The sequence below is a fragment of the Streptomyces sp. NPDC002701 genome (assembly GCF_042889045.1).
In the GTDB taxonomy this organism is placed as follows: domain Bacteria; phylum Actinomycetota; class Actinomycetes; order Streptomycetales; family Streptomycetaceae; genus Streptomyces.
Map to the genome: position 1 here is coordinate 359,487 of NZ_JBIAQL010000003.1, position 57,245 is coordinate 416,731.

At 71.1% G+C, this 57,245-nt stretch carries 50 protein-coding genes (1 of these 50 only partly in view); 18 read left to right on the forward strand and 32 right to left on the reverse strand.

Annotated features, from left to right (window positions below; genetic code table 11):
• Positions 1–100: 100 nt before the first annotated feature.
• Positions 101–478, reverse strand: coding sequence for a WhiB family transcriptional regulator (locus ACFYXC_RS10035; protein ID WP_388922785.1), 378 nt, complete (start codon positions 476–478; stop codon positions 101–103).
• A 160-nt stretch (positions 479–638) separates the two neighbouring features.
• Positions 639–1,334 (reverse strand): DUF1707 domain-containing protein, encoded by a 696-nt coding sequence (locus ACFYXC_RS10040; protein ID WP_389549070.1) that lies wholly within the window; start codon positions 1,332–1,334, stop codon positions 639–641.
• Positions 1,335–1,502: 168 nt separating this feature from the next.
• On the opposite strand from ACFYXC_RS10040, the gene ACFYXC_RS10045 reads away from it, so the two are divergent.
• The 4 genes from ACFYXC_RS10045 (at position 1,503) to ACFYXC_RS10060 (ending at position 8,149) form a co-directional block, all read left to right on the forward strand.
• The gene (locus ACFYXC_RS10045) at positions 1,503–3,170 is read left to right on the forward strand and encodes a fumarate hydratase (RefSeq protein WP_389549073.1); all 1,668 of its coding nucleotides are present in this window, start codon (positions 1,503–1,505) and stop codon (positions 3,168–3,170) included.
• A gap of 206 nt (positions 3,171–3,376) precedes the next feature.
• Positions 3,377–4,762 carry a class II fumarate hydratase gene (locus ACFYXC_RS10050; RefSeq protein WP_389549076.1) on the forward strand — a complete coding sequence of 462 codons (1,386 nt, stop codon included), beginning with the start codon at positions 3,377–3,379 and terminating at the stop codon, positions 4,760–4,762.
• Between the two features lie 73 nt (positions 4,763–4,835).
• Positions 4,836–5,528 (forward strand): DUF402 domain-containing protein, encoded by a 693-nt coding sequence (locus ACFYXC_RS10055; RefSeq protein ID WP_389549079.1) that lies wholly within the window; start codon positions 4,836–4,838, stop codon positions 5,526–5,528.
• Positions 5,529–5,893: 365 nt separating this feature from the next.
• Positions 5,894–8,149, forward strand: coding sequence for a SpoIIE family protein phosphatase (locus ACFYXC_RS10060; RefSeq protein ID WP_389549082.1), 2,256 nt, complete (start codon positions 5,894–5,896; stop codon positions 8,147–8,149).
• Between the two features lie 84 nt (positions 8,150–8,233).
• Here the strand turns inward: ACFYXC_RS10060 and ACFYXC_RS10065 are convergent, their stop codons facing one another.
• Positions 8,234–10,555, reverse strand: a complete 2,322-nt coding sequence (locus ACFYXC_RS10065) for a transglycosylase domain-containing protein (RefSeq protein WP_389549085.1) — start codon at positions 10,553–10,555, stop codon at positions 8,234–8,236.
• A 257-nt stretch (positions 10,556–10,812) separates the two neighbouring features.
• Between ACFYXC_RS10065 and ACFYXC_RS10070 the strand changes: the two genes are divergently transcribed.
• The 5 genes from ACFYXC_RS10070 to ACFYXC_RS10090 all read left to right on the forward strand — a co-directional run bounded on the left by ACFYXC_RS10070 (position 10,813) and on the right by ACFYXC_RS10090 (position 15,923).
• Positions 10,813–11,802: an SPFH domain-containing protein gene (locus tag ACFYXC_RS10070; RefSeq protein ID WP_389549088.1), complete on the forward strand. Its 990-nt coding sequence runs from the start codon at positions 10,813–10,815 to the stop codon at positions 11,800–11,802.
• On the forward strand, positions 11,799–12,053 hold the full coding sequence (locus tag ACFYXC_RS10075; RefSeq protein ID WP_388914846.1) for a hypothetical protein: 255 nt from the start codon (positions 11,799–11,801) through the stop codon (positions 12,051–12,053). Before ACFYXC_RS10070 ends, ACFYXC_RS10075 begins: the two co-directional genes overlap by 4 nt.
• Before the next feature lie 239 nt (positions 12,054–12,292).
• A complete protein-coding gene (locus ACFYXC_RS10080; RefSeq protein WP_388914843.1) occupies positions 12,293–12,817 on the forward strand; it encodes a PadR family transcriptional regulator in 525 nt (174 codons plus the stop codon).
• Positions 12,814–13,512, forward strand: coding sequence for an ABC transporter ATP-binding protein (locus ACFYXC_RS10085; protein ID WP_389549092.1), 699 nt, complete (start codon positions 12,814–12,816; stop codon positions 13,510–13,512). The genes ACFYXC_RS10080 and ACFYXC_RS10085 overlap by 4 nt, the downstream gene beginning before the upstream one ends.
• Before the next feature lie 83 nt (positions 13,513–13,595).
• Positions 13,596–15,923: an ABC transporter permease gene (locus ACFYXC_RS10090; protein WP_389549990.1), complete on the forward strand. Its 2,328-nt coding sequence runs from the start codon at positions 13,596–13,598 to the stop codon at positions 15,921–15,923.
• A gap of 265 nt (positions 15,924–16,188) precedes the next feature.
• On the opposite strand, the gene ACFYXC_RS10095 is transcribed toward ACFYXC_RS10090, so the two are convergent.
• A complete protein-coding gene (locus ACFYXC_RS10095) occupies positions 16,189–17,145 on the reverse strand; it encodes a LysR substrate-binding domain-containing protein (protein WP_389549095.1) in 957 nt (318 codons plus the stop codon).
• A gap of 185 nt (positions 17,146–17,330) precedes the next feature.
• On the opposite strand from ACFYXC_RS10095, the gene ACFYXC_RS10100 reads away from it, so the two are divergent.
• Complete coding sequence (locus ACFYXC_RS10100) at positions 17,331–17,885, forward strand: peroxiredoxin (protein ID WP_388914834.1); 555 nt, start codon at positions 17,331–17,333, stop codon at positions 17,883–17,885.
• A gap of 3 nt (positions 17,886–17,888) precedes the next feature.
• A complete protein-coding gene (locus ACFYXC_RS10105) occupies positions 17,889–18,422 on the forward strand; it encodes an alkyl hydroperoxide reductase (RefSeq protein WP_389549098.1) in 534 nt (177 codons plus the stop codon).
• Between the two features lie 258 nt (positions 18,423–18,680).
• Here the strand turns inward: ACFYXC_RS10105 and ACFYXC_RS10110 are convergent, their stop codons facing one another.
• The 5 genes from ACFYXC_RS10110 to ACFYXC_RS10130 form a co-directional block, all read right to left on the reverse strand.
• Complete coding sequence (locus ACFYXC_RS10110; protein WP_389549101.1) at positions 18,681–20,006, reverse strand: AI-2E family transporter; 1,326 nt, start codon at positions 20,004–20,006, stop codon at positions 18,681–18,683.
• Between the two features lie 125 nt (positions 20,007–20,131).
• On the reverse strand, positions 20,132–20,848 hold the full coding sequence (locus tag ACFYXC_RS10115; protein ID WP_388914825.1) for a transglycosylase SLT domain-containing protein: 717 nt from the start codon (positions 20,846–20,848) through the stop codon (positions 20,132–20,134).
• Positions 20,849–21,265: 417 nt separating this feature from the next.
• Complete coding sequence (locus tag ACFYXC_RS10120; protein ID WP_388914822.1) at positions 21,266–22,591, reverse strand: PhoH family protein; 1,326 nt, start codon at positions 22,589–22,591, stop codon at positions 21,266–21,268.
• Between the two features lie 361 nt (positions 22,592–22,952).
• Positions 22,953–23,726, reverse strand: coding sequence for an isoprenyl transferase (locus tag ACFYXC_RS10125; protein ID WP_388914819.1), 774 nt, complete (start codon positions 23,724–23,726; stop codon positions 22,953–22,955).
• 699 nt (positions 23,727–24,425) lie between these two features.
• Positions 24,426–24,803, reverse strand: coding sequence for a winged helix-turn-helix transcriptional regulator (locus tag ACFYXC_RS10130; RefSeq protein ID WP_389549106.1), 378 nt, complete (start codon positions 24,801–24,803; stop codon positions 24,426–24,428).
• A 66-nt stretch (positions 24,804–24,869) separates the two neighbouring features.
• On the opposite strand from ACFYXC_RS10130, the gene ACFYXC_RS10135 reads away from it, so the two are divergent.
• Positions 24,870–26,045 carry a winged helix DNA-binding domain-containing protein gene (locus ACFYXC_RS10135; protein WP_389549109.1) on the forward strand — a complete coding sequence of 392 codons (1,176 nt, stop codon included), beginning with the start codon at positions 24,870–24,872 and terminating at the stop codon, positions 26,043–26,045.
• Positions 26,046–26,085: 40 nt separating this feature from the next.
• Here ACFYXC_RS10135 and ACFYXC_RS10140 read toward each other — a convergent pair whose 3' ends face one another.
• Entirely contained in the window at positions 26,086–28,026 is a 1,941-nt protein-coding gene (locus ACFYXC_RS10140) for a heavy metal translocating P-type ATPase (protein ID WP_389549112.1), read from the reverse strand.
• Positions 28,027–28,132: 106 nt separating this feature from the next.
• Between ACFYXC_RS10140 and ACFYXC_RS10145 the strand changes: the two genes are divergently transcribed.
• Positions 28,133–28,483 carry an ArsR/SmtB family transcription factor gene (locus ACFYXC_RS10145; protein WP_388914807.1) on the forward strand — a complete coding sequence of 117 codons (351 nt, stop codon included), beginning with the start codon at positions 28,133–28,135 and terminating at the stop codon, positions 28,481–28,483.
• Positions 28,484–28,723: 240 nt separating this feature from the next.
• On the opposite strand, the gene ACFYXC_RS10150 is transcribed toward ACFYXC_RS10145, so the two are convergent.
• The 16 genes from ACFYXC_RS10150 to ACFYXC_RS10225 form a co-directional block, all read right to left on the reverse strand.
• On the reverse strand, positions 28,724–29,515 hold the full coding sequence (locus ACFYXC_RS10150; RefSeq protein WP_389549115.1) for a class I SAM-dependent methyltransferase: 792 nt from the start codon (positions 29,513–29,515) through the stop codon (positions 28,724–28,726).
• Between the two features lie 97 nt (positions 29,516–29,612).
• Positions 29,613–30,152, reverse strand: coding sequence for a GNAT family N-acetyltransferase (locus ACFYXC_RS10155; protein ID WP_389549118.1), 540 nt, complete (start codon positions 30,150–30,152; stop codon positions 29,613–29,615).
• Between the two features lie 107 nt (positions 30,153–30,259).
• Positions 30,260–31,135 (reverse strand): LLM class flavin-dependent oxidoreductase, encoded by an 876-nt coding sequence (locus ACFYXC_RS10160; RefSeq protein ID WP_388914797.1) that lies wholly within the window; start codon positions 31,133–31,135, stop codon positions 30,260–30,262.
• A gap of 145 nt (positions 31,136–31,280) precedes the next feature.
• Entirely contained in the window at positions 31,281–31,904 is a 624-nt protein-coding gene (locus ACFYXC_RS10165; protein WP_388914794.1) for an OmpA family protein, read from the reverse strand.
• A 2-nt stretch (positions 31,905–31,906) separates the two neighbouring features.
• Entirely contained in the window at positions 31,907–32,500 is a 594-nt protein-coding gene (locus ACFYXC_RS10170) for a hypothetical protein (protein ID WP_389549122.1), read from the reverse strand.
• A 15-nt stretch (positions 32,501–32,515) separates the two neighbouring features.
• Positions 32,516–33,121, reverse strand: a complete 606-nt coding sequence (locus ACFYXC_RS10175) for a pilus assembly protein TadG-related protein (protein ID WP_389549992.1) — start codon at positions 33,119–33,121, stop codon at positions 32,516–32,518.
• Positions 33,118–33,357, reverse strand: a complete 240-nt coding sequence (locus ACFYXC_RS10180) for a hypothetical protein (RefSeq protein WP_388914926.1) — start codon at positions 33,355–33,357, stop codon at positions 33,118–33,120. The genes ACFYXC_RS10175 and ACFYXC_RS10180 overlap by 4 nt, the downstream gene beginning before the upstream one ends.
• A 105-nt stretch (positions 33,358–33,462) precedes the next feature.
• A complete protein-coding gene (locus tag ACFYXC_RS10185; RefSeq protein WP_389549125.1) occupies positions 33,463–34,215 on the reverse strand; it encodes a response regulator in 753 nt (250 codons plus the stop codon).
• Positions 34,208–35,656, reverse strand: a complete 1,449-nt coding sequence (locus ACFYXC_RS10190; RefSeq protein WP_389549128.1) for a sensor histidine kinase — start codon at positions 35,654–35,656, stop codon at positions 34,208–34,210. Before ACFYXC_RS10190 ends, ACFYXC_RS10185 begins: the two co-directional genes overlap by 8 nt.
• A 103-nt stretch (positions 35,657–35,759) precedes the next feature.
• Positions 35,760–36,650, reverse strand: a complete 891-nt coding sequence (locus ACFYXC_RS10195; RefSeq protein ID WP_388914782.1) for a DUF5936 domain-containing protein — start codon at positions 36,648–36,650, stop codon at positions 35,760–35,762.
• Positions 36,651–36,711: 61 nt separating this feature from the next.
• The gene (locus tag ACFYXC_RS10200; RefSeq protein ID WP_389549131.1) at positions 36,712–37,653 is read right to left on the reverse strand and encodes a type II secretion system F family protein; all 942 of its coding nucleotides are present in this window, start codon (positions 37,651–37,653) and stop codon (positions 36,712–36,714) included.
• 106 nt (positions 37,654–37,759) lie between these two features.
• Entirely contained in the window at positions 37,760–39,100 is a 1,341-nt protein-coding gene (locus tag ACFYXC_RS10205) for a CpaF family protein (protein WP_388914776.1), read from the reverse strand.
• Between the two features lie 83 nt (positions 39,101–39,183).
• A complete protein-coding gene (locus ACFYXC_RS10210; protein WP_388914773.1) occupies positions 39,184–39,573 on the reverse strand; it encodes a TadE/TadG family type IV pilus assembly protein in 390 nt (129 codons plus the stop codon).
• Positions 39,573–41,189, reverse strand: a complete 1,617-nt coding sequence (locus tag ACFYXC_RS10215; protein ID WP_389549135.1) for a CpaE family protein — start codon at positions 41,187–41,189, stop codon at positions 39,573–39,575. The genes ACFYXC_RS10210 and ACFYXC_RS10215 overlap by 1 nt, the downstream gene beginning before the upstream one ends.
• Positions 41,190–41,242: 53 nt before the next feature.
• Positions 41,243–41,956 (reverse strand): Flp pilus assembly protein CpaB, encoded by a 714-nt coding sequence (cpaB, locus tag ACFYXC_RS10220; RefSeq protein ID WP_388914767.1) that lies wholly within the window; start codon positions 41,954–41,956, stop codon positions 41,243–41,245.
• 111 nt (positions 41,957–42,067) lie between these two features.
• Entirely contained in the window at positions 42,068–42,955 is an 888-nt protein-coding gene (locus ACFYXC_RS10225) for a hypothetical protein (protein ID WP_389549138.1), read from the reverse strand.
• A 372-nt stretch (positions 42,956–43,327) separates the two neighbouring features.
• Between ACFYXC_RS10225 and ACFYXC_RS10230 the strand changes: the two genes are divergently transcribed.
• On the forward strand, positions 43,328–45,019 hold the full coding sequence (locus ACFYXC_RS10230; RefSeq protein WP_389549141.1) for a chitinase: 1,692 nt from the start codon (positions 43,328–43,330) through the stop codon (positions 45,017–45,019).
• Between the two features lie 82 nt (positions 45,020–45,101).
• On the opposite strand, the gene ACFYXC_RS10235 is transcribed toward ACFYXC_RS10230, so the two are convergent.
• Positions 45,102–46,466: an Nramp family divalent metal transporter gene (locus ACFYXC_RS10235; RefSeq protein ID WP_388914758.1), complete on the reverse strand. Its 1,365-nt coding sequence runs from the start codon at positions 46,464–46,466 to the stop codon at positions 45,102–45,104.
• Positions 46,467–46,731: 265 nt separating this feature from the next.
• On the opposite strand from ACFYXC_RS10235, the gene ACFYXC_RS10240 reads away from it, so the two are divergent.
• Entirely contained in the window at positions 46,732–48,081 is a 1,350-nt protein-coding gene (locus tag ACFYXC_RS10240; protein WP_389549145.1) for a M14 family metallopeptidase, read from the forward strand.
• An 82-nt stretch (positions 48,082–48,163) separates the two neighbouring features.
• On the opposite strand, the gene ACFYXC_RS10245 is transcribed toward ACFYXC_RS10240, so the two are convergent.
• The 5 genes from ACFYXC_RS10245 to ACFYXC_RS10265 all read right to left on the reverse strand — a co-directional run bounded on the left by ACFYXC_RS10245 (position 48,164) and on the right by ACFYXC_RS10265 (position 53,175).
• Positions 48,164–48,736, reverse strand: coding sequence for a hypothetical protein (locus ACFYXC_RS10245; RefSeq protein WP_389549148.1), 573 nt, complete (start codon positions 48,734–48,736; stop codon positions 48,164–48,166).
• A gap of 66 nt (positions 48,737–48,802) precedes the next feature.
• Positions 48,803–50,398: a GntP family permease gene (locus ACFYXC_RS10250; protein ID WP_389549151.1), complete on the reverse strand. Its 1,596-nt coding sequence runs from the start codon at positions 50,396–50,398 to the stop codon at positions 48,803–48,805.
• 184 nt (positions 50,399–50,582) lie between these two features.
• A complete protein-coding gene (locus ACFYXC_RS10255; protein ID WP_388914746.1) occupies positions 50,583–50,996 on the reverse strand; it encodes a RidA family protein in 414 nt (137 codons plus the stop codon).
• Positions 50,993–51,757: an IclR family transcriptional regulator gene (locus ACFYXC_RS10260; RefSeq protein ID WP_388914743.1), complete on the reverse strand. Its 765-nt coding sequence runs from the start codon at positions 51,755–51,757 to the stop codon at positions 50,993–50,995. The genes ACFYXC_RS10255 and ACFYXC_RS10260 overlap by 4 nt, the downstream gene beginning before the upstream one ends.
• Positions 51,754–53,175, reverse strand: a complete 1,422-nt coding sequence (locus tag ACFYXC_RS10265; RefSeq protein WP_389549156.1) for a sugar kinase — start codon at positions 53,173–53,175, stop codon at positions 51,754–51,756. Before ACFYXC_RS10265 ends, ACFYXC_RS10260 begins: the two co-directional genes overlap by 4 nt.
• Before the next feature lie 138 nt (positions 53,176–53,313).
• Here ACFYXC_RS10265 and ACFYXC_RS10270 point away from each other — a divergent pair, with 138 nt between their 5' ends.
• The 3 genes from ACFYXC_RS10270 to ACFYXC_RS10280 all read left to right on the forward strand — a co-directional run.
• Positions 53,314–54,597, forward strand: coding sequence for an amino acid deaminase (locus ACFYXC_RS10270; protein WP_389549158.1), 1,284 nt, complete (start codon positions 53,314–53,316; stop codon positions 54,595–54,597).
• A 9-nt stretch (positions 54,598–54,606) separates the two neighbouring features.
• Positions 54,607–56,235, forward strand: coding sequence for an amidohydrolase family protein (locus ACFYXC_RS10275; protein ID WP_389549161.1), 1,629 nt, complete (start codon positions 54,607–54,609; stop codon positions 56,233–56,235).
• 209 nt (positions 56,236–56,444) lie between these two features.
• On the forward strand, positions 56,445–57,245 hold the 5' portion of the coding sequence (locus ACFYXC_RS10280; protein WP_388914730.1) for a pyridoxal phosphate-dependent aminotransferase. 411 nt of this gene lie beyond the right edge of the window; only the first 801 of its 1,212 coding nucleotides appear in the window; its start codon is at positions 56,445–56,447; its stop codon lies off the right edge, out of view.

Sequence of the window (57,245 nt, forward strand, 5' to 3'; positions counted from 1 at the left end):
CGTGGCTGGTCGCGCAGTTCCCCGCGCCCCTGACGGGGCCCCGCCGGCGTACGGCGATGGGGCGTCCCTTGTGCGGAGGGGCGCCCCGTCGGCGTCGTGGTCAGCCGGCCGCGGCTATCGGGCCCGTCGCCCGGGCCGCCTTCTGCAGTTCGACGTCGCGGCGCCGACGGCGGGCCAGGACCACGCGGCGCTCGGCGGCGGTGAGGCCGCCCCAGACTCCGTAGGGCTCGGGTTGCAGCAGCGCGTGCTCCCGGCACTCGATCATCACCGGGCAGCGTGCACAGACCCGCTTCGCCGCCTCCTCCCGGGACAGCCGGGCCGCGGTGGGCTCTTTCGAGGGCGCGAAGAACAGCCCGGCCTCGTCGCGGCGGCACACGGCCTCCGTGTGCCAAGGGGCGTCCTGATCCCTCTCGCGCACCGGCGCCGGCTGGGACGGAACGGCAGCGACCTGCAGGGACTGATGCGGCGGATGCAGCACGGTCTACTCCTGACGACGGCTTCGCGAGCGAGAGACGATGCAGCAAGCCCTACCCGCTGTACGCGCGCCTAAGCACTCAGTTCGCAAGCGCGGGAGATCGCGGGCGCCGCCGGCCCCCACCGCCGGACTCCCGGCCTCCGCACGCCCCGATTCGCGACCGTCAATGCCCCAGGTGTTTGCGCAACTTGGCATGCACGCGGTCGTTGACCCGGTCGAGGATGTCCTCGATCAGCTTGCCCCGCTTGGCTTTCGCCTCGATGCTCCCCAGAACCCCCAGTCCGTCCACGTACACCACGGGAGCGTCCTGGTCGCCCGAATCGAGCGTGTCCACCTCGAAGCTGCCGAGGACCCCGCCGCCACTGCCACGCAACGACACGTTCTCCGGGACGCGGATCTCCACGCTGCCGAACACCGCGATCGCCTTGATCACGACCTGCTGGTGCTCGAAGAGTGCCTCACTGAGGTCTATCTCCACGCTGCCGAAGATCGCGTACGCGTGCGTGCGGCGGCCCACGCGCCAGCGGCCCTTGCGCACGGCCGCGCTGAACACCGCCACCACGTTCTCGTCGGCGACCGAGGGGACCGCGCCCGGGGCGGGCCGGTTGGGCGCGGGCGCGAACTCGGGTGCCTGACGGGGCCGGTGGGCCGCCGGCAGGTCCCGCACCGGCGGTTCCAGCTCGCCCACGGTCTTCGCGCGGTAGACCTCCTCGACCCGCTCGGCGTGCTCCTCCGCGGTGAGCCGGCCCTCGGCCAGGGCCTCGCGCAGGATGTCCGCGGTCCGGTCGCGGTCCGCGTCGGACGCCCGGAGGTCGGTGTGCTTCCGAAGGTCGGGCTCGGTGTGCTTCTGAAGGTCCACGGCAGCAGCGTACCCAAACGCGATAGATCGCGACTAGGGGGCGTGGGCGGCGGGCTCGGACGGCGAACTGAGCCTTACCTCACACGACCGGTGTCCGGGGCAGGTTCTACGCTGGTGGGCGCCGCCAACGGAGGCCGGCCGCTGTCTGTCGATGAAGGATTTGGCGAGATGCCTGAGTTCGAGTACACCGATCTGCTCCCCCAGGGAGAGGACACCACCCCATACCGGCTGGTGACCTCCGAGGGCGTCTCCACCTTCGAGGCCGACGGACGCACCTTCCTCAAGGTGGAGCCGGAGGCGCTGCGCACGCTCGCCGCCGAGGCGATCCACGACATCCAGCACTACCTGCGGCCCGCGCACCTCGCACAGCTGCGGCGCATCATCGACGACCCGGAAGCGTCCAGCAACGACAAGTTCGTCGCGCTGGACCTCCTGAAGAACGCGAACATCGCGGCCGCCGGCGTGCTGCCCATGTGCCAGGACACCGGCACGGCGATCGTCATGGGCAAGCGCGGCCAGAACGTGCTCACCGAGGGCGGCGACGAGGCGGCCCTGTCCCGCGGCATCTACGACGCGTACCTGAACCTGAACCTGCGCTACTCGCAGATGGCTCCGCTCACCATGTGGGAGGAGAAGAACACCGGCTCGAACCTGCCCGCCCAGATCGAGCTGTACGCGACCGACGGCGGCGCCTACAAGTTCCTCTTCATGGCCAAGGGCGGCGGCTCGGCCAACAAGTCGTTCCTCTACCAGGAGACGAAGGCCGTCCTGAACGAGTCCTCCATGATGAAGTTCCTGGAGGAGAAGATCCGCTCGCTCGGTACGGCCGCCTGTCCGCCGTACCACCTCGCGATCGTCGTCGGCGGCACGAGCGCCGAGTACGCCCTGAAGACCGCGAAGTACGCGTCCGCGCACTACCTGGACGAGATCCCGGCCGAGGGGTCCCCGCTCGGGCACGGCTTCCGGGACAGGGAGCTGGAGGAGAAGGTCTTCGAGCTGACGCAGCGGATCGGGATCGGCGCGCAGTTCGGCGGCAAGTACTTCTGCCACGACGTGCGAGTGGTGCGCCTGCCGCGGCACGGCGCGTCCTGTCCGGTCGCGATCGCCGTCTCCTGCTCCGCCGACCGGCAGGCCGTCGCGAAGATCACCGCGGAGGGCGTCTTCCTGGAGCAGCTGGAGACGGACCCGGCGCGGTTCCTGCCCGACACGACGGACGAGCAGCTGGACGAGGCCGGTGACGTCGTGCGCATCGACCTGAACCGGCCGATGGACGACATCCTTGCCGAGCTGACCAAGTACCCGGTCAAGACCCGGCTGTCGCTCTCCGGGCCGCTCGTCGTGGCCCGTGACATCGCGCACGCGAAGATCAAGGAGCGGCTGGACGCGGGCGAGGAGATGCCGCAGTACCTGAAGGACCACCCCGTGTACTACGCGGGGCCCGCGAAGACCCCCGAGGGGTACGCGTCCGGGTCCTTCGGGCCGACCACGGCCGGGCGCATGGACTCCTACGTGGAGCAGTTCCAGGCGGCGGGCGGGTCCCGGGTGATGCTGGCGAAGGGGAACCGGTCGCAGCAGGTCACGGACGCGTGCGGGACGCACGGCGGGTTCTACCTGGGCTCCATCGGCGGTCCGGCCGCGCGGCTGGCGCAGGACTGCATCAAGAAGGTCGAGGTCGTCGAGTACGAGGAGCTCGGGATGGAGGCCGTGTGGAAGATCGAGGTGGAGGACTTCCCGGCGTTCATCGTCGTCGACGACAAGGGCAACGACTTCTTCAAGGACCCGGCGCCGGCGCCGACGTTCACGTCGATTCCCGTACGGGGGCCCGGGCTGGGCTAGGTTTTTCGCCCCCGCCGCCCCTGCCCGTTCCCGTCACTGTTCGGGGGCTCCGCCCCCGAACCCCCGGTCCTCAAACGCCGGACGGGCTGGATCTTCCAGCCCGTCCGGCGTTTGAGGACGAGCGCGCAGCGCGACAGGGGGGTCTGGGGGCGCAGCCCCCAGAAGGGACGGGAATGGGCAGGGGCGGCGGGGGCGATATACCTGCTATGACCGACTACCGCATCGAACACGACTCCATGGGCGAGGTCCGCGTCCCCGCGCACGCGAAGTGGCGCGCCCAGACCCAGCGCGCCGTCGAGAACTTCCCCGTCTCCGGGCAGCACCTGGAGCGCGCCCACATCGAGGCCCTCGCCCGCATCAAGGCGGCCGCGGCCAAGGTGAACGCCGGGCTCGGCGTGCTGGACGAGGATGTCGCGGAGGCCATCCAGGAGGCGGCGGGCGAGGTCGCGGACGGGAAGTGGGACGAGCACTTCCCCGTGGACGTCTTCCAGACCGGTTCCGGGACCTCGTCCAACATGAACACCAACGAGGTCGTGGCCACCCTGGCGACGGAGCGGCTCGGCCGGGACGTCCACCCGAACGACCATGTGAACGCCTCGCAGTCCAGCAACGACGTCTTCCCGTCCTCGATCCACATCGCCGCGACCGCCGCCGTCACCCGCGACCTGATCCCCGCCCTGGACCACCTCGCCGCCGCGCTGACCCGCAAGTCCGAGGAGTTCGCCGACGTCGTGAAGTCGGGGCGGACCCACCTCATGGACGCCACCCCGGTGACGCTCGGCCAGGAGTTCGGCGGGTACGCGGCCCAGGTGCGGTACGGGATCGAGCGGCTGGAGGCGTCCCTCCCCCGGCTCGCCGAGCTGCCGCTCGGGGGGACGGCCGTGGGGACCGGGATCAACACCCCGCCCGGGTTCTCCGCCGCCGTGATCGCGGAGGTCGCGCGGACCACCGGGCTGCCGCTCACCGAGGCGCGCGACCACTTCGAGGCGCAGGGCGCGCGGGACGGCATCGTCGAGACCAGCGGGCAGCTGCGGACCATCGCCGTGGGGCTCACGAAGATCGCCAACGATCTGCGCTGGATGGCCTCCGGGCCGCGCACGGGCCTCGCGGAGATCAACCTGCCCGACCTCCAGCCGGGCTCGTCGATCATGCCCGGCAAGGTGAACCCCGTGATCCCCGAGGCCGTGCTGATGGTCGCCGCCCAGGTGACCGGGAACGACGCCACGATCGCCGCCGCCGGCGCCTCCGGCAACTTCGAGCTGAACGTCATGCTGCCGGTCATCGCGAAGAACGTGCTGGAGTCGGTGCGGCTCCTCGCGAACGTCTCCCGGCTGCTCGCCGACCGGACCGTGGACGGGATCACCGCCAACCGCGAGCGGGCCCGGGAGTACGCCGAGTCGTCGCCGTCGGTGGTGACCCCGCTGAACAAGTACATCGGGTACGAGGAGGCCGCGAAGGTCGCCAAGAAGGCCCTCGCCGAGCGCAGGACCATCCGCGAGGTCGTCCTGGAGTCCGGGTACGTCGAGCGCGGCGACCTCACCCGGGAGCAGCTCGACGAGGCCCTGGATGTCCTGCGGATGACGCGGCCGTGACGTCGTCCGGCCGGTCACACGAACCATGACGAGTACCGCCGCGGCGTATGCCCGCGGCACCTAATATCTGTTCATGGCAGAGGGCGGAGCGGTGACACACGTGGAAGCGGGCGGTTCGGCGGCGTACTGGAACCCCGGGAGCCAGATCCTGTGGCGTTACCGGGAGAACGCCGGCGAGCGCCTGCACATCGTGCGTCCCGTGACCGTCGTGCGGGACGACGCGGAGCTGCTCGCCGTGTGGCTGGCCCCGGGGACGGAGTGTGTGAAGCCCGTCCTCGCGGACGGCACACCGGTGCACGCCGAACCGCTGGAGACCCGCTACACGAAGCCTCGGACCGTGCAGCGCGACCGCTGGTTCGGCACGGGTGTCCTGAAGCTGGCCCGGCCGGGCGAGCCGTGGTCGGTGTGGCTGTTCTGGGAGCCGGGCTGGCAGTTCAAGAACTGGTACGTCAACCTGGAGGAACCGCTGGCCAGATGGTCCGGCGGGGTCGACTCCGAAGACCACTTCCTGGACATCTCGGTCCACCCGGACCGCACGTGGGGCTGGCGTGACGAGGACGAGTTCGCGCAGGCCCAGCGGGACGGCCTGATGGACGACCGGCTGGCGGCGCGCGTCGCGGAGGCCGGGCGCGCGGCGGTGGAGGTGATCCGGCGCTGGGGCCCGCCGTACTCGGCGGGCTGGGAGCACTGGCGCCCGGATCCGGCCTGGTCCGTACCGTCCTTGCCGGACGACTGGGATCGCACGCCCGCGCACGTGTCCACATGAGACCCTTGATGCGCCCCCGTGGTAGAACCGTAGGATCGTCCTCCGCAACGTACGGTCAGAGTCGGTGCGCAGCACCGTCGTTGAGGAGCGGTGGCCGGACGGCGGGCGGGCGCGATCCGCAACTCCCGCACGAAGCGCTGGGCTTGACCGAACGTCACCGAGGGGCGGCAGGACGTGAGCGAGGGGTACGAGGGGCACAGCGACACGGCTCCGGACCGACGGGAGAAGCTGTTCCCGACGGTGTCCGAACGTCCTTCTTCTGAGAGGCTGTCTGATCACGCGGGGATTCCGTTCCTGGGGCACGCATTCCGGGTATCGGGTTTTCTGCGGGACGAACTGCACGCACGGCGCGCAGCACCGGACGGATGGATTCGACACGCGTGACGGAGCACCCCACCTCCCATGAGCGCCGGCAGCCCAGCGCTGTCCGGCCCACGGCCCCCGCGGACCCCCGCGGGGCGCTTCTGCGTCCCCCGGAGCCGCCGGTACAGGGCTCCCCCGGTTTACCCGCGCAGGGACGCCCGGCCGCCACCTCCGCTCCGGCGGGGGCCACCGGCATGCCCGTTCCCGACGGCCGGGCCCCGGTCGGCTCGCCCGTGCCCGCCGACGCACGGGCCGCCGCCACGGGTACGCCCGCCGCGTCGGGGCCCCCGGCCGGCAGCCAGGATCCGCCCGCGCCCGCCGGCGGCCACGGTCCGACCGACGCGCCCGCCGGCTCAGGACCCGAGCACTCCCAGCCGTCCGCGACGGAGGCCGGTCCGCACCGGCCGCGGCCCGCGCCGGAATCCGTCCCGGTCCAGGCCGGTGCCGAGGCCCCCGTCCACCAGGGCGGCAAGGACCGTCGTACGGAAGACCGCCGTATGGAAGACCGCCGTGCGGAAGACCGTCGTACGGGACAGATCCCGGTGCCGGGCGCTCCCATGCCGATGCGCCGCGACGGCGACCGGCTGCGCTTCGTGGGGGCCGCGACCCGGCGGATCGCCCGCGGCATCGACCTCGACGAGATCGTCATGGGGCTGTGCCGGGCCACGGTGCCGACCTTCTCGGACGCGATCCTCGTCTATCTGCGTGATCCGCTGCCGGTGGGCGACGAGCGGCCGACCGGACCCGTCGTGCTGCGGCTGCGGCGCACGGACCGGATCCCGGAGGACCGGGACACCGAGGGTTTCCTGCTGCCCGCGCTGCAGCCCGAGCCCGACGTCGGCATCACCGCCGAGCTGTGCACCGTACGGCCGGGCGGGGCGCTCAACGAGGTGCTGCGCGGGGTGCGGCCCGTCTTCGCGGACGCGCCCGCCGCCCGGGCCGCACTGCCCGAGCTGATCGGTGAGGACGTGACCGTGCCCGGCGGCCAGCGCGCGATCCTCGCGCCGCTGCGCGGCCGGCGGCGGGTGATCGGGGCCGCGCTGTTCCTGCGCCGCCCCGACCGGCCCGCCTTCGAGACGGACGACCTGCTGGTCGCGGCCCAGCTCGCCACGCACAGCGCGCTCGGCATCGACAAGGCGGTGCTGTACGGGCGCGAGGCGTACATCGCGGACGAGCTGCAGCGCACGATGCTGCCCGAGACCCTGCCGCGTCCCACGGGTGTGCGGCTGGCGTCCCGCTATCTGCCGGCGGCCGAGACGGCCCGGGTGGGCGGCGACTGGTACGACGCGATCCCGCTGCCGGGCAGCCGCGTCGCCCTCGTCGTCGGTGACGTCATGGGCCACTCCATGACCTCGGCGGCGATCATGGGCCAGCTGCGGACGACCGCGCAGACCCTCGCCGGGCTCGACCTGCCGCCGCAGGAGGTCCTGCACCACCTGGACGAGCAGGCCCAGCGGCTCGGCACCGACCGCATGGCGACCTGCCTGTACGCGGTGTACGACCCGGTCGCGCACCGCATCACCATCGCCAACGCGGGCCATCCGCCGCCGGTGCTGCTGCATCTGGGCGGGCGTGCCGAGGTCCTGCGCGTACCGCCGGGTGCTCCCATCGGCGTAGGCGGGGTGGACTTCGAGGCGGTCGAGCTGGACGCGCCGGCGGGTGCCACGCTGCTGCTCTACACCGACGGGCTGGTCGAGTCGCGGCTGCGGGACGTGTGGACCGGGATAGAGCAGTTGCGGGAGCGGATCGCCGCGACCGCGCAGCTGACCGGTCCGGACCATCCGCCGCCGCTTGAGGCGCTGTGCGACGAGGTGCTCGACATGCTCGGTCCGGGCGACCGGGACGACGACATCGCGCTGCTCGCCGCACGCTTCGACGGGATCGCGCCCAGCGATGTCGCGGTCTGGCACCTCGAACCGGAGGACGCGGCGCCCGGGCGGGCGCGGCGGCTGGCCCGCAAGGCGTTGTCCCGCTGGGACCTGGAGGAGCTGACAGACTCCGTGGAGCTGCTCGTCAGCGAGGTCGTCACCAACGCCGTGCGGTATGCCTCACGGCCCGTCACGCTGCGGTTGCTCCGCACGGATGTGCTGCGGTGCGAGGTCGGGGACGATGTGCCGCAGTTGCCCCGGTTGCGGCAGGCCCGGGCCACCGATGAGGGCGGGCGGGGCCTGTACCTGGTGAACAAACTGGCCCGGCGGTGGGGGGCGACGCGGCTCAGCACCGGCAAGGTCGTGTGGTTCGAGCTGAACCACGGGTAGCCGCTCCACGCATGTTCTGTGGTTGCTCACGCCGTTCCCCGCGCCTCTCTTCAGGGGCGCGGGGAACGGCGCGCTTCTTTGCCTCTACTCGGCGGGGCCCTGGGGGTCGTCCGGGTCCTCCGGGAGTTCTATGCCTCCCGGAGGGGACGAGGTCGGGCTGGTCGAGGGGCTCGTCGGGGCGTCGTCCGACGGCGTCTCCTCGGGGCTGCTCTCCGGGGCGCTGGACGACGGCGGCTTCGTCGTCGGCTTCTCGGAGGACGGTTCCTCGGACGGGGTGGGCGGTGCCGGGGTGGCCGACGGGGTCGGGGTGGGCCGTACGGCCGCGCCCTGGTCCGTCTCCAGGTCGAACCTGGAGACGCCGTCCATCGCGCCGAAGGTGTACGCCGCCCAGATCTGGGCCGGGAAGCCACCGCCGTTGACGCGGCCGCCGCCGGCCGCGCCCTGCAGGGTGACCTGGCTGAACGCCTTGACCTTGACCGGCTTCTCCTTGCCGCACCGGGTGGTGCCCGCCTTGGCCGCTTCGCCGAAGACGCCCACCGAGGTGACGAGCTTCGGCGTGTAACCGATGAACCAGGCCGACTTGTTGCAGTCGGACGTGCCGGTCTTGCCCGCCACCAGCTGGCTGCCGCGGGCGGGGTTCTCGCGTACGGACGTCCTGGCCGTGCCGTCGTCGACCACACCGGTCAGCACCGAGGTGACGGTGTCCGCGGCCTCGCGGCTGATGACCTGCTCACCGACGGCGTCCGTGAACCTGACCGAGCGGTCCTTGTGCTTGACCGACTTCACGATGGCCGGGGTGACCTTTCTGCCGTGGTTGTCGAGGGTCGCGTAGACACCGGCCATCTCCAGCGGGCTCGCGCCCATGGTGCCGAGGGTCTGGGCCGGCACCGACTTCACGCCCTCGACGTCCATGCCGAGCTCGCCCGCGGTCTTCATGACCTCGTCCATGCCGACGTCGACGCCCATCTGCGCGAAGACGGAGTTGATGGACTTGTTCATCGCGGTCTGCACGGTGACGTCGCCGTAGTCGACGTCGTCCTCGTTCGGCGGGGAGAAGCCCACCTTCGCCCCGTCGTCGACGACCGGGCGCTTGCTGGTGCCGTCGTAGACCGTGCTCGCCGTGATCGGCCGGCCGTCCTGGGTCGTGGCCTCCTTCTCGAGGGCCGCGGCCAGGATCAGCGGTTTGAAGGTGGAGGCGGGCTGGTAGTCGCGCCGCGTCGCGTTGTTCATGTAGTGCTTCACGTAGTCGACGCCGCCGTACATCGCGACGACGGCACCGGTCTTCGGGTCGACGGACGCGGCGCCGGTCTGCACGTCCGCGTCGACGTCGCGCTTCTCGGCGTCGAGCTTGCTGGTCAGCTGGCTCTCGACGGACTTCTCCAGCTGGGCCTGCTTCTTCTTGTCGATGTTCAGCGTGATGGTCCAGCCGCCGGCCTTGACCATCGTCTCGGCCTCTTCGAGGTCGGCGGCCGTCCCCCTCGCGACGAGCTGTTTCATCAGCGCGCTGTCGGCGGCCTCCACCATGTAGCCGGCCTGGCCCTGCAAACCGGGCGCGCCCTTGGGGTTCTCAGGCACGGGGAACTTCATCCCCTCGCGCTTGCCGGAGCTCAGCCAGCCCTCGGCGACCATGTTGTCCAGGACGTAGTTCCACCGGTCGGTGGCCAGCTTCTTGCCGGTGTCGGTGGCGACCGCCCAGTCGTACTGGCTCGGCGCCTGGAGCAGCGCGGCGAGGTAGGCGCCCTGCGCGACCGTGAGCTCGTCCGCGTCGACACCGTAGTACGCCTGCGCGGCGGCCTGGATGCCGAACGCGTTACGGCCGTAGTAGCTGGTGTTGATGTAGCCGGCGAGGATGTCGTCCTTGGACTTCTGCCGGTCCACCTTCAGCGAGATGACCAGTTCCTTCAGCTTGCGCGTGACGGTCTGGTCCTGCGTGAGGTAGTAGTTCTTGACGTACTGCTGGGTGATCGTCGAGCCCCCCTGCTTGCCCTTGCCGGAGAGCGTGTTGAGCAGACCGCGGGCGGTGCCCCTGAAGTCGACGCCCGAGTCCCCGTAGAAGGACTTGTTCTCGGCGGCGACGAAGGTCATCCGGACTTCCTTGGAGACCTGGTCCAGGTCGACCAGCTCGCGGTTCACCTCGCCGTCGCGGGCGAGCGTCGAGCCGTCGCTGTACTTGTAGATGTTGCTCTGCTGCACCGCGGCCGCGTTCCCCTTGGGGACGTCGATCATCAGGTACAGCCCGACGAAGGCGGCCATCCCGAGCAGACAGAGGCCGAAGAACGTGCCGAGGATCTTCTTCCAGGTGAAGAACCTGCGTATGCCGCTCTTGCCGCCCGCCTTCGACGAGCGTCTCGGCGCGCCGCGGTGGCTACCACGCTGCCGCGCTCGTCTCTCATCCGCTCGTCCCATGGATGCGTCCGCTCCGCTTCCGTCTCTTGTGTCTCACAGGTTCGTCGCTCGAGTCAGCTCAGCAAACTAACACCGCGGCGGGGGACAAACGCCTGTCGATCCGGCCTTTTACGGACGTGACAATCAGCACCTACCCCTATGGAACCGACGGTTCGGGGGTGGGAAAGGTTGTCGTGGCGATTAAAGTGATATCACTTGGATAGACTGAAGTCAGCGCCCGCGTCCCGGGCGGCGGCACCACGAAACGGGGAACACCCATGTCCACGCACGCCTCTCCGAACCCGACTCCACGCCCCTCTCCAGACCCCTCCGGCCCCTCCGGCCTCTCCGGGGAGAGCGTCGACGTACCCGAGATGCCGGCTCCGCGCGTGCGGGAGTTCTCCGCGCACAGCATCGGCGGCGGGCTCGCGCTGCTGCTCGGACTCATCGGACTGCTGGCGGGCGCCGCGATGGTCGTCTCCGCGACCGCCGTGGACGCCACCGGCGGCAAGGCCGTGCTCATCACCGGCGGCATCCTGGTCGGCATCGCGGCCTTCGTCGCCATGTGCGGCCTGAACATGGTGGCCCCCGGCGAGGCCCGCGTCGTCCAGCTCTTCGGCCGCTACCGCGGCACGATCCGCGAGGACGGGCTGCGCTGGGTCAACCCGCTCACGTCCCGCACGAAGATCTCGACGCGGGTACGCAACCACGAGACGGCCGTCCTCAAGGTCAACGACGCCTACGGCAACCCGATCGAGCTGGCCGCCGTCGTGGTGTGGCGGGTCGAGGACACCGCGCAGGCGAGCTTCGAGGTGGACGACTTCCTGGAGTTCGTCGCCACCCAGACCGAGGCGGCCGTGCGGCACATCGCCATCGAGTACCCGTACGACGCCCATGACGAGGAGGGCCTGTCGCTGCGGGGCAACGCGGAGGAGATCACCGAGAAGCTCGCGGTCGAGCTGCACGCGCGCGTCGAGGCCGCCGGGGTGCAGATCATCGAGTCCCGCTTCACGCATCTCGCGTACGCGCCCGAGATCGCCTCGGCAATGCTCCAGCGGCAGCAGGCGGGCGCGGTCGTCGCCGCGCGGCGGCAGATCGTGGACGGGGCGGTCGGCATGGTGGAGGCGGCCCTCGCGCGGATCTCCGAGCGGGACATCGTGGAGCTGGACTCCGAGCGTAAGGCGGCGATGGTGTCCAACCTGATGGTGGTGCTGTGCGGTGACCGGGCGCCGCAGCCCGTGCTGAACACGGGGTCCCTCTACCAGTGAGTTCTCCTCCGGAGGGGGGTGCCCCTCAGCGGCGGCAGCAGCGGAAGCAGGTGCTGCTGCGGTTGGATCCGCTCGTGTACGAGGCGCTGGCGCGGTGGGCCGGGGACGAGTTGCGCTCGGCCAACGCGCAGATCGAGTTCCTGCTGCGGCGGGCGCTCGGGGAGGCGGGGCGGCTGCCCGGCGGGGCGGGGCCGATCCCCCGGCGGGGGCGGCCGCCCCTCCCCGAGGAGACCACGGAGACGGAGGAGTAGCCCGCGACCACCGCCGTCTCCGGCTGCGGGCCCGTCGTGGCTGGTCGCGCAGTTCCCCGCGGCCCTTTAGGGCGCGGGGAACTGCGCGGGCAACCCCCACCGGACCCGCACCCATCCGCGGCAGCGGCCGGTGGCAGAACCGTGACAATCGGTTCCGACCTGCACACTCCCACGCCCCGAACACAGGTCTACACAGTGCGTATACACGGGGTGTATACGCACTGTGTAGAGTGCTCCGCATGTCCATCGGTCACACGCTCCTAGGGCTCCTGGAGTCCGGGCCCCGCCACGGTTACGACCTGAAGCGGGCCTTCGACGAGAAGTTCGGTCACGACCGGCCGCTCCACTACGGCCAGGTCTATTCGACGATGTCCCGGCTGCTGAAGAACGGCCTCGTGGAGGTCGACGGGATAGAGGCGGGCGAAGGCCCCGAACGCAAGCGGTACGCGATCACCGAGGCGGGCGTCACCGACGTCCAGCGGTGGCTCGCGACACCGGAGAAGCCGGAGCCCTACCTCCAGTCGACCCTCTACACGAAGGTCGTCCTCGCGCTCCTGACACACCGCGACGCGTCCGACATCCTCGACACCCAGCGCGCGGAACACCTGCGCATGATGCGCATCCTCACCGACCGCAAGCGCAAGGGCGACCTCGCCGACCAGCTGATCTGCGACCACGCCCTCTTCCACCTCGAGGCGGACCTGCGGTGGCTCGAACTCACCGCCGCACGCCTCGGCAAACTCGCTGAGGCGGTGACCCGATGACCCCCGCAGGCTCCCTGCTCGTGGCCCACGACCTGCGCAAGGCGTACGGCCCCACCAACGCCCTCGACGGCGCCGAGTTCTCCATCCACCCGGGCGAGATCGTCGCCGTGATGGGCCCCTCGGGCTCCGGCAAGTCGACCCTCCTGCACTGCCTCGCCGGCATCGTGACGCCCGACTCAGGCTCGATCACGTACAACGGCCGCGAGATGGCGACGATGAACGACGCCCAGCGCAGCGCGCTGCGCAGCGCGCTGCGGCGCTCCGAGTTCGGCTTCGTCTTCCAGTTCGGCCAGCTGGTGCCGGAACTGACCTGCGTCGAGAACGTGGCCCTGCCGCTGCGGCTCAACGGCACCGCCCGCAAGGAGGCCGAGCGCACCGCCCTGTCCTGGATGGAGCGCCTGGAGGTCGACGACCTCAAGGGCAAGCGCCCCGGCGAGGTCTCCGGCGGCCAGGGACAGCGTGTCGCCGTCGCCCGCGCCCTGGTCACCGGCCCGCGTGTGCTGTTCGCCGACGAGCCGACCGGCGCCCTCGACTCGCTCAACGGCGAGCGCGTGATGGAGCTGCTCACGGACGCCGCCCGGTCCGCCAACGCGGCCGTCGTCCTCGTCACGCACGAGACCCGGGTGGCCGCGTACTCGGACCGCGAGATCGTCGTACGGGACGGGAAGTCCCGGGACATGGAGCGCGTCGTATGACCGCCCGCCCGGCGACCGCCGTCGCCCCGCCCGAGGCTCCCCCGGGGCCGCCCGCCGGTGAGGAGTCCCGGCGCGGCACCCCCATGGTCGTGCAGTGGTCCAGAGATCTGGCCATGGGCGCCAAGTTCGCGTTCACCGGCGGCCGCGAGGGCTGGACACGCGTCCTGCTCACCGGTGTCGGCGTGGGGCTGGGCGTGGCGCTGCTGCTGCTCACCACCGCCATCCCGAACGCGATGCAGGCACGGTCCGACCGCGAGTACGCGCGCATGGACATGACCTACGGCTCGGGCGTGGCGCCCAAGGCCGACGACACCGTGCTCGTCGCGAACGTCGACACGCAGTTCCGCGGCTCGGACATCCGCGGTCGCCAGCTGGAGCCCGAGGGCCTCGGGGCGCCACTGCCGCCGGGGGTGCACAAGTTCCCCGCGCCGGGCGAGATGGTCGTGTCCCCCGCGCTCAAGGAGCTGCTGGAGTCCGAGGACGCGGCGCTGCTGCGTGAGCGGCTGCCCTACCGGATCACCGACACGATCGACGAGCCGGGCCTCATCGGTTCGGCCGAACTCGCCTTCTACGCGGGCGGCGAGGACCTCGCCCCGCACGCGGGCAGCCGCGACGTCGTGCGCATCGACACCTTCCACGCGCAGAAGGCCCCCTCGGAGGAGCTGGACCCGGTCCTCCTCCTGCTCGTCCTGACCGTCTTCGTGGTGCTGCTGATGCCGGTCGGCGTCTTCATCGCCGCGGCCGTACGTTTCGGCGGCGAGCGGCGCGACCGCCGGCTCGCGGCGCTGCGGCTGGTCGGCGCCGACGGCCGGATGACCCGCCGGATCGCGGCGGGCGAGGCGCTCTCCGGCGCCCTCCTCGGGCTGCTCTTCGGTATCGGCTTCTTCCTGATCGGGCGCCAGATCGCCGGGTCCGTCAGCCTGTTCGACTTCAGTGTCTTCCCGAGCTACCTGGACCCGACGCCCGCACTCGCCGTCCTGATCGCCGTCGCGGTCCCGGGAGCCGCGGTCGCGGTGACGCTGCTGGCCCTGCGCGGCGTGGTCATCGAGCCGCTCGGGGTGGTGCGCACGGCCAGGCCCGCGCGGCGTCGGCTCTGGTGGCGGCTGCTGCTGCCGCTGGGCGGTCTCGCGCTGCTCGCCCCGATGATCGGCAAGGGGACCCAGAACGGCGACTTCAACGAGTACATGGTGACCGGTGGTGTCGTCCTGCTCCTCGTCGGTGTCACCGCGCTGCTGCCGTGGGTCGTGGAGTCCGTCGTGGCCCGGCTGAACTCGGGCCCGGTCTCCTGGCAGCTGGCCGTACGCAGGCTGCAGTTGAGCAGCGGCACCGCGGCCCGCATGGTCAACGGCATCGCGGTGGCGGTGGCCGGCGCGATCGCCCTGCAGATGCTGTTCTCCGGCGTCCAGAGCGCCTACACGGAGTCCACGGGACAGGATCTCACGCGGGCCCAGATGCAGGTCTCCGTACCGGCGGGCGTCCCCGTCGCGGACGCCGGGCGGCAGCTCGCCGGGACCCGGGGTGTGCGCAGCGCCGTCGCGCTGTCCGACAGTTCGGTGGGCACGAGCAGGATGGAGCCCGACGGGTCGACGGGGCTCACCGTCGGGGACTGCGCGGCCCTGCGCGAGGTGGCGAAGCTGCCCTCGTGCCGCGAGGGTGACGTGTTCGCCGTGCAGGGCGCCGAGTACGACACGGAGACCCCGAAGCTCGCCGAGCCCGGCACCAGGCTCTTCATCGACCCGTCCTACGAGTCCTCGCCGGGCACGGAGGCCGCCTGGACGGTGCCGCGGGACATCAAGAAGGCCGAGCCGCGCAAGGACCCGACGGGCTGGGAGCGGGGCGGCTTCCTGATCACGACGAAGGCGCTGCCCGCCGCGGCGGCCCCGGCCGTCAGGGGAGAGATCTACGTCGGCATCGACACGGCCGTCCCGGACGTGCGCGAATTCGTGCGCAACACCGCGGCGGAGATCTCCCCGCTCGCGGACTCCATGACGTACATGGCGTCAGAGCGCTCCGAGCGCTACGACTCCATCCGCACCGGTCTGTTCGTCGGCGCGGCCGGTGTCCTCGCGCTGATCGGGGCGAGTCTGCTGGTCTCCCAGCTGGAGCAGTTGCGCGAGCGCAGGAGGCTGCTGTCCGCGCTGGTCGCCTTCGGCACCCGGCGCCGCACCCTGAGCCTGTCGGTGCTGTGGCAGACCGCGATCCCGGTCACGCTGGGCCTGGTCCTGGCCGCGGTGGTGGGCCTGACCCTGGGCAGCGTCCTGTTGAAGATGACGGCCACCCCGGTGGCGGTGGACTGGCCGAGCGTCCTCGCGATGACAGGCATCGGCGCGGCGGTGGTCCTGATGGTGACAGCCCTCAGCGTCCCACCCCTCCTACGCCTGATGCGCCCGGACGGCCTACGCACGGAGTAACACCAGAGCCCCCGGCCTCCAGGCCGTCGCCTCTAGGGGCGCGGGGAACGGCGCAGTCCCTTAGGGGCACGGGGAACGGCGCAATCCTTTAGGGGCGCGGGAAACTGCGCAGACCTTTAAGGGGCGCGGGAAACTGCGCAGTCCTTTAAGGGGCGCGGGAAACTGCGCAGTCCTTTAAGGGGCGCGGGGAACTGCGCGACCAGCCCCCACCCACCCGCAGCCCCCCCCCAACCGCACAACCCACAACGGCCGTTGCCGGTCCGGGTCACAGAACCCGCACCGGCAACGGCCGCAACGCATCCCGCAACGCCCCCGCCAACTCCGCGTACTCATCCCCCCGCGCGGTCCCCACCCGCATGGCCAGCGCAACCCGCCGAGCAGGAGCCGGCTCCGAGAAATACCCCGTGCGCAACTGGTTGCTCCGACTCGTCTCGACCTTGACCGCCGTACGCGGCAACAGCGTCACGCCCAGCCCGCCCGCGACCAGTTGCACGAGGGTGGAGAGCCCCGCCGCGGTCGTGGTGACCGGCGCGTCCGCGCGACCGGCCTCCCAGCAGATGTCCAGGGCCTGGTCCCGCAGACAGTGCCCCTCGTCCAGCAGCAGCAGATTCAGTTCGCGCAGCGCCTCGCGCGGTATGCCCTCCCTGCCGCCCAGCCAGTGGTCCAACGGCGTGACCAGCACGAAGTCCTCGTCGAACAGCGGCAGTTCGGTGACGCCGGGCACGCCGAGCGGCACGGCGAGCAGCAGCAGATCGAGCCGGCCCGTGGTGAGTCCCTCCAGCAGGTTCGCCGTCTGCTCCTCGTGGACCTGGAGGTCGAGGGCCGGGTAGCGGTCGTGGACGAGCCCGATGACGGTCGGCAGCAGATACGGCGCCACGGTCGGGATCACCCCGAGGCGCAGCACCCCGGTGAACGGCGCCCGCACCGCCTCGGCCTCCTCCATCAGCGCGCTCACCTCGTCGAGCACGGCCCTCGCCCGTACGGCCAGCCGTTCACCGGCCGGTGAGAGGAGCACCTTGCGGGTGGTGCGTTCCAGCAGCGTCACCCCGAGGGTCTCCTCCAGCGCCGAGACAGCGCCGGACAGGGCGGGTTGGCTCATCCCCATGGCCGCCGCCGCGTCCCTGAAGTGCAGGTGCTCGGCCACCGCGGCGAAGGCGCGCAGCTGCGGGAGGCTGGGCTGCCGCTTCTTGACGAGAGGCTGCCTCTTCTTGACGAGGGCCACGGTCGGTCCCTCTCCTTTCGCCATCCTGATGCACACTCGTCCTGGCGTGCACTGATAGTTCATCCCGATCAACTCGACCGAGTGTAGCTATTTCCGTAATCAATACACTCTGTGCCACGATCGGACGCGTCCAACCCATGAGGAAACCCCGCAATACGGGTTTTTCTTCGCTGCAAGGAGAGCGTGTGCTCACTGTCGGTGACAAGTTCCCCGAGTTCGACCTGACTGCCTGTGTCTCGCTGGAGAAGGGCAAGGAGTTCGAGCGGATCAACCACAAGACGTACGAGGGTCAGTGGAAGATCGTCTTCGCGTGGCCCAAGGACTTCACCTTCGTGTGCCCCACCGAGATCGCCGCCTTCGGCAAGCTGAACGACGAGTTCGCCGACCGTGACGCCCAGGTGCTCGGCTTCTCCGGCGACTCCGAGTTCGTGCACCACGCCTGGCGCAAGGACCACCCGGACCTGACCGACCTGCCCTTCCCGATGCTGGCCGACTCCAAGCACGAGCTCATGCGTGACCTCGGCATCGAGGGTGAGGACGGCTTCGCCAAGCGTGCCGTCTTCATCGTCGACCAGAACAACGAGATCCAGTTCTCCATGGTGACCGCCGGTTCCGTCGGCCGTAACCCCAAGGAGGTCCTGCGGGTCCTGGACGCGCTGCAGACCGACGAACTGTGCCCGTGCAACTGGACCAAGGGCGAGGACACCCTCGACCCGGTCGCGCTGCTGGCCGGTGAGTGACCCGTGTCCCTCGACTCGCTGAAGTCCGCGATTCCGGACTACGCCAAGGACCTGCGGCTGAACCTCGGTTCGGTCATCGGCAACTCCGGTCTTCCGCAGCAGCAGCTGTGGGGCACGGTGCTGGCCTGCGCCATCGCCTCACGGTCGCCCCGTGTCCTGCGGGAGCTGGAGGAGGAGGCCAACGCGAAGCTGTCGCCCGAGGCGTACACGGCGGCGAAGGCCGCCGCGGCGGTCATGGCGATGAACAACGTCTTCTACCGCACGCGCCATCTGCTCTCCGACCCGGAGTACGGGACGCTGCGGGCCGGTCTGCGGATGAACGTGATCGGCAACCCGGGTGTGGAGAAGGTCGACTTCGAGCTGTGGTCGCTCGCCGTCTCCGCGATCAACGGGTGTGGGCAGTGTCTTGACTCGCACGAGCAGGTGCTGCGCAGGGCGGGGGTCGACCGGGAGACGATCCAGGAGGCGTTCAAGATCGCCTCCGTGGTCCAGGCGGTCGCGGTCACGCTGGACGCCGAGGCGGTCCTGACCGAGTAGCCTGCGGCTCGCTCAGCAGGAGCCCCGCGCACCTTTCCGGTGGGCGGGGCTTTGCCTTTCCTCGCCCCCGCCGCCCCTACCCTTCCCGTCCCTTCTGGGGGCTGCGCCCCCAGACCCCCGCGATCGCGCTTCGCGCTCGTCCTCAAACGCCGGACGGGCTGAAAGATGACGCCCGGCCGCGGAATCTTCAGCCCGTCCGGCGTCTGACGACCGGGGGTTCGGGGGCGGCGCCCCCGAGGCAGGGACGGGAAGAGCCCGCTACTCCGTGGAGGGCGGCGGAGTCACCGGGGCCGCCGGCATCGCCGTTGAGCCGTGTGGCGCCGGTGAGTGCCGCAGGGCCGTCTCGCGGGAGTGTGAGCGCAGGTAGCCGACCACCGTGTTGGTGACCGCGACGAGCGGTACGGCGACCACCGCTCCGCCGATCCCCGCGACCACCCCGCCCGCGGCGACGGAGAGCACGACGGCGAGGGGGTGGACACGGACCGCCCGGCCGAGGATGAACGGCTGCAGGATGTGCCCCTCGATCTGCTGCACGGCCAGCACCACGATCAGCACCATGACGGCCGTGAACACGCCCTGTGTGACGAGCGCGACCACCACTGCCAGCGCCCCGGAGACGACGGCGCCGACCAGCGGGATGAAGGCGAAGAGAAAGATGAAGACGGCGAGCGGGACGGCCATCGGGACGTCGAGGAAGAAGATGCCGAGCCCGATGAAGATGGCGTCGATCAGGGCGACTATCACCGTCCCGCGGACATAGGCGGTGAGGGTGCGCCAGGCCCGCGGTCCGGCTCCCGCGACCCCGGGGCGCGCCGCGGCCGGGACGAGTTTGAGCGTCCACTCCCAGATGCGCTTGCCGTCGTAGAGGAGGAAGAGCGTGGAGAACATCGTGAGGAGGATGCCGGTGAGCGCCTCGACGATGACGGTGACACCTTCGAGGCCCGCGGAGGTGATCTCCTCGGTGTTCGCCCCGACCGCCTCGCGCAGGCTCTTGGCGATGTCCTTGATCTGGTCCTCGGTGACGTGGAACGGGCTGTTCAGCAGCCAGCGCTGGAGCTCGTCGATGCCGTCCTGGATCTGACTGGAGAGGTCGTCGATGTTCTCCATGACCTGCCAGACCACGAACCATCCGACCAGCCCCATGACGACGAAGCCGAGGATCGCGGTCAGCGCGGTGGCGAGCCCGCGCGGCACCCCGTGTCTGCGCAGCCGGGCGACCGTGGGCTGGAGCAGCGCGGTGATGAGCAGCGCGGCGACGAAGGCGAGGACGACGAGCTGTACGGCGCTGATGACGCGCATCAGCACCCAGACGGTGCCCGCGAGGACGAGGAGCCGCCAGCCGGCCTCGGCGGCGACCCGTACGCCCCAGGGAACGGCGGCGGCGGGGTCGGGACGAGTGGCGCCCGGGACGTCCGAGTAAGAGGACGGCGGAAGGGACCGGACGTCCGCACCGCCCGCTTCGTCCTTGCCGAGCCCGTCGGTCTCGTCGTCCTCTTCGGCGGCAGCGCGGCGCGCGTCCAGCCTCTCTCCCACTTGGGTGAGTCCGGCCCCGATCCGGCCGAACCACCCTGGCACTCGCGACATGATCCGTCCTCTTCCCCCGTTGCTCCCCACCACTCCCCCCTGGAGTCGTCGGCACCGACCGTACATGGCGAAAGCCCCTCACCGTAGGACGGTGAAGGGCTCCGCGGGGTTGAGCCGTGACGGGCTCAGTAATAGTTGTTGGCCTGCCAGAAGTTCCAGGCGCCGCACGGGCTGCCGTAGCGGTCGGCCATGTAGCTGAGGCCCCACTTGATCTGGGTCGCCGGGTTCGTCGCCCAGTCGGCACCGGCCGAGGACATCTTGGAACCGGGCAGGGCCTGCATGAGGCCGAACGCGTCGGAGGTGGGGTTGTCCGCCTGGTAGTTCCAGCTGGACTCGTGGTCGACGATCCGGCTGAAGCACTGGAACTGGTCCGCCGGGACCATCTGGCGGGCCATCTCCTGGACTTCGGCGGCGGTGTACGACGCCTTCACCGTGAAGCTGGCCGAGTCGCGGGTGGCGGAGCGGCTGGCGACCTTCTCGGCCTCCTTGCGCTCCTTCGCCTCCTGCTCGGCCTTCTCCGCGGCCTTCTGCTTGGCGATCGCGTCCTTGGCCGCCTGCTTGCGCGCGGCTGCCTCGGCGTCCTTCTTCGCGGTGGCGTCCGCCGCGATGGCCTGGGAGTCGGCCTGCTGTGCAAGGGAGGCGGTCTGCACCTGCGCCTGCGCACCCGCGGGTATGTCGGCGAGGAGCGTCGCGCCGCTCGCCGTCGCCTCGGCGTCATCGCTCGAGGGTGCGGTGCTGCCCGAGGCAACACCGGTAACGGCGCCGACAGCGGTGACTGCGGTGGCCGAGGCCACTGCGAGCCCACGGACCGAAATCCGGCTCACACGGTTTCCTTCCAGCATCGACCGCTACAGGTGACCCTCGCGGACGCAATCGTGCCCCTGGCACTGGCCTCCCAACTGCGGGGTCACGGGAGGCACGGGCCCGACGGGCAACTCCCCTGCGGGGAGCGCCGCGTGGTGCTCGGGCGGCATACGACGGCGTTATGGAGTTCTGGTGTTCTTGTGGTGCTGTGCCGCTGGGGGTACAGGTGTGTCGTATGCGGGGCCTGACAGGAGTGAGACTCTGCCGTAACCCGGCGCCGGGTGGCAATTCTGTGCCGGGTGTGAAAGCTCACACCTCGTTCGGCTCACGAGTTTCCTGGAAACGAGCGCACAGCGAAGCGCCGCCCGGCTAGGCTCTTTCGCCTTTGCCGGACGGCGCCAACTACCGTGTAGCCGCCACCTGTTGCGCGAACAGGACGGACGGGACGGACGGGGTCAGATGTGTCCGTCCTCCAGCATCTCGGTCACGAGGGCCGCGATCTGGGACCGCTCGGACCTGGTGAGCGTGACGTGCGCGAAGAGCGGATGCCCCTTCAGCTTCTCCACGACGGCCACGACACCGTCGTACCGGCCGACCCTGAGGTTGTCCCGCTGGGCCACGTCATGGGTCAGGACGACCCGTGAATTGGCGCCGATCCGGGATAGAACGGTCAACAGGACGTTCCGTTCCAGGGACTGCGCCTCGTCCACGATCACGAAGGCGTCGTGCAGGGAGCGGCCGCGGATGTGCGTGAGCGGCAGGACCTCCAGCATCCCGCGCGCGGTGACCTCCTCGATGACCTCGCGGCTGGTGACCGCGGAGAGGGTGTCGAAGACCGCCTGCGCCCAGGGGCTCATCTTCTCGGACTCGGAACCGGGCAGATAGCCGAGTTCCTGCCCGCCGACCGCGTACAGCGGCCGGAAGACCATCACCTTCTGGTGCTGGCGCCGTTCGAGCACGGCTTCCAGGCCCGCGCACAGGGCGAGCGCCGACTTGCCGGTGCCGGCCCGGCCGCCCATCGACACGATCCCGATGTCCGGGTCGAGGAGCAGGTCCAGCGCGATGCGCTGCTCCGCGCTGCGGCCCTTGATGCCGAACGCCTCCCGGTCGCCGCGCACGAGCCGGACGTTGCCCTCGGCCGTGACGCGCCCGAGTGCCTTGCCGCGCTCGGACTGGATCATCAGACCCGTGTGGACCGGGAAGTCGGACGCCTCGGGGACGTACAGGCTGTCCTCTTCGAAGAGGAGGTCCACCTGCTCGCCGGAGAGCGTCAGTTCGGACATTCCGGTCCAGCCGGAGGAGCCCGTGATGGCGAGCTCCGCGCGGTACTCCTCGGCGAGGAGCCCGACCGAGGATGCCTTGATCCTCAGGGGGAGGTCCTTGGACACGACCGTGACGTCGAACCCCTCGGCCTGCAGGTTGCGGGCGACCGCGAGGATGCGGGAGTCGTTGTCCCCCAGGCGGTAGCCGCTCGGCAGCACGCTGGGGTCCGAGTGGTTGAGCTCGACACGAACCGTCCCGCCCAGCTCCCCGGTGGGGATGGGGGCATCGAGCCGGCCGTACTTCACCCGGAACTCGTCGAGCAGGCGCAGGGCCTGCCGGGCGAAGTAGCCGAGTTCGGGATGGTGCCGCTTGGCCTCCAATTCCGTGACCACGACGATCGGCAGCACTACTTCGTGCTCGTCGAAGCGGTTCATGGCGTGCGGGTCGGCCAGCAGGACGCTGGTGTCGAGAACATAGGTGCGCCGGTCTGGCATACGGCGCTTTGTGCTGGTCACCACGGAAGGACGTACCCCCTCGGATGAGGTCGGGGAGCGACGGAGGAAGCTGGGAGGAGGGCGGGAAGAATCCCGGCCGGTTTCCGGCACCGATGCACGGGCCGGGAACCGGCCCTCCGCCTCGTCCGTACTGACCGCACGGTCGCGCTGGTGCAAAGGGCCTCCCGTGCGGACGGCCCCGTGCCGTCCGCTGAGATCCGACACCCGTGGTTCGGGTGTCGACCTGGAGGCTTTATGCCCTCGAACGCGCCAGGCCATGCCAGCACACAGGACGGCGCCCTGGTGAACTCCTCATTACTTCCACCCCAAAGGACCAACCCCGGCCGTGCGGCGCTCCCGGGTGCGGTCCGCCCCGGCGGACCCGTCAGCCGCCGTAACGCCGGTGGCGGGCCGCGTAGTCGCGCAGGGCGCGCAGGAAGTCGACCTTGCGGAAGGCCGGCCAGTAGACCTCACAGAAGTAGTACTCCGAGTGGGCCGTCTGCCAGAGCATGAATCCGGACAGCCGCTGCTCCCCGCTCGTACGGATCACTAGGTCGGGGTCGGGCTGGTCGCTGGTGTAGAGGTGCTTGCCGATCATGTCGACGCTGACGTCCTCGGCGAGCTTCTCCATCGAGGTGCCCTTGTCGGCGTGGTCGAGGAGCATCGAGCGCACGGCGTCGGCGATCTCCTGGCGGCCGCCGTAGCCGATGGCGACGTTGACGAGTATCCCGTCGACGTGCGCGGTGGACTCCTCGGCCTCCTTCAGGACGGTCTGCATCTGCGAGGGCAGGATGTCCGGCGTGCCCACGTGGTGCACGCGCCAGCGGCCGTCGGCGGCGAGGGAACTGACGACGTTCTCGATGATGCCGAGCAGCGGTACGAGCTCTTCCTCGGGGCGGTCGAAGTTGTCGGTGGACAACAGCCAGAGGGTGACGACCTCGACGTCGGTCTCGGAGCACCAGCCGAGGAACTCCTCGATCTTGTGGGCTCCGGCCCGGTGCCCCTGGGCGGTCGTGCTGCCCGCCGCCTTCGCCCAGCGCCGGTTGCCGTCCATGATGACCCCGATGTGCTTGGGCACCTGGTCGTGGTCAAGGTGGCCTTCCACCCTGCGTGCATAGAACCTGACCAGCAAGCGGCGCAGGTTGTCGCGCAGGTTCACGTCTTCGTCAGCCCCTCCGTGCAGATGGCAGTCCCCGAGGGCGACACCCTACAGCCGCCGGAGCCCTTCTCCCCCTTGGGGTACGGGGCCTCCCGGCCCGCGGGCCGGGAGGTGGGCGGGACGGGCGCGAGGGCGAACGGTCCGGTGCGACGGCGGCTCTGGCGCGCGCGCCGGGCGCGTGGGAGCGCACAAAAAAACGGGCCGGTCCGTGGGGGGGAGACGGACCGGCCCGAGGGGGGGTTTCCACCATAACCCTTCGTAAGTGATGCTGCGTGCATCGGCGGGCCACAACTACTCTCCGGAGTCGTCCGACAACGCCTGAGTGGGCATGGAGACGTTGTTTCCGAGGCAGATCATGGCCGGATCCCAGCGGATTCCAAGGCGATCAAGGAGAATTTGGAGAGATCCAGGGGGTTCGCACGAGGATATGAGGCGTTGAGCCATCCGCCTCGGACGTACGCCCCAAGGGTGACGCGGGCGGCCCGGATCCGGGCGATGTCCGCCGCCGCCCCCTCGGACCGGCGTGGGTGGCAGGTACCGCGCAGCCCCCTCCGCCGCGCGGTACCGTCCCGCGCGGCTTTGCCGGCGCGAATTGCCTTGCTCCGAACCTAGAGGGCCCCGAGAGCGGAATGAGCCAATCGGCATAACGATGTGGAAACTCTGTGAGCGTTTCCCGGATTTTCGCGGCACGCCCCTCTCCTACTGAGCGGCGACCGCTGCCTCTTTGCTCAATTCTGGGTGTTTACGGGAGATAATCTCCCGCATGTGCCGATCACCCCATTCGCCCAACGGAAGGAGCGCGGTGTTCAGCGCCTTCCCCAGGTCGGTGAGCGAGTACTCGACGCGGGGCGGCACCTCCCCGTACACCTCGCGGTGCACCACGCCGTCCGCCTCCAGTTCGCGCACCTGCTGGCTCAGCACCTTCTCGCTGACCCCCGTCACGTGCCGGCGCAGTTCCCCGAAGCGCAGGGTTCCGGCATCGTGCAGCGCCCAGAGGATCATCGGCTTCCACTTGCCGCCCACGACGTCCACGGCCGCGTCCAGGCCACAGCTGTACGGTCCCTTGCCCTTCGACATGGTCAACTCCTCCCGAGAGCGGGCAGCGGACAGGATCCGACCTCATTCGGGTCCAGCATCGCCACCATGACACCGAGGATCACATGGGACAGGGCGAGCGCGCGCCGCTACGGGCGCCAACTGCTGCGTACACCCGCGCAGTTCGACACCACCGGACCGTCCGGCGCGGCGGGTAGGTCCGTCGCGTCGGTGGTGTCCACGCTGCTCGCCGTGCACGCGCAGGTCCTGTCGGCGGCCGAGCTGTCCGTGGCGCTGCGGCTCGACGGTTCGACACGGCAGGACGTGCGCTCGGCGCTGTGGGACGACCGCAGCGTGGTGAAGACGTACGGCCCACGGGGCACGATCCACCTGCTCGCCGCCGCCGAACTCCCCTTCTGGAGCGCCGCGCTGACCGCCGTGCCGGGCGGTACGGCCGCGCCCGCGGCGGTGCGTATGACGTCCGGGCAGGAGGAGCAGGTCCTCGCGGCGATCGGCGACGCCCTCGACGGGCGGCGGCTCACCATCGACGAACTGTCCGAGGAGGTCGTGGCCCGCACCGGTCCCTGGGCCGGCGACCTGGTGATGGAGGCGTTCCAGGGCAAGTGGCCGCGCTGGCGTCAGGTGATGCACCGCGCGGGCCAGTCCGGCGCGCTGTGCTTCGCGCCCGACCGGGGCCGCAAGGCCACCTACACCCGCCCGCCGCGCTTCGACCCGCTCCCCGCGGACGAGGCCCTCGCCGCACTCGTACGCCACTACCTGCACGCGTACGGTCCCGCGACGCCGCAGCACTTCGCCACCTGGACCGCGGCGCCACGGGGCTGGGCCACCGCGCTCTTCGCCACGCTGGCCTCGGTCGGCTCGATCGAAGAGATCGACTTCGAGGGGACGCCCGCCTGGGTGGTGGCGGGCGACACCGGCTTTCCCACCGAGGCCGTACGGGGCGTGCGGCTCCTGCCCTACTTCGACGCGTACGCCGTCGCCGCCCAGCCCCGCGCGCGGATGTTCCCCGGCGCCGCCTACCGGCGCGCGCTGGCGGGCGGGCAGGCCGGGAACTTCCCGGTGCTGCTCGTCGACGGGGTGGTCGCGGGGGTCTGGCACCAGCGGCGGCAGGGGAAGCGGACGACGGTGACGGTGGAGCCGCTGGGGCGGCTGACCGGGGCGCAGGAGAGGGAGCTGGGCGAAGAGGCCGAGCGGGTGGGCGAGATCCTGGGGGCGAAACCGGAACTGGTGGTGGGCAAGGTGACGGTGGGCGCGCACGCCTGAACCCGAGGGACCGGCGACCGGCTCGGCTCGGCTCCGGGGTCTACTCGCGCCAGGCGTTCTCCCGCAGCAGACGCAGCCCGTTGAGGCCGACCAGGATCGTCGAGCCCTCGTGCCCCGCGACACCGAGGGGCAGCGGGAGGTGGCCGGCCAGGTCCCAGACGACCAGGACGGCGATGAACGTGCCCGCGAGGCACAGGTTCTGGACGACGAGGCGCCGGGCGCGGCGGGAGAGGGCGACCGCCTTCGGCACGGCCGTGAGGTCGTCGTGGACGAGTACGGCGTCCGCGGTCTCCAGCGCGAGGTCCGAGCCGCCGCGGCCCATCGCGACACCGGTGTGGGCGGCGGCCAGGGCGGGGGCGTCGTTCACCCCGTCGCCCACGAAGAGCACCTGGCCGCCCAGATCGCGTACGGCTTCGGCCTTCTCGTGGGGGAGCAGGCCCGCGCGCACGCCGTCGCGGGGGATGCCGGTCCGCTCGGCGACTGCCAGGGCGGCCCGGTGGTTGTCGCCGGTGAGGAGGGCGGGCGGGGCGGTGGTGAGGCGCTTCAGGGCGGTGACCGCGGCGGGGGCGCCGGGGCGGATCCGGTCGGCGAAGAGCAGCAGGCCCGCGTGTACGCCGTCGACGCGGACGGCGACCGTGGTGCCCTCGGTGTCGGGGACCGCCGCCGTCCGCTCGCCGAGGCGCTCGGGGGAGCCGGCCTCCACCTCGCGTCCGGCCACGGTCGCGGTCACCCCGCACCCCGGCGCGGACCGGAAGCCGTACGCCTCCATGTGCGGGTCCGCGTGCGGGTGGTCCTGGGCGGCGGCCACGATCGCACGGGCCAGCGGGTGCTCGCTGCGGTACTCGGCGGCGGCCGCGAGGGACAGCACCTCCGCCTCGGAGAAGCCCGGTCCGGTCACGACCCCGGTGAGACGGGGCGTGCCTCCGGTCAGCGTGCCGGTCTTGTCGAAGGCGATCCGGTCGGTCTGCCCGAGGCGTTCCATCACGACGGCGGACTTGATGAGCACGCCGTGGCGGCCGGCGTTGGCGATGGCCGACAGGAGCGGCGGCATCGTCGCCAGGACCACCGCGCACGGCGAGGCGACGATCATGAAGGTCATGGCCCGCAGGAGCGCCCCGGTGAGCTCGGCGCCGAAGGCGAGCGGAACGGCGAAGACCAGGACGGTCGCGGCCACCATGCCGAGCGCGTAGCGGTGTTCGATCCGCTCGACGAAGAGCTGCGTCGGGGCCTTCGTGCGGGACGCCTCCTCGACGAGCGCGACGACCCGCGCGATGACCGTGTCGGAGGGATCGCGCTCGACCCGGACGCGCAGGGCGCCGGTGCCGTTCAGGGTGCCGGCGAAGACCTCGTCGCCCGCCGCCTTGGGAACGGGGAGGGGTTCGCCGGTGATGGTCGCCTGGTCGATGTCGCTCGCGCCGTCGAGGACGCGGCCGTCCGCTCCGACGCGCTCGCCCGGGCGCACCAGGATCACGTCCCCGACGGCGAGGCGGCCGGCCTCGACCGTCTCCTCCGCACCGCTCACGGGGTGCAGCCGGGTGGCCGTCGGGGGCGCCAGACCGAGGAGGCCGCGGACACTGTCCTCGGTGCGGGCGGTGGCCAGGGCCTCCACGGCGCCCGAGGTGGCGAAGATGACGATGAGCAGCGCGCCGTCCATGACCTGGCCGATCGAGGCCGCGCCGAGCGCCGCGACGATCATCAGCAGGTCGACGTCGAGGGTTCTCCCGCGCAGCGCCCTGAGCCCTTCGAGCGCGGGCTCCCAGCCGCCGGCCAGGTAGGCGACCGCGTACAGCGGCCCCCACGACCAGGCGGGGCCGCCGAGCAGGTGGAGCGGCAGCGCGAGCAGGAAGGCCACCGTGGAGGCGGCGGCCCAGCGGGCTTCCGGGAGGGCGAGGAGGCGGGTGCGGGCGGGTGGCACGCGGACCGGGGCGGGGGCGGCAGCGGGATCGGGCAGGGCGGTGGGGGCGGATGCCTGGGCGGACATGCGCGCCACCATACAGGTACACATGAACAGGTCTTCATTCGTACCGTGGACCTTCATTCCTGCCGAGGGACGATTCGCCGGTCCGGCGCGTCGCTACGATGGCGGCATGGGTCATGGAGTCGACGCGAGGAGCAGCACGCGCGAGCGTCTGGACGCCGTCGGCGCCGCGGACGTCGCCGCGACGCTCCAGGCCCTGGCCACCCCTTCCCGGCTGCGCATCCTGGCGCGCCTGCGGGAGGGCCCGTGCGCGGTGGGCGAACTCGCCGAGGCGGCGGACCTGGAACAGTCGGCGTGCTCGCACCAACTGCGGCTGCTGCGGAACCTGGGGCTCGTCACGGGTGAACGGCGCGGGCGGTCGATCGTGTACGCGCTGTACGACCACCATGTGGCGGAGCTGCTGGAGCAGGCGCTGCACCATGTGGAGCACCTGCGACTGGGACTGCGGGACGGGGCGTGACCGGCTGGGTCTGAGGGGCGGGGGGCCAGGCCGGGGACGCGAGACGCCACCGGCCTGAAGACGGCGGCGGCCAGGTGGGGGACGCGGGGCGTTACCGGCCCGCAGGCGGCGGGCAGACCGCGGGACGCGAGGCGCGTTACCGGCCGAAGGACGGCGGCGGGACGCGAGGCGTTTACCGGCCCGAGGAGGGCGGCGGGCAGGCCGCGGGACGCGAGGTGTGTTCTCTGTGCGCGGCGGGGGTCAGGTTGCGGGCTTGCGGGCCTCGATGAGGTGGCGGGAGCTGTGGGCCACGAACGGGCCCTCGGCCCTGATCCGCTCGTGCAGGCGCAGCAGTCGGGGCCGGTACGCGTCGACGGTGAAGCCGGGCACCATCCACACCACCTTCCGAAGGAAGTGCACGACGGCACCGATGTCGTGGAACTCCATCCGCAGCCGCTCCGCCCGCACCTCGACGACCTCCAGGCCGGCCGCCTCGGCGCCGGCGCGCTCACCGTCCGGGTGGCGGTTGCCGCGCTGAGCCTCGGGTCCAGGGCCGAGGAAGTACTCGACGACCTCGAAAGCGCTGGCGGGGCCCACGTGCTGGGCGAAGTACGTACCGCCGGGTCTGAGGACGCAGGCGATCTCCGTCCAGTGCGGCGTCACCGGGTGCCGGCTCACGACCAGGTCGAAGGCCCCGTCGCCGAACGGCAGCGGCGCGTCCTCCGGCGAGGCGACGACGACCGCGCCCCGCGGATGGAGCAGGGCGGTGGCCCTGGCGACGTTCGGGGGCCAGCCCTCGGTGGCGACGGTGAGCCTCGGCAACCGCGGGGCGGACGCGAGGACTTCGCCGCCGCCGGTCTGGATGTCGAGCGCGGCCGCGGCCCCGGCCAGCCGCTCCCCCATGGCCCGCGCGTACCCCCAGGAAGGGCGCTCCTCGGTGGCCCGCCCCTCGAACCACGAGAAGTCCCACCCGTCGGTGGGGGCGGCCTCGGCCTCGTCGACGAGTTCCTGGAAGGAGCGGGCGGCTGGGCCGGTGGGGTCGGTTGGGTTCATCGGGCGATGCTTGCAGGCGGGGTTCGCGGATCGCGACCGAATTCCCGCCCGGCCGCCCCGGGCACCCCGGGCACCCCGGGCACCCCGGGTGAGCCGATCACGCCGGTCGCTCTTGGTCGGGGACCTCGTCGAGCACGAGGAGGGTGTGCGCGTCGTCGCCGTGCTGGAGCGTGCCGACCCGGCGGAATCCGTGCCGTTCCAGGAGGCGCACCGAGGCGGTGTTCTCGGCGAAGGGGTCGGCGTGGAGAGGGCGGATCCGCTCCTCGCGGAGGAAGAGGGCGAGTGCTTTGGTACCGATGCCGCCGCCCCAGTAGGGACGGCCGAGCCAGTAGCCGATGAAACGCCGGTTCTCCCCCGTGGCCGCCGTCTGTTCCCACCAGGCGACGATGCTGCCCGCCGGGGCGTCGTCCACGTCGACCGTCCGTACGAGGACGGTGGGGTCCCCGAGGATGCGGGTGGTCCAGTGCGTCATGAAGCGGTCGCGGGGCCGGGGGGTGAACCTGGACCGCCGGGTCGCCTCGGGGTCCTGTTCGTACGCGAAGAAGACGGGCAGGTCGCTGTCCCGTACGTTCCGCAGCCGCACGCGTGCTTCCGGCTGTGGCCGGCCGATGGGCTGTCCGTGCGCGTCGTCGCTCATGCCGAGGCAGTCTGGCACCGGCCACTGACAGTGGCCGTGGGACTGGGCGGTGCGTGGGCGGGGCGTGGGCGACGACGGCTCGGGGTGCGGGTTCAACGGGTGCAGGTTCAGGGGACGAGGGGGCGTACCTCTTCGGCGGTGAAGCGGATGAAGCCCTCGGGGTCCGGTTCGTCGGCGGTGGGCTGGAGGATGACCGTGTCGGCGCCGGCGTCCGTGAGACGCTGCACCGCCTTGGCGACGGCGTCCGCGTCCCCGGCGACACCGAGGTCCGGGACGCCCGCCACGCCTTCGGCGCGCTGCTCGGCCTGGAGGCGGGCGGCGGCGTCGGGGCCGGTGGCGGTGAGGAGGTAGACGGCGACGGTGTGCGGTTCGCCGGTACGGGAGGCCGAGGCGCGTCCCTCGTCGACGAGCCGGCGGGCTTCCCGCACCCCCGCGGGTGACGTGTTGGCGGTGAGGATGGTGCCGTCCGCGGCTTCTCCGCTGAGCTTGAGGGAGCGGGGTCCGGTGGCTCCGGCGAGGATCGGCACCGGCGCCGCCGGGGGCCAGTCGAGGGCGACGCCGTCGAGCTTCACGTACCGGCCGTCGGTGGTGACGCGGTCACCGGCGAGGAGCGCGCGCAGGGCTGCGAGGTATTCGCGCAGGAGGGTCATGGGTGACTCGGCCCGTGCGCCGACCTGGCCCATCCAGTCCTGGACGCCGTGACCGACGCCGAGGACGGGCCGGCCCGGGAAGAGGCGGTGCAGGGTGGCGGCCTCCATGGCGGTGACGGCCACGTTGCGGAGCGGCACGGGGAGGAGGCCGACGCCTACGCGGAGCCGGTCGGTCCACGCGAGGGCGGCCGCGGCTGCCGAGATGCCGCCTTCGAGGAAGCAGTCCTCCCAGAGCCAGAGCTCTTCGAGGCCCGCGTCGTCCGCGGCGCGGGCCAGGGCTCGCAGTCGCTCTGGGGGCAGTTGGGGCCGGAAGACAGCGCCGAGTGTGGTCATGGCGCTTTCCTACCCGGAGGGCGGGCGGGGCTCAACCTGTTTGTGGGGCGAATGTGATCAGGCCGGGGTCGTGGCCGGTCCGGCTCAGGCTCCGGCAGCGGGGTCGGCGGCGAAGATCCCCGGCCCGCGTCCCCCGGAGCCTTTTTCACGCCTCCTTCGGGAACGTGACCTCCACTCGGCGGTTCTTGCGGCGGCCCTGTTCCGAGGTGTTGTCGGCGATGGGGTAGTCCTCGCTGTAGCCGCGTACGACGAAGGTGACGTCCATGTCGCCGAGCCGCGCGGCGAGCTGCTCGTGGACGGCTTCCGCCCGCCCCTTGGAGAGAGTGATCCCGTGGGCGTACGAGCCGAGGTTGTCCGTGAAGCCGAAGACGCGGACGCTCGTGGCCTTCTGGGTCTTGATCTCGTCCGCGATCGCCGCGATGCGGGACCGTGCCTCCGGGTTCAGCTTCGAGCTGTTCTTCGGGAAGAGGACCTCCGCCTGGAGCGCGAACGTCACGTCCTCGTTGGTGTCCTCGCGGCGCTCCTCACCGCCGAGGTCCTCGACGACCGACTTGATGTCGAGCACCCGCGCGGCCGCGAGGGTCGCGCCGTCGGCGAGCTGCAGCCCGGGGCTGTTCGCGTCGACCTCGGGGGGCGGGGACGTGGTGACACTGCCCGGCGGGGCGCTCGGGTCCTCGTCGTCCGCATGGGCCGCGGTCAGGGGGGTCATGAAGACGAGCGTGGTGAGCGCCGTGAGGGTGATCGAGGTGGCGCGGGGGGTGAGGGGCATGGTCACTCGCCCTCGGAGATCTCAACGGCGGCGGGGGGCATCGAGCCGACCTGGAAGGAGACCTTGGTGGTGTCTTCCGGCGGGGCGGGGAACTGGGCGAACCACTCCGTGGTCTCACCCGACTGGAGGCCACCGGTGAACCTGGTGCAGAGGCAGCGCCCCTCCGTGTCCCGCAGCACGAGGTACTTCTTCTTGCCTGCCTGGTCGACCAGGCTGGCCCCGGCGATGGACCCGCCGTTCCCGGCCAGTTCCCGCTCGTCACCACGCCAGTCCGCGGCCACCCACGACTTTCCGCTGCCGTTCGTCACCGTCCCCTTGACGGTGACGAAGCCACCCTCGTCCCGGCCTGCCGAGGTGACGGCCAACGTCAGGCCGCCCGCCTTCACCTCGGCCAGGATCTCCTTGGCGGGGGGCGCCTCGGACTGTCGTCCGTCGTCGTTCCCGTCGCTCTGCGCCGGCGAGGAGGACGTGTTCTTGTCCGAGCCCTTGTCGTCGTCTCCACCGCCGCCGCAGCCGGCCACCGTCAGGACCAGCCCAGTCGTGATCGCCACGGCGGTCAGTACCGTGCGGCCCTTCGTGGTGCGCCGAATGTTCATCGCTACGGCTTCCTTTCACTCAGCCAGATGCACAGAGAACAGCACGGACGCGTCGGGAAGGTCGTCCAAATCGAAATCTTCAGGGTCGATATCCACAAGTTCGCCGTCACAATCCAGTTCGACGACGCTTTCCGGGTCCTCGGGCACGTCGAAGTCGCAGCGCGGTTCGATGACCGCCGCGGCATCGGCGTTCGCCTGCATGCTCTCCGTGCCCGGGATGATCGAGTCTCCGACGGTGTAGTTGGTCTGGATCTCCACCTGGTACCCGGGGAAGCCGCCCGCCTCGTACTCGCTGATTCCCGTCACGGTGGCGTCGTTCTCGGCAGCCAACTCTTCGGCCGCGGCTGCCGCTCCGGCGCCGTCGAACCCATCGCCGTCGAGCCAGTCCAGCCAGTCGTCCTCCACACCGATGGCACCCTCCAGGCCCTCCATCAGCTCGTCCCGGGCACTCTGCGCGGCGGCCAACGCAGCGGCGTCCGCCGCGGACTGTGCTCCGTTCCGGGCGGACGCCGCCTGGGCGAACGCGAAGAGTGCGAACGCGGCGAAGAGCAGGATCCCCGTCAGCCAGATGTAGAGGGGGAGAGAGGACCCTCGATCGCCACGCAGTCGTGCGGGGTTCAGCCGCCGATGACCTGGTTGACCGCGTCGAGGATGGCGCCGGAGATGAGGCCGTCGAGACCGAGACCGTCGATCAGTGTGAAGATCCCCGCGATCAGGATCATCAGCCCCGCGTACTCCACGAAGCCCGCGCCCGCGTCCCTGTCCTGCCCGTGCATCCGGGAGGCCACGGTCCGGACCCAGCCCCGAACCGCTTGCTGCGTCTCCTCGGACGTCCCCGGCTCCAAGTCTCTGGTCACAGTGATCCCTTCCCTCCCACCCAAAACCACTACCGTCCCGCGCACCGTACGTGAGAACCCGCCTACTGCGGGTGGGTCCAGGGGCCCAACTTCCCGTGGTCGGAGTCACCGGTTCCACCCCCCGCGGGCCGTGCCCAGCCAGTGGGCTATCGCTTCGCTGCGCGAAGAGCTGTGCAGCTTTGCGAAGATGCGGTTGATGTGGTTCTTGACCGTCTTCTCGCTGATGAAGCACGTGGCGGCGATCTGCTGATTGCTCATGCCGGCCGCGATGAGATCCATGACCTCCACCTCTCGTGAACTCAGCCCGTACTGGGGACGGTTGTGGCCGCGGCGGTGGAGCCCTGCCGCGTTGGCCGCCGGAGCCTGCGACGACTGTGCCATAACCGATTGCAGATGCGAAGAGTGTTGGTTCGGTTCGTACGAAACTCCGAGCGAATCCGACACATCGACGGCGGATGAAGTGAAAGTGGCCATTCCGTCGCGCAAGTCCCGCACCGCGGTGATCAGTTCGTCCGCGGTGAACTCGCCGTGGACGAGATAACCGGACGCGCCCAGGCGCAACGCCTCCGCCACCACCTCGCGTTCACGGCTGTACGTCAGCATCATCACGGGAGCGAGCCGGGCCAGCGGGGGCAGCGCGGTCAGGCCGTCCGTGCCCGGCATGCGTACGTCGAGCAGGATCACCTCGGGGCGCTGACGCGTCGCGGACGTGATCGCCTCCGCGCCGTTGGACGCCTGCGCCACGACCTCGATGTCGGGGTGGGCGTTCAGCAGGGCCGCGAGGCCGGCCCGGACGACCGGGTTGTCGTCGGCCACGAGCACTCGCAGGGGCGGGCCGGAAAGTGCCTGGTCAGGCATGTGCGGCCTCCTCTTGGGGAGTGAGTGAGGGGCATGCGGACAGGTCGGGGGCGACAGGGAGGTCCACGGTGACCTCCGTACCGCCGTGTTCGGCCCCGCGGAAGCGGAGGCACGCGCCCACGGACGCCGCGCGCTCCAGCATGCCCAGCAGGCCGAAGTGGCCGGATCTCGCCAGGGCTCGGACGTCGTCGAGGGACACGGCCGTGCCCGCGCCGTCGTCCCGCACGGTCAGGCGCAGGGCGGGCCGCGGGGCGGACGGGGCGTGCGAGGTGTCGAGGGTGATCTCCACGCGGGTCGCCTCCGCGTGGCGGTGGGCGTTCTCCAGAGCCTCCGAGACGATCGACAGGAGGTGCCGGGACACCTCGGGCGGGACCGTGGGCGGTGGGGCGCCCTCGTGGGTGAACACCGCCGTCAGGCCCGTGCGGGACTCGAAGTCGGCCACCCTGGACGCCAGTTCCGTCAGCATGTCCATGGACGGGGCCGACAGGGCGGTGTGCGCCCGCAGGTCCGTCAGCAGTTCCCGGGACTCCGCCGCCGCCCGGCGTGCCGCACCCGCCACCGCGGTGGCCTGGGCCTTGAGGGAGTGCGGGTCCGTGTCGTGGTCCGCGGCGACCGACAGTGCCTCCGCCGACAGCGCGAGGCCGTGCAGGGTCTTCGCCACGGAGTCGTGCATCTCCCTGGCCAGGCGGGCCCGCTCGGACTCCACGGCCTCCGCCACGGCCAGGCGGGAGTTCGCCTCCGCGAGGGCCTGGCTCGCCGTCCCGAAGTGGAACATCAGGTTGCGCAGGGTCACGCCGATGATGCCCGCGGCGACGCAGAAGCCCGCGATGAGGAGGGTGCTCGCGCCGGTGCCGGGGCGCTGTTCCCACGCTCTGAAGACCGTCAGCAGGACCACCATTTGCAGGCCCGTGAAGATCCCCGAGCCGCGCCAGCCGTACAGCAGGCCCGCCAGGAGGGGGGTGCAGACCGCCGCGTAGGCGAGGGGGGAGGCGGGGGACGCCGTCAGCAGGAGTACCGCGCCGAAGACCAGGTCCACCGCCATGAGCGTGGGGTGTGCGAGGAGCCGGGGCGCGAACCTGTCCCAGTCCCTGAGCATGGCGTACGAGCCCATCACGGCCAGGACCGCGGCGGTGACGACCGCGTGACGGGGAAGGCCGTCGGCCGCGTTGGCCGTGGCGAAGGGGGCCCCGAGGGCGATGAGGGTCAGGCGTACGGCGAATGCCTGGCGGCACAGGGCCTGGAGGGCGTTGAGCTGGAGGCGGACGCTGCCGGGCGCTGCCGCGTCGTCTGCGAAGTATCCCGTGGGGCGGGCTGCCGTGCGCCTGATGGCGGGGAGGGCCGGGTTTAACCTGCGGGTTCGTGGGGGCTCGGCGCGCAGTTCCCCGCGCCCCCTACGGGGCGCCGGTCCGTGCACGTGCGGAACGCCGGCCGCCGACAGCATGTCGCGGAACCTGCGGGTCCGTCGGGGCCGGTCGCGCAGTTCCCCGCGCCCCTTTCGGGACGCGGCTCCGCCGCGCCCCCCGAGACCCCGGCCGGTTGCCATCTCAGCGGCCCAGGACCGAGCCGAAGTTCGTGCCCGAGCCGAGGAACATTCCCGTGGCGATGAGGATCATCGTGGCGGGGAGCATGAAGACCAGGGTGACCATCGTCGCCTTGGGGATGGTCTTCGCCGCTCGGCGGCGGGAGTTCTGGGCGTCGGTGCGGCGCATGTCCGTGGCGAGCTGGATGAGGGTGTCCGCGATCGGGGAGCCCAGTTCCTCGCCCTGCTGCAGTGCCGAGACGAACTGGGCGACCTGCTCGGACGAGTTGCGCCTGCGCAGTTCGTCGAAGGCTTGGCGGCGGCTGACGCCCATGTCCATCTGGCGCAGGGTGATGCGCAGTTCGTCCGCCCACGGGCCGGCGTAGTGGTCGGCGACCCGCTCCAGGGCCTGGCGGAAACCGAGGCCCGCCGACACCACGACCGCAAGGACGTCCAGGAAGTCGGGGAGGGTGCGGTCGATGACCTCCTTGCGTTCGCGGATCGCCTGCCAGATCAGGGCGTCGGCGGCCAGCAGGCCGAAGGCCAGGGCCATCAGGGCGAAGAGCAGTCTGCCGTTGCTCAGGAAGATCAGGAACAGCAGGGTGCCGAAGACGCCGTACACCGCCCGGCGGGCCGCGTAGCGGTTCAGGGTCAGGCCGCCGGGGTTGCCCGCCATGTCGATGCGCCGGCGCTTGGCGTCCACGCGGCGCGGGCCCATCAGGCGCAGCACGAGCGGGGCGAAGCGCATCCCCAGGCGGTCGACGGCCGAGTCCGCCTTCGAGACACGGGTCCCGCCGACCTCCAGCGCCAGGGCCAGGTCGCCGGGGAGTTTGGCCTCCGCGCGGTACATGCGGAGCCCGAGAAGGAAGCCGCCGACGGCGAGCCCCATCAGCGCGGCGAGCAGCAGAGCCAGCACCGGGATCCCCTCCTCCCACGCACACGCACACGCACATTCGTAGGCGTACTCATGTGCGTGCTCATACTTCGATCTTGCCCAGGCGACGGATGACGAAGAAACCGATCGTGTAGAGCCCCATGGAGATCAGCACCAGGGTCTGGCCCAGCGGGGAGCCGGTCACCTTGGCCAGGGCCCCCTCGTTCGACGAGTTGATGAGGAGCAGCGAGCCCAGGCCCAGGAGAGGGACCGTGAAGGCCGTCGCGTTGACCTCGGAGAGCATCGTGCGGACCTCGCGGCGGGTCTCCTTGCGGTCCTCCAGGGTCTGGGTGAGGTTCCGCAGGGAGTTCACGACCGTGCCGCCCGCCTTGTTGGACAGCACCAGGGTCGTGACCAGGACGACGAGTTCGCGGGACGGGAGGCGTTCGGCCAGTTCACCGAGGGCGTCGTCCACCGAGCGGCCCAGGGTCAGCTGGTCCGCGACCCGGGCCAGTTCCTCGCCCGCCGGGGCCTCCAGCTCCTCCGCCGCCATCGCCAGCGCGGTGCGCAGGGCGAGGCCGGCCGCTGCCGCGTTGGCCAGCAGCCGGGCCACGTCCGGGAGCTGGTTGATGAACGCCTCGATGCGCTTCTGCCGCTGCCAGTTGAGGAAGATCGCCGCGCTCCACGCCCCGATCAGCCCCGCGATGGGGCCGAAGAAGGGGGCCAGGGCGGCGGCCGCGATCAGCCAGAGCGCGACCACCACGGCGGCCACGTACGTGAAGAACTCCCCCGCCGTCAGGTCGAGTCCCGTCGCCGAGAGGCGCAGCTGGATCGTGCGGCCCAGCCGGGTGCGGCGCAGCCGGCGGTCGACGGCCGCAAAGCGGCGGGCCCGGCCCGCGGCGGTGCGCAGGGGGCCACCGCCGGAGAGGCGGTCGACGAGGGCCTGGCGCTGGGCGCGGCCGGACGCGTACGTGTGCACACCCGCGACGGCGAGCGTGCCGCACAGGATGGTGGCGCCGAGGGCGAGCGGGACCCCGTTGTTCACCTCGCGCTCCTCTCTCCCGTGACCGGCGAATCTCCAGGAGCTCCCGTGATGCCAGGGGCTTCCGTGATGCCGGTGGCTCCCGTGATCCCGGTGGCTTCGACGGGTGTCATCCGATCGCCTGCCGGGTGTTGAGGACGTCGATCGCTTCCGCGACCCCGAAGGCGGGCGGCAGCGGCTCGTTGGCGACGTACAGCTTCTCCGCGACCGAGCGGGGCAGCGGAAGGTGTTCGAAGTGGCCGTGGACGACCCGGTCGGGGCCGGTGGGGCGCGGGACGAAGCGCGTGACGGGCACGATCCGGAACTGCTCGCGGCCGTGCGAGACCAGCAGCGCGATCTCGGTGACCTTGCGGGAGCCGTCGGCGTGCCGGGTGAGCTGGACCACGACGTCGACCGCGGAGTTGATCTGGTCCTTGAGGGCCTCGAAGGGGATCTGCACCTCGGACATCGAGCCCAGCGTCTGGAGGCGCATCAGGGCGTCCTCGGCGGAGTTCGAGTGGACGGTGGCGAGGGAGCCGTCGTGGCCCGTCGACATGGCCTGGAGCATGTCGAGGGTCTCGCCGCCGCGGACCTCGCCGACGATGATGCGGTCGGGGCGCATGCGCAGGGAGTTGCGGACCAGGTCGCGGATGGTGATCTGGCCCTTGCCCTCCACGTTCGGGGGGCGGGACTCCAGGCGGATCACGTGCTCCTGCTGGAGCTGGAGTTCCGCGGAGTCCTCGATGGTGATGATGCGCTCGTGGGACGGGACCAGTCCGGAGAGGGCGTTGAGGAGCGTGGTCTTCCCCGAGCCCGTACCGCCGCTGACGATGACGTTGAAGCGGGCGCGGACGAACGCCGCGAGCAGCATCAGCATCTGCTCGTCGAGGGAGCCGAGGCCGATCAGTTCCGGCAGGGTGTACGCGCGGGGGAAGCGGCGGATCGTGAGGGTGGGCCCGGTGAGGGCGAGCGGCGGGATGATGACGTTGACGCGTTCGCCGGTGGGGAGGCGGGCGTCGACCATCGGGTTCGACTCGTCCACGCGGCGGTTGACGGTGGAGACGATGCGCTCGATGGTCTGCATCAGCTGCTCGTTGGAGGCGAAGCGGAGCGGGAGCTGCTCCACGCGTCCCGCGCGCTCCACGAAGATGGAGTCCGGGCCGTTGACCATGATCTCGGTGATCGACGCGTCGGCGAGGAGGGGTTCGAGGACACCGAGGCCCAGGGCCTCGTCGACGACCCTGCGGATCAGCTGGGAGCGTTCGGCGGACGAGAGGACCGGGCCCTCGCGGCTGATGATGTGCCCGAGGACGCGCTCCAGGCGTATGCGGCGCTCGGCCGCCGCGAGGCTCGACATCTCCGCGAGGTCGATCTCCTCCAGCAGCTTGGCGCGGTAGACGGCGACGAGGTGTCCGTCCTCGCGGCCGGCTCCGCCCTCCTCGGGTGCGGCGATACGGGCTCGCAGGCTCATGGGGTCGCCTCCTCTCGGTCTCTCGGTCGTTCCGCTGTCGGTCGTTCACGTACTTCGGTCGTTCGCGTGCTTCGGTCGTCCGGTCAGTCGTCGGTGGGCATCGTGGCGTGGCGTTCCACGGTCACGCTCGGCAGGAGGGGGATGACGGCCGGGACCTGGAGCGTGACCGTCGCGGTGGTGAGGTCGTCGCCCTCGGCGGCCGACACGTTCGGGCTGAGCCAGCCGCTCACCGCCGCCGTCCCCGCCGCTCCCCCGTCGTCGCCCTGCGAGGCGGCCCGCGCCGCCGCCCGCGCCCCCGACCCGGCCTGGTTGATGCCGTAGCCGATGAGGCCGAGCTGGATGGCCGCCATGCCGATGACCAGCAGGACGGGCAGGAAGCCGGCGAACTCCAGCATGGAGACGCCCCGGTCGTTCCCGTGGTCCCGTAACCGCCTCCGGAGGCGCTGCGAGAGGCGGTGCGTCCGTCGTCCCATCAGTCGTCCCCCTCCAGTGCGGCTCCCGCCGTGCCCTCGACCGTCCAGCCCGCGTCGAAGCCCGGGAAGAACAGGGGCACCTGAGCGGTGACCGTGGCCTTCATGACCTGACCCTCGACGGTGCAGCCGATCGACGCGCCGTCCCAGGCACCCGGCAGGTGCTCCCCGCCCGCGTCCTGGCAGGCGCCGCCGTACGCACCCGGGGTCACCGCGTTCGCGGCGGTCGCGGCCCGCGCCGCCTCGTCCGCCGCGTTCCCCGCCAGGGAGTACGTGTAGCCGTACAGCACGCACTGCCACAGGATCGTCATCACGACCAGCAGGATCGGGAACATCCCGGCGAACTCAAGGGTGACCGCTCCCCGGTCGCCGCCCTTGCGGCGCAGGGAGAGGGCCCCTTTGTCGGAGGCGGCCTTGCGGCGGCGGCCGCCGCCCCCGGCGGGCTGTTCGGCCACCAGGCCCAGTTCGCCGGCCAGGGCCCACAGGGCCTGCTTGACCGTCGAGCGGGCGTCCAGGTCCTGCATGCGGCCCGCGTCCACGACGGACTGGAGTTCCTTGAAGGCGGCGGGGACCGTGGTGCGGGCGACCTTGGTGCCGGTGACGCGTTCGACCAGGGACGGCTGTATCTCCGTACCGCGGGAGAAGCGGTTGACGACCGTGCGGGTCTCCTCCGCCTTGCGGATCTGGAGGCGGTCCCACATGCGGACCATGCGCTTGGCGGCGCGGACGGCGACGACGTCGGGCGTGACCAGGAGCAGGGCCTGGTCGGCGAGTTCGACGGCGGCGGCGTTCGCGGCGTTCAGCTGGGCGCCGCAGTCGACCACCACGACGTCGTAGCGGGAGCGCAGGGCGCCCAGGACCTGCCGGGCCACCCGGTCGGTGATCTCCTCGCCGCGCTCGCCCTCGGCGGGGGCGAGGAGCAGGCCGAGCCCGGTGTCGTGGGTGTAGACGGCGTCCTGGAGGACGCGCGGGTTGATGTCGCTGATCGCGGCGAGGTCGGCGATGGAGCGGCGGAACTGCACGTCCAGGTAGGAGGCCACGTCGCCGGACTGGAGGTCCAGGTCGAGCAGGGCGACCGAGCGGCCCGACGCCTGGGCGGCCAGCGCGAGCTGGACGGCCGTCACCGTGGCGCCGACGCCGCCCTTCGCGCCGGTCACCGTGACGACCGTGCCGCCGGGCCCGGCGTACAGCTCGGGGGTGCCGTTGCCCAGGTGGCGCCGCATTCCGGTGGACCAGGCGGCGGCCGCCTGGACGCGTTCGGCGAGGGACTCGTAGCTCAGAGGGAGGCCGACGATGCCGCGGGCGCCGGAGTCCATGGCGGCGGTCAGGACGCCCGTGCTGGTGTCGGCGGTGACGAGGACGACGCCGACGGCGGGGAAACGCAGCACCAGGTCGCGGATGACGTCGAGCGCGGGAACGGGGCCGACGCGTTCGTGGACGAGGACGACCTCGGGCAGTTCGTCGAGGGACTCCGCGGCCAGCCGGGCCAGGGTGTCGAGCAGGGCCGTGGTGTCGGCGACCGGCGGGGCGGGTTCGGCGTCGGCGAGCTGGCTCAGGAGCGTGCTGAGGGAGCGGGCGGAGTCGATGTCGCCGACGGCGGGCAGGATGCGGATGGTCATCGGCGGGTCCTCGCGTGGGACGGCCTCGTGGGGGCTGAGCGCATCACGGCCTCCTACTTGTCCTCGTCGAGGGTGTACGAGCGGTCGCCCGGCGCGACGGTGGCGTCGGCGCCCTCCGCGACGAGGGCGAGGCGGACGTGCTCGGCGAACGACTCGGCGTACGCGACGCGCTGGGCGTCGGCGGTGTCGAGGGCGAACGTGATCGGGACGGCGTCGTTCACGGTGCGTCGGCGGTCGTTGCCGGACTGGCCGGGGTCGAGCGCGGTCAGCTTGCCGACGTCGATGACGCGGGCGTTCTGCACGATGACCTTCGACTGGTCCTTGCCGTTGTCGCTCTCGTCCTTGAACGTGGCGTAGATGTTGACCCGGGAGCCCGGGTTGATCTTGCCGGCCACTCCGGTCGCCGCGTCGATCAGGATCGCGATCTCCTGCTGACCGGCCCGCAGGGCGGGCCGGTCGACGATCATGTCCGTCTGGAGCAGCGAGCCCTTCTTCAGCTGCGTGACGGCGATCTTGCCGCGGACCTGGGAGAGGCTGGTGACCGCGGTGGAGGAGAGCCACCGCTCGGGCATCGAGACCTTCTCGAACTGGTCGGCCGACAGCGCCTTGTAGGGCGCGATGTCGTTCTTCAGGCGGTACGCCGCGACCTCGGGGCCGACCTTCGAGTTCACGTCGCGGATCACCGACAGCACTCCGGCGAAGGCGCCCACGGCGCACAGGACCGAGAGGGCCAGCAGGATGACGCCGCGGCGCTGGCGCGAGTTCACAACATCTCACCTCGTGGGGGCGGAACAGAGTTCAGGGGGTGTTCACCGGTATTCACCTGTACGTGCCTGACGGCCGTGCCTGCCGTGCCTGACGTGCGTCACGCGTGTGGCTCACGTGGCCCCGCGGGGCAGGGCGCGTACCGAGGATGCTGCCCGCGCGGCGGCCTTCGGAAGCCCGTGCGACGGCGCCGGGAGCGGTGACAGGGGGGCCGCGCAGAAACCGCAGCGGTCACCGATGAGTTCGAGGCCGCACCAGTGGCACTCCTCGCGCCGTACGGACGAGACCAGTTGGTACAGCACGGACACGTCGTGCAGGCCCGCGGCGAACTCGGCGATCTTGCCCGTGCCCCACCAGCGGGCCGACTCGGCGGGCAGCGGCACGGTCGCGACTCCCTGGACGCGCCAGGCGGGCGCGAGCGTCCCGGTGAGCCACTCGGCCGGCAGCTGCCCGGGCGCGACGAGCATCCGCGTCCCGAACTCCGGGCCCGTCAGGTCGCCCTGTCCGACGCGCACCAGCTGGGGACGCGGGGTGGCCAGTACGGCGAACTGGGCGCCCGGCACCCACGACTTGGCGTGCGACCTGAGGGACACCGGAACCCGGTCGAGCTTGGCCACCGAGGTCAGCAGGGCGCCCGCGTAGATGTAGTGGGCGAGCAGCCGCGCGGAGGAGGCCAGCACGCCGGGGCTGAAGTCGCAGACGGAGAGCTGGCGCAACTGCTGGGCGAGCAGTGCGAGGCCGAGCGGTGGCAGGTCGAGCCCGAGCACCGCGATGCGGTCGCTCTCCAGGACGGAGCGCACGGCGTGCAGGCGGCGCCTGACGTCACCCGGCGCGGAGGACGGGTAGAGCGCGATCACGTACCCGTGCTGCTCGATGAGCGCGTGCATCCCGGTGAGGGAGCTCTCCAGGTCTTCGAGGGGCTGGACGGCGGCGGGCGGTGTCTGCCGGTCATGCGGCGGGAGCACCAGATCGGAACTGGTGACGGCTATCGCGGTCGGCACGCTGCACACCACCCCGTTCACTGGGCCGGGGTGGTCAACCGCCGTCCCAGATCGCCCCTATGTCGCCATGAATGCCTCACGGACGGACACAGCTTGCCACTGTGGCGTCCTTCCGCAACTGCACCTTATCCACGCCGTGCGCCACTCAACACCGGATCCCTGAGATCGATTCACGCGGGGTGCGCACATGATCCACACAGAGTGAGCCGCACATGCCCCAACTCTGGGCCCCGACGCAGGCGTTGAACTCGCCAGAGGTCTTGACAACCGCATTGGTCTGGACCAGTTTGGAGAGGCGACGGTGGCCACCGTGCTCGCCCCCTCCCCACCCCCACTCCCCCACCGGAGGCACCAGTGGACCGCGTACCAGGCATGCCCAGACACAGACGGACCTGGGCGGGCGCCCTCGCCGCCGTGCTCGCCGCGTCCGTCCTCTCCCTCACCGGTGCCGGCCAGGCCATCGCCGCGGACGTCAACAACACGAAGAACGCCGGCTTCGAGTCGGGGCTGTCCAGCTGGACCTGTTCGGCGGGCAGCGGCGCCACCGTCTCCTCGCCCGTGCACGGGGGCGCGTCCGCCCTGAAGGCCACGCCGGCCGGGCAGGACAACGCCCGGTGCAGCCAGACCGTCGCGGTGAAGGCCAACTCGCGCTACACGCTGAGCGCCTGGGTGCAGGGCGGGTACGCGTACCTCGGCGCGAGCGGCACGGGCACCACGGACGTGTCGACGTGGACCCCGGACTCCTCCTCCTGGAAACAGCTGACGACGTCCTTCACGACGGGCGCGAACACCACGTCCGTGACCGTCTACACCCACGGCTGGTACGGCCAGGCGGCCTACTTCGCCGACGACGTGTCCGTGTTCGGTCCCGACGGGGGCGGTACGGGCGGCGACCCCGACCCGGTGGTCCCCGCGACCCCGGCCGGCCTGAACGTGGCCTCCACGACCTCGTCCTCCGTCTCCCTCGCCTGGAACCCCGTCTCGGGCGCGAGCGGCTACAACGTCTACCGCAACGGCACGAAGGTCGCCGCGGTGACCGGCACCTCGGCGACGGTCACCGGCCTGGCCGCCGCCACCTCGTACCCCTTCCAGGTCACCGCGACCAACACGGCCGGTGAGTCGGCGAGGTCCACGACGGTCACCGGGACGACCAAGGCGTCCACGGGCAACCCGGGCACCCTGCCCAGGCACGCGGTGACGGGCTACTGGCAGAACTTCAACAACGGCGCGGCCGTCCAGAAGATCTCCGACGTCCCGTCCCAGTACGACATCATCGCGGTGTCCTTCGCCGACGCCACGTCGACGCCCGGCGCCGTCACCTTCAACCTCGACTCGGCCGGACTGAACGGCTACACGGTCGACCAGTTCAAGGCGGACGTGCGGGCCAAGCAGGTCGCGGGCAAGAAGGTGATCATCTCCATCGGCGGCGAGCTCGGCAGGGTGGCGGTGAACGACGCCACCTCCGCGGCGAACTTCGCGAACTCCGTCCACTCGCTGATGCAGACGTACGGGTTCGACGGCGTCGACATCGACCTGGAGAACGGCCTCAACGCCACGTACATGACGCAGGCGCTGCGGTCCCTCTCCTCGAAGGCGGGCTCCTCGCTGATCATCACGATGGCGCCGCAGACGATCGACATGCAGTCGACGTCGAACACCTACTTCCAGACGGCCCTGAACGTCAAGGACATCCTCACGGTCGTCAACATGCAGTACTACAACAGCGGTTCGATGCTCGGCTGCGACGGCAAGGTGTACTCGCAGGGCTCGGTGGACTTCCTCACCGCGCTCGCCTGCATCCAGCTGGAGAACGGTCTCGCCCCGTCCCAGGTGGGCCTCGGCGTTCCGGCGTCGACCCGCGGCGCGGGCAGCGGATACGTCTCCCCGTCGATCGTGAACAACGCCCTGGACTGCCTCACCAGGGGCACGAACTGCGGCTCCTTCAAGCCGCCGCGGACCTACCCCGACCTGCGCGGCGCGATGACCTGGTCCACGAACTGGGACGCCACGAGCGGCAACGCCTGGTCGAACGCGGTCGGACCGCACGTGCACGCGCTGCCGTAGCGCCGGCCCGTCGTGACGTCCGCCGCACCGGTGCGTGTACGAACGCACCGGTGCGGCGGAGTGGCCTGCCGGGGAACGGGCGTCAGAAGAACTCCGACCACGGCTGGTCCCAGACCTGCTTCACGCACAGGACGACGAAGAGCAGGCCCGCGAGGGTCAGCATGGCGTTGCTCAGGATGCCGTTGCGCCATTCGGCGGGTGTGCGGGAGGAGTTGAGGAGCCAGACCAGGGTGAGGGCGAGGAAGGGGAGGAAGGCCGCGCCCAGGACCCCGTACAGGATGATCAGGCGGAAGGGCTGGCCCTCGAAGAGCAGGATCATGGGCGGGAAGGTCAGCCAGAGGAGGTAGGCGCGGAAGGGCCAGGACCTCTCGTGGGTCCCGGAGGCCACTTCCTCGCCCGAGGCCACGGTCGTGTCCGTCCCCGCCTTCGTGCCCTCCCCGCCGGAGGCGGCGGACGCGGCGGCCCGGTCCTTGCGGAAGCGTTCCACGAAGTCGGCGAACATCAGGCTGACGCCGTGCCAGACGCCGATGAGGGAGGTGAAGGACGTGGCGAAGAAGCCGATGAGGAAGAACTTGGCGGTCGCCGTGCCGTACTCGTCCTCCAGGATGTCGCCGAGCTGGATGAGGCCCTTGTCGCCGCTCGCGATGGCGACGTTGGAGGAGTGCAGGATCTCCGCTCCCACGAAGAGCATCGCGATGACGAAGACGCCCGTGGTGATGTAGGCGACGCGGTTGTCGAGCCGCATCACCTTCATCCAGCCGGTGTTCGTCCAGCCCTTGGCGTTGACCCAGTAGCCGTACGCGGCGAGCGTGATCGTGCCGCCGACGCCGCCGATCAGGCCGAGCGTGTTGAGGATCGAGTCCTTCTCGTCGGGCAGGACCGGCAGCAGGCCCGCGAACGCCTCACCCAGGTTCGGGGTGACGCGGATCGCCAGATAGACGGTGACGACGAACATCACGCCCACCAGGACCGTCATGACCTTCTCGAAGACCGCGTACTTGTTGAACCAGACGAAGACCAGACCGACCAGGCCGGTCAGGATCGCCCACCACTTGAGGTCCATGACGTCCGGGAACAGGGCCTGCAGGGGCAGGCCCGACGAGGACATGGCCGCCGCCCCGTAGACGAAGCCCCAGATCACGACGTACACGACGAAGAACCACGAGGTCCAGCGGCCGAGGCTCGCCCAGCCGTCGAAGAGCGTCCGGCCGGTGGACAGGTGCCAGCGGCCCGCCGCCTCGGCGAGGGAGATCTTGACGAGGCAGCCGATGACCGCCGCCCACAGCAGGGTGTAGCCGAAGTTCGAGCCGGCGATCAGGGTGGCGACGAGGTCACCCGCGCCCACCCCCGTCGCGGCGACCACGATGCCGGGGCCGATGTACTTCCAACTGGATTTACGGGGTACTGAGTTCTGCCTGGTGTCCGCGTGTCCCGAGGTGTCCGCCATGCCGATCAAGAAAGCGTAAAGAGCTGCGGGGCACAAGAGGGCGCGCGCCGATCGGCACCTGATGTGCACAGCACGAACCGCCTGTTCGAGCAGGTGCCGAACACCGGCGGCGGCACGATGTCGGCCTGTTTCCGGTATCGGCCCCCGGCCCACCCTTGACCAGAACATGCCATGGCCCCACGATGAGCGCCACACCGCACAGCTCCCTGCTCCAATCCCCACATTTCCGGTGATCCCGGATCTCATGGAGAAAACAGGAGAACACATGCGACTTCGTAACAAGGACGGCAGCAGACGTGGTCGGCGTTCCGCCGCCCTCGCCACGCTCCTCGCCCTGGCGCTCGCGGCCCCCGTCGCCGCGACGACCACCGCGAGCGGCGCCTCCGGCAAGGCTCCCGTCTCCGACGCGGACGAGATCCGCCAGTACGAGATCCACCTGCACGGCAGCACCTCGGCCACCCGCACGGCCATCGCCCGGACCGGTGTGTCGATCGACGAGGCCGACGAGGAGACCGTCGTCGTCTCGGGCCGCGCCTCCCACGCGAGGAAACTGCGGCAGCTCGGGTACGAGGTCTCGCTCCTCGGCGCCGCCCCGGACCGGTCCAGCGCCGCGGACGTCGGTGTCCTCGACTTCCCCTCCGCCGACTCGCGCTACCACAACTACGCCGAGATGAACACGGAGATCGACCAGCGCCTGGCCGCCTACCCGGGCATCATGAGCAAGCGCGTGATCGGGAAGTCGTACCAGGGCCGGGACATCATCGCCGTCAAGATCAGCGACAACGTCGCCACCGACGAGTCCGAGCCCGAGGTCCTGTTCACCCACCACCAGCACGCCCGCGAGCACCTCACCGTGGAGATGGCGCTCTACCTGCTGCGCGAGCTCGGCGCCGGGTACGGCTCGGACTCCCGGGTCACGAACATGGTGAACAACCGCGAGATCTGGATCGTGCCGGACCTCAACCCCGACGGCGGCGAGTACGACATCGCGACCGGCGCGTACCGCTCGTGGCGCAAGAACCGCCAGCCCAACAGCGGCAGTTCGTACGTCGGCACGGACCTGAACCGCAACTGGAACTACCGCTGGGGCTGCTGCGGCGGCTCGTCCGGCTCCACGTCGTCCGAGACCTACCGGGGCACGGCGCCCGAGTCGGCGACCGAGGTGAAGGTCGTCGCCGACTTCGTCCGCAGCCGGGTCGTCGGCGGCAAGCAGCAGATCAGGGCCGGCGTGGACTTCCACACCTACAGCGAACTGGTGCTGTGGCCCTTCGGGTACACCACCGCGGACACCGCGACCGGCATGACGGCGGACGACCGCAACGCCTTCGCAGCGGTGGGCCAGAAGATGGCGGCCAGCAACGGCTACACACCGGAGCAGTCGAGCGACCTCTACATCACGGACGGGTCCATCGACGACTATCTGTGGGGCAGCCAGAAGATCTTCGGCTACACCTTCGAGATGTATCCGTCGTCCGGTGGCGGGGGCGGGTTCTATCCGCCCGACGAGGTCATCGAGCGGGAGACCTCGCGGAACCGGGACGCGGTGCTGCAGTTGCTGGAGAACGCCGACTGCATGTACCGGTCCATCGGCAAGGAGGCGCAGTACTGCGCCTGACCTCCGGTCGGCCGTGGTGCCGGGACGAGGGTGTGGGGAACTGCGCGTCCGGTGTCGCTGGTCGCGCAGCTCCCCGCGCCCCTTACGGGGCGCTCGGCTCCGGGGCTTCCTCGTCCTCGGCCTCTTCCGCCTCTTCGAAGTAGGTGTCCAGGACCTTGTCGAGGTCCGTCTCCCACTCCTTGAAGTCGGAGCGGGACTTCGCCTCGATCTCCAGGGGGTACCAGCGGCGGTCGGGGGTGTGCACCGTGATGGTGAAACGCTTGCCGAAGCGCGGGGACTCGGTCTCGACGGCGCCGATCTCGTCCCAGCGGAACTCGGCCTCCTGGTCGTCCAGGCGCAGCCGTACGCCGCTGTGGTCGGCGACGACCTTCGCACGCCGGTCGGCGGCCTCGAAGACCGGGCCGCCGTCCGGGGCCGGCGTCTCTTCGGCCTCCCCGGACCCGTCGTCCGGCTCCTCCACGACGGAGGGTTCCTGTTCCTCCTTCGTCAGCGGGCCGTCGGAGGCCGTCTCGGGCGAGGCGGCCTCCTCGGCGGGCTCCTTCGGCTGCGCGGCGTCGGGCTCGGCGGGGCGCGGGCCCGTGATGCCGGGCACGAACGCCGGGTCGGCCGCGGCGCCTTGCAAGGGCGGGATGTTGGGTCCTATGCGCTGCTCCACAGCGGGCAGTATGGTCGACGATCCTGTGTCAGGAACAGTCGGGTTCCGGTTCCTCCCGCTACTTCGTCAGATAAAGACGCTGAGCGACGCCGCCACCGCGAAGCCCGCCACCGACAGCACGGTCTCCAGGACCGTCCACGACTTGAGCGTGTCGCGTTCGGAGATGCCGAAGTACTTGGCGACGATCCAGAAGCCGCCGTCGTTGACGTGCGAGGCGAAGATCGAGCCGGCCGAGATCGCCATGATGATCAGTGCCAGGTGGGCCTGGGACAGGTCCTGGCCCTCCACCAGCGGGACGACGATGCCCGCGGTGGTGACGATGGCGACCGTCGCCGAGCCCTGGGCCACTCGCAGCACGACCGAGATCAGCCAGGCCAGCACGATGACCGGCAGGCCGACGTCGTTGAAGGTGTCGGCCAGCGCGTCCGCGATGCCCGAGCCCTTCAGGACGGCGCCGAAGACCCCGCCCGCGCCCACGACGAGCAGGATGTTGCCGACGGGCTTGAGGGACGAGGTGGACACCGTCTCCAGGGACTGGCGGGACCAGCCGCGCCGGATGCCCAGCAGGTAGTAGGCCATCAGCAGCGCGATCGTCAGCGCGACGAAGGGGTGCCCGAAGAACTCGACGACAGAGCGGAAGGTCGAGGGGTCCAGCGCGATCGAGGAGAAGGTCGCGGCGAGGATCAGCAGCAGGGGCGTACCGATGATGAGGAACACGGTGGCGAGCGGGACGGGCTGCTCCGCGTAGTCCTCGGGCTGGGCGGTCACCACGGTGCCGGTGCCCCCGTCGGCGCCCTTGCCGGTGCCCTTGCCCTTGCCGGTGCCGTCGGCGGAGGCGTCGGTGGAGCCCGTCGAGCGGGCGGCGGCGCGGCGGGCGGCGCGCTCCTCGGCGACGGCGGCCTTCGCCTCGTCCGCGGCCTCCAGCATGTCCTGCGGTACGGGGACGAAGAGGCGCTTGCCGATCCACGCGGCGTACACCCAGGCGGCGAGCACGGCCGGGATGCCGACGACGACGCCCATCAGGATGACCCAGCCGAGGTCGACCTTGAACAGACCGGCGGCCGCCACCGGGCCGGGGTGCGGCGGCAGGAACGCGTGGGTCATCGACAGGCCCGCGAGCAGCGGCATGCAGTAGAGCAGGATCGACTTGCCGGAGCGCTTGGCGGCGGCGTAGACGATCGGCGCGAGGACGAAGATGCCGACGTCGAAGAAGACCGGGATGCCGAAGATGAGGCCGGTGAGGCCCATGGCGAGCGGGGCGCGCTTCTCGCCGAACAGGTTGAGCAGGCGGGCGCTGAGCGCTTCCGCGCCGCCCGATACCTCGAGGATCGCGCCGAGCATGGTGCCGAGGCCGATGATGATCGCGACGTGGCCGAGGATGCCGCCCATGCCCGACTCGATCATCGAGACCGAGGCCGACCGCTGGACGGTGCCGAAGAGTTCGGTGACGGAGAGGCCGGCCGACAGGCCGACGGCTATGGAGACGGCCAGCAGGGCGACGAACGGCTGGAGTCTGACCTTGATGATCAGGACCAGCAGAAGGACGATGCCGAGGGCCGCGACGGTCAGGAGACCCGCCGTGCCGTCCAGGAGGAGGAGCAGGCCGCCTGTGTGGGGTGGGGTCTCTGGGGCTGGTGGTGTGGCTGCGAGGAGGGATGACATGGGGAGGGCCTCTTCCTGAGGGCTTCAAGTGGTTCAAGGTGTTTTTGGGCAGGGGGTATCGCCGTACGGGGTGCGGGGGGTGCGGGGGTGTCGTGCTTGTCGTGCGCCGGGTGGGGGGCGGGTGCGGGCCGGTGGGGGTTGGACGCGCCGTTCCCCGCGCCCCTGAGGGGCGCGGGGGTGGGGCTCAGTCGTCCAGGACCGCCAGGGCGTCGATCTCGATGAGGAGACCGGCGGGCAGGCCGACGTAGACCGTGGTGCGGGCCGCCGGGGGTGCGGTGAGGTTCTGGTCCTCGAAGTACGCGTTGTAGATCGCGTTCATCTCGGCGAAGTGGTCCACGTCCGTCAGGTAGACGCGGATCATCATCGCGTCGTCCCAGGACGCGCCGCCCTCTTCCAGGATGGCCTGGACGTTGGCGAGCGTCTGGAGGGTCTGCTCGCGCAGGGTCGGCCCGGCGGGCGTCGGCGGCTGCCCCTCGACCGCGGGCAGGAAGCCGACCTGGCCCGCGACCTGGAGGATGTTCCCCTTCCTGACGCCGTGCGAGAACCTGGCGGGCGGGGTGGTGTGGGTCCTGGGGGTGAGGGCGGTCTTCTCGGTCATGTGCTGGTTTCCTTCGTCGGGGTCTTGCCTGAGTACTCGCCGCTGACGGCCTCCGCGGTACGGCGGACCAGCGGGAGGAGGGTGAGGAGTTCGTCCGCGGTGACGACGACGTTCGGGGCGGAGACGGACATGGCGGCGACCACCCGTCCGTCCGTGCCGCGGATCGGCGCGCCGACGCAGTTGATGGACTCCTCGTGGCCGCCCAGGTCGGTGGCCCAGCCCTGTTCGCGCACCTTGTCCAGTTCCCGCAGGAAGGCGGGGGCGCTGGGCGTCGAACGGGACGTGTACATGGGGTAGTCGAGCTTCTCCGCGACGGCGCGGCGCTCGGGCTCCGGCAGGTCGGCGAGGAGCAGCTTCGCGACGGCGGCGACCGTGATGGCGACCGGTTTGCCGATCCGTGAGTACATGCGTACCGGGTAGCGGCTCTCGACCTTGTCGATGTAGAGCACCTCGCCCTCCTCGTACACGGCGAGGTGGACCGTGTGGCCGCAGGTCTCGTTGAGGCGTACGAGGTGGGGGTGGGCGATCTCGCGGACGTCGAGGTTCTCCACGGCCTCCTGGGCGAGGGCGAAGAGGCGGGCGCCCAGGCGGTAGCGCTGGTCGGACTGGCGGTAGACCAGGCCGTGTTCGTGCAGGGTCCGCAGGAGCCGCAGGGCGGTGGACTTGTGGACGCCGAGCCGGTCGGCGACCTGGCCCAGGTCGGCGGGGCCCTCGGCGAGCAGCGGCAGGATGCTCAGCGCGCGGTCGACGGTCTGGCTCATGGGGTGGGTACCTCCTCCTCGGCCCGGTCTGCGGCGTTCGTCCAGCCGGGGCCGAGTCGAAGTGTCTCCCACGCGGCGTCGTCCAGGGCGGCGAGGCGGTCGGCGTGGGCGCGGGAGGGGGGTGCGGCCAGGTCGCCGGGGGCGGTGAGGGCCGCGGCGGCCATGAGGTGGCCGTGGCGGAGGCGGTGTCGTGCGGGCAGGTCGCGGAGGGTCGCCGAGAGGAAGCCGGCGGCGAAGGCGTCGCCCGCGCCCACGGGGGCGACCACGTCCACGGTGAGAGCCGGGGCGAAGGTGACGGTGTCCTGGCGGGGGGCGGGGGGCGGGTGCGGCGCCGTCGTGTTCTCGGCTCCGGGGAGGGAGTCGTGCGGGTGCCGCGCCGTCGTGTTCTCGGCTCCGGGGAGGGAGTCGTGCGGGTGCCGCGTCGTTGTGTTCTCGGGTTGGGAGAGGGAGTCCTGCGGGTGCCGCGCCGCTGTGTCTTCGCCCTCGGGGAGGGAGTGGTGCGGGTGCGCGCCGGGGGGTGTCCGTCCTCGGTCTGGCGCGGAACGAGGGGTTTGAGAAGTGCTGCCCGTGGACGCGCCATCCGCTGCGGGCGGACACCCCCCGGCACGCCCCCTCCCCGCCGTACGCGGCCGGTGGTGCGTGGACGGGCCGGCCTCGAACAGGGTGGCGCCCCGGCTGCCGTTCTTGATCACCAGCGTGCGGGGCTCGGGGAGGGCCTCGCGGATGGCCTCCGGGCCGCCCGTGATGCCCCAGGCCGCCTCCGCCTCGTCCTCGCCGACGAAGACCAGGTCCGCCGCTCGGGCCAGGGTGAGGAGGGTGGTGCCCGCCGTGGCCCGGTCCGGCCAGAGGCCCTCCCGGTAGTTGACGTCGAAGGAGATCAGGGGGCGGCCCGGGCGGGGGGCGGTGAGGGTGGTGAGGAGTGACAGGCAGGTCGGTGAGAGGGCGGCCGTGATGCCGGAGAGGTGGAGGACGCGGCCGGAGTCGAGGGCGTCCAGGTCTGCGGTGGCGGGGGACATCGCCGAAGCGGCTGAGCCCGTGCGGTAGTACGCCACCTCGTGGGCGTCCGTGGCGCGGTCGCCGGCCGTGCGGAAGTAGATGCCGGTGGCGCGGGCGGGATCGCGCCGTACGGCCGAGGTGTCGACCCCGTACGACCCGATGGTCTCGACGAGGTGGTCGCCGAAGCCGTCGGCGCCGACCCGGCTGACCCACTTCGCGGTGTGGCCGGCGGCCGCCAGTACGCACGCCACGTTGGACTCCGCGCCTCCGATCGCGCGCTCGAACGACGGTACGTCGGCGAGGCGGCCCGGCCGGGAGGGGAGGAACGTGACCATGGACTCGCCGAGGGTGACGACCTCCACGGCGGCCGGCGGGCGCGTGGCGTCGTGGTCGGTGCCGACGGGCGGTCCGGTGCGGGTCACGATGGCTGGGGCTCCTCGTCCTGGCGCGGGTCCGGGCGACTCCGTTGACCCGGCGTTGGCCGAGATGTTAGACAGCAGTGAGCGCGATACGCAATGGCTGTTGCAGACGGTGCAACGGCCCTCATCAGGGAGGCTCCCATGGCTGCCGACTCCGCCGCCTCGACCGCGGCACGTCTCGCGGACGAGCGTGTCGACCACCGCTTCAAGGGCCTCCCGCCCGACGCCGAAGGGCTGACCGTCGGCGAACTGGCCGCCCAGCGGCGCAATCTGTTCAGCGGGGGCTTCACCACGCCCCTGCTCTCCCTGTCCGCCGAGCGGCTCGAACACAATCTGCGGCTCATGGAGACGTACGCCGAGCGTCATGGTCTTGTCTTCGCGCCGCACGGCAAGACCTCGATGGCTCCCCAGCTCTTCCACCGGCAGATCGAGCACGGCGCCTGGGGCATCACGCTCGCCGTGCCGCACCAGGTGCGGGTGGCGCGGGCGTTCGGCGTCCAGCGGATCTTCCTCGCCAACGAGGTGGTGGACCCGGCCGCTCTCGGCTGGATCTCCGCGCAGCTCGACGCCGACCCCGGTTTCCGGTTCGTCTGTTACGTCGACTCCGTGCGCGGCGTCGAGCTGATGGACGCCGCGCTGCGCGGGGGCTCGCGCCCGGTGGACGTCGTCGTCGAACTGGGCGCGGGTGACGGGGCCCGCACCGGTGCGCGGACCGAGGCGGAGTGCGCGGCCGTCGCGGACGCCGTGGCCGGTACGGACACCCTGCGGCTGGTGGGCGTCGCGGGGTACGAGGGCGAGGTGCCGGACGCCGACCCGGAGCGGGTGCGGGCGTGGCTGCGGCGGCTGACCGCCCTGGCCGTGGACTTCGACAAGGCGGGCCGGTTCGACGCCGCCGCCCCGGACGAGATCGTGGTCAGCGCGGGCGGCAGCGCATGGTTCGACGCGGTGGCCGACGTCTTCGCCGAGCTGCCCGAACTGTCACTGCCGGTCCTGAAGCTGCTGCGCTCTGGGGCGTACGTCTCGCACGACGACGGGCACTACCGCGAGGTGACGCCCTTCGTCCGGATCCCCGAGGAGGGCGCGCTGCACCCCGCGTTCCGGCTCTGGGCGCAGGTCGTCTCCCGCCCCTCGGCCGAGCAGGCGTTCGCCAACGCGGGCAAGCGTGACGCGGCGTACGACCTGGACCTGCCCGAGGTGCAGGTCGTACGAGGGGAGGACGGCGAACGGCCGGCGGACGGTGTCACGGTCACCGGGCTGTCCGACCAGCATGCCTGGATCCGTACGGCGGGGGACACCGGGCTGCGGGTCGGCGACTGGGTGGGCATGGGGCTCTCGCATCCCTGCACCTCGTTCGACAAGTGGCAGCTGATCCCGCTGGTGGAGCGGGACGGCACGGTCGTCGACTACATCCGCACCTACTTCTAGGAGCCCGCCATGATGGATCTCGTCATCCGTGACGTGGACGTCGTCGACGGCAGCGGAGGCCCCTCCTACCGGGCCGACGTGGGCATCGAGGGCGGCAGGATCACCTCCGTGGTGCAGGAGGCGGCCGCCGCCGGGTGTCTGCGGCCCGTCGCCCGCCGGGTGGTGGACGCCGAGGGCCTGGTGCTGGCCCCCGGCTTCATCGACATGCACGCCCACAGCGACCTCGCCCTCCTGCGGGACCCCGACCACAGCGCGAAGGCCGCGCAGGGCGTCACGCTGGAGGTCATCGGGCAGGACGGGCTGTCGTACGCGCCCGTCGACGACCGCACCCTCGCCGAGGTGCGCCGCGCGATCACCGGCTGGAACGGCAGCGGCGACGACATCGACTTCAGCTGGCGGTCGGTGGGCGAGTACCTCGACCGTCTGGACCACGGCTTCGGTGGTGAGGGCATCGCCGTCAACGCCGCCTACCTCGTCCCGCAGGGCGCCGTCCGGATGCTCGCCGTCGGCTGGGACGACCGGGAGGCGACGCCGGAGGAGCTGGACCACATGCGGCGGCTGGTCGCCGACGGGATGCGCGAGGGCGCGGTCGGCATGTCCTCCGGGCTCACCTACACCCCCGGCATGTACGCCAAGGACGCCGAGCTGACGGAACTGTGCCGGGTCGTCGCGGAGTACGGCGGCTACTACTGCCCGCACCACCGCTCGTACGGCGCCGGCGCGCTGGACGCGTACCGGGAGATGGTGGACCTGACCCGCGCCGCGGGCTGCTCCCTCCATCTCGCGCACGCCACCATGAACTTCGGCGTGAACAAGGGGAAGGGCCCGGACCTTCTGGCGCTCCTCGACGAGGCGCTCGCGGGCGGGGCCGACATCAGCCTCGACACCTATCCGTACACACCCGGCTGTACGACGCTTGTGGCGATGCTGCCCAGCTGGGCGAGCGAGGGCGGCCCTGAGCCGACCCTGGCCCGGCTGCGGGACGAGGAGACGGCCGGGCGGATCCGCCACCACATGGAGGTGGTGGGGTCGGACGGGTGCCACGGGGTGCCCATCGAATGGGACACCATCGAGATCTCCGGCGTGGCCGATCCGGCGCTCGCGTCCTACGTGGGCCGGACGGTCCAGGAGTCGGCGGACGTGCGCGGTGAGGCCCCCTGGACCACTGCCCGCCGGCTGCTCCTCGACGACGGTCTCGGCTCGACGATCCTCCAGCACGTGGGCCACGAGGAGAACGTGCGGGCGATCATGCGGCACGGCGTCCACACCGGCGGCTCGGACGGCATCCTGCGGGGCGACAAGCCGCACCCGCGCGCGTACGGCACGTTCCCCCAGTACCTCGGCCGGTACGTGCGGGAGCTGGGCGTCCTCAGCCTGGAGGAATGCGTCGCCCATCTCACGTCACGGCCGGCGGCACGGCTGCGGCTGCCCGACCGGGGCCTGGTCCGCGAGGGCTACCGCGCCGACCTGGTCCTCTTCGACCCCGAGACGGTCGCCGCGGGCTCGACCTTCGACGCGCCCCGCACGCTGCCGACCGGGATCCCGCACGTCCTGATCGACGGCCGCTTCGTCATCGAGGACGGCCACCGCACAGCCACCCTGGCAGGCCGCACGATCCGCCGCACCCCCACCCCTTGACCGCCTTGAAGGGGCGCGGGGAACTGCGCGCTCAACCCCCACGGCCCATTCCCATAAAGGCACGGGAACCGGAGGCGCCCTGAAGGGGCGCGGGGAACTGCGCGCCCAGCCCCCACGAACCCGCACCCACACACCCCGCAGCCAAGCGGAGCGCCCACGTGGTGGAAAACACGGCGCGGGAAGCCCCACCCCACCGTAGGCTCACGGGCATGCAGGTGATCCAGTCGACCAAGCTCGCCAACGTCTGTTACGAGATCCGGGGCCCGGTGCTCGAGGAGGCGATGCGGCTGGAAGCGGCAGGCCACCGGATCCTCAAGCTGAACACCGGAAACCCGGCAGCCTTCGGCTTCGAGTGCCCGCCGGAGATCCTGGAGGACATCCTCCGCAACGTCTCCACCGCGCACGGCTACGGAGACGCGAAGGGCCTGCTCGCGGCCCGCCGCGCCGTGGTCATGCACAACCAGACCCTCGGCATCGAGACGGACGTCGAGCACGTCTTCATCGGCAACGGCGTGTCCGAGCTGATCGTGATGGCGATGCAGGGCCTGCTGGACGACGGCGACGAGGTCCTCGTACCGGCGCCCGACTATCCCCTGTGGACGGCCGCCGTCTCCCTCTCCGGCGGCACCGCCGTGCACTACCGCTGCGACGAGCAGTCCGACTGGATGCCCGATCTCGCCGACGTGGAGCGGAAGGTCACCGACCGCACCAAGGCGATCGTGATCATCAACCCGAACAACCCGACGGGCGCGGTCTACGACGAGGCGATGCTGCGGGGGCTCACGGACATCGCCCGCCGCCACAACCTGCTGGTCTGCTCGGACGAGATCTACGACAAGATCCTCTACGACGAGGCCGTGCACACCCCGACCGCCAAGGTCGCCCCGGACCTGCTGACCCTGACGTTCAACGGGATGTCGAAGGCGTACCGCGTGGCCGGGTACCGGGTCGGCTGGATGGCGATCTCCGGGCCGCGGGCGCACGCCGACTCGTACATCGAGGGCCTGACG

What these genes read in the sequence shown, in the direction of transcription:
- ACFYXC_RS10045 (WP_389549073.1), top strand. Translation starts at nt 1,503, where the DNA reads ATGCCTGAGTTCGAGTACACCGATCTGCTCCCCCAGGGAGAGGACACC.
- ACFYXC_RS10050 (WP_389549076.1), top strand. Translation starts at nt 3,377, where the DNA reads ATGACCGACTACCGCATCGAACACGACTCCATGGGCGAGGTCCGCGTC.
- ACFYXC_RS10055 (WP_389549079.1), top strand. Translation starts at nt 4,836, where the DNA reads ATGGCAGAGGGCGGAGCGGTGACACACGTGGAAGCGGGCGGTTCGGCG.
- ACFYXC_RS10060 (WP_389549082.1), top strand. Translation starts at nt 5,894, where the DNA reads ATGGATTCGACACGCGTGACGGAGCACCCCACCTCCCATGAGCGCCGG.
- ACFYXC_RS10065 (WP_389549085.1), bottom strand. Translation starts at nt 10,555, where the DNA reads ATGGGACGAGCGGATGAGAGACGAGCGCGGCAGCGTGGTAGCCACCGC.
- ACFYXC_RS10070 (WP_389549088.1), top strand. Translation starts at nt 10,813, where the DNA reads ATGTCCACGCACGCCTCTCCGAACCCGACTCCACGCCCCTCTCCAGAC.
- ACFYXC_RS10080 (WP_388914843.1), top strand. Translation starts at nt 12,293, where the DNA reads ATGTCCATCGGTCACACGCTCCTAGGGCTCCTGGAGTCCGGGCCCCGC.
- ACFYXC_RS10085 (WP_389549092.1), top strand. Translation starts at nt 12,814, where the DNA reads ATGACCCCCGCAGGCTCCCTGCTCGTGGCCCACGACCTGCGCAAGGCG.
- ACFYXC_RS10090 (WP_389549990.1), top strand. Translation starts at nt 13,596, where the DNA reads ATGGTCGTGCAGTGGTCCAGAGATCTGGCCATGGGCGCCAAGTTCGCG.
- ACFYXC_RS10110 (WP_389549101.1), bottom strand. Translation starts at nt 20,006, where the DNA reads ATGTCGCGAGTGCCAGGGTGGTTCGGCCGGATCGGGGCCGGACTCACC.
- ACFYXC_RS10115 (WP_388914825.1), bottom strand. Translation starts at nt 20,848, where the DNA reads ATGCTGGAAGGAAACCGTGTGAGCCGGATTTCGGTCCGTGGGCTCGCA.
- ACFYXC_RS10130 (WP_389549106.1), bottom strand. Translation starts at nt 24,803, where the DNA reads ATGTCGAAGGGCAAGGGACCGTACAGCTGTGGCCTGGACGCGGCCGTG.
- ACFYXC_RS10135 (WP_389549109.1), top strand. Translation starts at nt 24,870, where the DNA reads ATGACACCGAGGATCACATGGGACAGGGCGAGCGCGCGCCGCTACGGG.
- ACFYXC_RS10140 (WP_389549112.1), bottom strand. Translation starts at nt 28,026, where the DNA reads ATGTCCGCCCAGGCATCCGCCCCCACCGCCCTGCCCGATCCCGCTGCC.
- ACFYXC_RS10145 (WP_388914807.1), top strand. Translation starts at nt 28,133, where the DNA reads ATGGGTCATGGAGTCGACGCGAGGAGCAGCACGCGCGAGCGTCTGGAC.
- ACFYXC_RS10150 (WP_389549115.1), bottom strand. Translation starts at nt 29,515, where the DNA reads ATGAACCCAACCGACCCCACCGGCCCAGCCGCCCGCTCCTTCCAGGAA.
- ACFYXC_RS10155 (WP_389549118.1), bottom strand. Translation starts at nt 30,152, where the DNA reads ATGAGCGACGACGCGCACGGACAGCCCATCGGCCGGCCACAGCCGGAA.
- ACFYXC_RS10160 (WP_388914797.1), bottom strand. Translation starts at nt 31,135, where the DNA reads ATGACCACACTCGGCGCTGTCTTCCGGCCCCAACTGCCCCCAGAGCGA.
- ACFYXC_RS10165 (WP_388914794.1), bottom strand. Translation starts at nt 31,904, where the DNA reads ATGCCCCTCACCCCCCGCGCCACCTCGATCACCCTCACGGCGCTCACC.
- ACFYXC_RS10170 (WP_389549122.1), bottom strand. Translation starts at nt 32,500, where the DNA reads ATGAACATTCGGCGCACCACGAAGGGCCGCACGGTACTGACCGCCGTG.
- ACFYXC_RS10185 (WP_389549125.1), bottom strand. Translation starts at nt 34,215, where the DNA reads ATGCCTGACCAGGCACTTTCCGGCCCGCCCCTGCGAGTGCTCGTGGCC.
- ACFYXC_RS10190 (WP_389549128.1), bottom strand. Translation starts at nt 35,656, where the DNA reads ATGCTGTCGGCGGCCGGCGTTCCGCACGTGCACGGACCGGCGCCCCGT.
- ACFYXC_RS10205 (WP_388914776.1), bottom strand. Translation starts at nt 39,100, where the DNA reads ATGAGCCTGCGAGCCCGTATCGCCGCACCCGAGGAGGGCGGAGCCGGC.
- ACFYXC_RS10210 (WP_388914773.1), bottom strand. Translation starts at nt 39,573, where the DNA reads ATGGGACGACGGACGCACCGCCTCTCGCAGCGCCTCCGGAGGCGGTTA.
- ACFYXC_RS10215 (WP_389549135.1), bottom strand. Translation starts at nt 41,189, where the DNA reads ATGACCATCCGCATCCTGCCCGCCGTCGGCGACATCGACTCCGCCCGC.
- ACFYXC_RS10230 (WP_389549141.1), top strand. Translation starts at nt 43,328, where the DNA reads ATGCCCAGACACAGACGGACCTGGGCGGGCGCCCTCGCCGCCGTGCTC.
- ACFYXC_RS10235 (WP_388914758.1), bottom strand. Translation starts at nt 46,466, where the DNA reads ATGGCGGACACCTCGGGACACGCGGACACCAGGCAGAACTCAGTACCC.
- ACFYXC_RS10240 (WP_389549145.1), top strand. Translation starts at nt 46,732, where the DNA reads ATGCGACTTCGTAACAAGGACGGCAGCAGACGTGGTCGGCGTTCCGCC.
- ACFYXC_RS10250 (WP_389549151.1), bottom strand. Translation starts at nt 50,398, where the DNA reads ATGTCATCCCTCCTCGCAGCCACACCACCAGCCCCAGAGACCCCACCC.
- ACFYXC_RS10255 (WP_388914746.1), bottom strand. Translation starts at nt 50,996, where the DNA reads ATGACCGAGAAGACCGCCCTCACCCCCAGGACCCACACCACCCCGCCC.
- ACFYXC_RS10260 (WP_388914743.1), bottom strand. Translation starts at nt 51,757, where the DNA reads ATGAGCCAGACCGTCGACCGCGCGCTGAGCATCCTGCCGCTGCTCGCC.
- ACFYXC_RS10270 (WP_389549158.1), top strand. Translation starts at nt 53,314, where the DNA reads ATGGCTGCCGACTCCGCCGCCTCGACCGCGGCACGTCTCGCGGACGAG.
- ACFYXC_RS10275 (WP_389549161.1), top strand. Translation starts at nt 54,607, where the DNA reads ATGATGGATCTCGTCATCCGTGACGTGGACGTCGTCGACGGCAGCGGA.